This window comes from Microbulbifer maximicatervae (SeqCode) (genome assembly GCF_056231245.1).
Genome location: NZ_CP174334.1, coordinates 1,979,298 through 2,036,968, shown reverse-complemented (window position 1 = coordinate 2,036,968; position 57,671 = coordinate 1,979,298). Strand labels below are relative to the sequence as shown.

The 57,671-nt window shown below is 47.8% G+C and carries 40 protein-coding genes (2 of these 40 cut by a window edge); 16 read left to right on the top strand and 24 right to left on the bottom strand.

Translation table 11 applies throughout. From position 1 onward, the window contains the following. From ACJJIS_RS08825 to ACJJIS_RS08815, 3 genes are all read right to left on the bottom strand, one after another. Window positions 1–99, bottom strand: the beginning of a protein-coding gene (locus ACJJIS_RS08825; protein WP_444913233.1) for a coniferyl aldehyde dehydrogenase. Its footprint begins 1,332 nt before the window's first position; the window shows 99 of its 1,431 coding nt (coding positions 1–99); it begins with the start codon at window positions 97–99; its stop codon lies beyond the left edge, outside the window. Between the two features lie 64 nt (window positions 100–163). Continuing rightward, entirely contained in the window at window positions 164–1,291 is a 1,128-nt protein-coding gene (locus ACJJIS_RS08820) for an acyl-CoA dehydrogenase family protein (RefSeq protein WP_444913234.1), read from the bottom strand. A gap of 27 nt (window positions 1,292–1,318) precedes the next feature. Beyond that, on the bottom strand, window positions 1,319–2,518 hold the full coding sequence (locus ACJJIS_RS08815; protein ID WP_475710036.1) for an acyl-CoA dehydrogenase family protein: 1,200 nt from the start codon (window positions 2,516–2,518) through the stop codon (window positions 1,319–1,321). Window positions 2,519–2,986: 468 nt separating this feature from the next. Here ACJJIS_RS08815 and ACJJIS_RS08810 point away from each other — a divergent pair, with 468 nt between their 5' ends. From ACJJIS_RS08810 to ACJJIS_RS08785, 6 genes are all read left to right on the top strand, one after another. Next, window positions 2,987–4,864, top strand: coding sequence for an acyl-CoA synthetase (locus tag ACJJIS_RS08810; RefSeq protein ID WP_475710035.1), 1,878 nt, complete (start codon window positions 2,987–2,989; stop codon window positions 4,862–4,864). A 55-nt stretch (window positions 4,865–4,919) separates the two neighbouring features. Then, window positions 4,920–6,122 carry a 3-oxoadipyl-CoA thiolase gene (locus ACJJIS_RS08805; RefSeq protein WP_475710034.1) on the top strand — a complete coding sequence of 401 codons (1,203 nt, stop codon included), beginning with the start codon at window positions 4,920–4,922 and terminating at the stop codon, window positions 6,120–6,122. Window positions 6,123–6,184: 62 nt separating this feature from the next. Further along, complete coding sequence (locus ACJJIS_RS08800; protein WP_475710033.1) at window positions 6,185–8,287, top strand: 3-hydroxyacyl-CoA dehydrogenase NAD-binding domain-containing protein; 2,103 nt, start codon at window positions 6,185–6,187, stop codon at window positions 8,285–8,287. Between the two features lie 82 nt (window positions 8,288–8,369). Then, window positions 8,370–9,299, top strand: a complete 930-nt coding sequence (locus ACJJIS_RS08795) for a DMT family transporter (RefSeq protein ID WP_475710032.1) — start codon at window positions 8,370–8,372, stop codon at window positions 9,297–9,299. Window positions 9,300–9,323: 24 nt separating this feature from the next. Next, window positions 9,324–9,773 (top strand): PaaI family thioesterase, encoded by a 450-nt coding sequence (locus tag ACJJIS_RS08790; RefSeq protein ID WP_475710031.1) that lies wholly within the window; start codon window positions 9,324–9,326, stop codon window positions 9,771–9,773. 1,596 nt (window positions 9,774–11,369) lie between these two features. Next, entirely contained in the window at window positions 11,370–13,265 is a 1,896-nt protein-coding gene (locus ACJJIS_RS08785) for an acyltransferase family protein (RefSeq protein WP_444933401.1), read from the top strand. Window positions 13,266–15,011: 1,746 nt separating this feature from the next. On the opposite strand, the gene ACJJIS_RS08780 is transcribed toward ACJJIS_RS08785, so the two are convergent. The 12 genes from ACJJIS_RS08780 to ACJJIS_RS08725 all read right to left on the bottom strand — a co-directional run bounded on the left by ACJJIS_RS08780 (window position 15,012) and on the right by ACJJIS_RS08725 (window position 29,846). Further along, the gene (locus ACJJIS_RS08780; RefSeq protein WP_444933402.1) at window positions 15,012–15,482 is read right to left on the bottom strand and encodes a hypothetical protein; all 471 of its coding nucleotides are present in this window, start codon (window positions 15,480–15,482) and stop codon (window positions 15,012–15,014) included. Between the two features lie 151 nt (window positions 15,483–15,633). Next, complete coding sequence (locus ACJJIS_RS08775) at window positions 15,634–15,792, bottom strand: hypothetical protein (RefSeq protein WP_475710030.1); 159 nt, start codon at window positions 15,790–15,792, stop codon at window positions 15,634–15,636. Between the two features lie 284 nt (window positions 15,793–16,076). Beyond that, the gene (gene asnB, locus ACJJIS_RS08770; RefSeq protein WP_475710029.1) at window positions 16,077–18,116 is read right to left on the bottom strand and encodes an asparagine synthase (glutamine-hydrolyzing); all 2,040 of its coding nucleotides are present in this window, start codon (window positions 18,114–18,116) and stop codon (window positions 16,077–16,079) included. A gap of 41 nt (window positions 18,117–18,157) precedes the next feature. Next, window positions 18,158–19,198 carry an aspartate/ornithine carbamoyltransferase family protein gene (locus ACJJIS_RS08765; RefSeq protein WP_475710028.1) on the bottom strand — a complete coding sequence of 347 codons (1,041 nt, stop codon included), beginning with the start codon at window positions 19,196–19,198 and terminating at the stop codon, window positions 18,158–18,160. Between the two features lie 133 nt (window positions 19,199–19,331). Next, the gene (locus ACJJIS_RS08760; protein WP_444933406.1) at window positions 19,332–20,792 is read right to left on the bottom strand and encodes an efflux transporter outer membrane subunit; all 1,461 of its coding nucleotides are present in this window, start codon (window positions 20,790–20,792) and stop codon (window positions 19,332–19,334) included. A gap of 40 nt (window positions 20,793–20,832) precedes the next feature. Continuing rightward, the gene (locus tag ACJJIS_RS08755) at window positions 20,833–21,954 is read right to left on the bottom strand and encodes an HlyD family secretion protein (protein ID WP_475710027.1); all 1,122 of its coding nucleotides are present in this window, start codon (window positions 21,952–21,954) and stop codon (window positions 20,833–20,835) included. 2 nt (window positions 21,955–21,956) lie between these two features. Then, on the bottom strand, window positions 21,957–22,169 hold the full coding sequence (locus ACJJIS_RS08750) for a DUF1656 domain-containing protein (protein WP_353057030.1): 213 nt from the start codon (window positions 22,167–22,169) through the stop codon (window positions 21,957–21,959). Between the two features lie 17 nt (window positions 22,170–22,186). After that, a complete protein-coding gene (locus tag ACJJIS_RS08745) occupies window positions 22,187–24,367 on the bottom strand; it encodes an FUSC family protein (protein WP_475710026.1) in 2,181 nt (726 codons plus the stop codon). Between the two features lie 325 nt (window positions 24,368–24,692). Further along, a complete protein-coding gene (locus ACJJIS_RS08740; protein WP_444933409.1) occupies window positions 24,693–25,541 on the bottom strand; it encodes a right-handed parallel beta-helix repeat-containing protein in 849 nt (282 codons plus the stop codon). Between the two features lie 229 nt (window positions 25,542–25,770). After that, on the bottom strand, window positions 25,771–26,307 hold the full coding sequence (locus ACJJIS_RS08735; protein WP_475710025.1) for a Rieske (2Fe-2S) protein: 537 nt from the start codon (window positions 26,305–26,307) through the stop codon (window positions 25,771–25,773). Between the two features lie 252 nt (window positions 26,308–26,559). Next, complete coding sequence (locus ACJJIS_RS08730) at window positions 26,560–28,734, bottom strand: malate synthase G (RefSeq protein WP_475710024.1); 2,175 nt, start codon at window positions 28,732–28,734, stop codon at window positions 26,560–26,562. A gap of 176 nt (window positions 28,735–28,910) precedes the next feature. Then, window positions 28,911–29,846 (bottom strand): LysR family transcriptional regulator, encoded by a 936-nt coding sequence (locus tag ACJJIS_RS08725; RefSeq protein WP_108733532.1) that lies wholly within the window; start codon window positions 29,844–29,846, stop codon window positions 28,911–28,913. A gap of 114 nt (window positions 29,847–29,960) precedes the next feature. On the opposite strand from ACJJIS_RS08725, the gene ACJJIS_RS08720 reads away from it, so the two are divergent. The 3 genes from ACJJIS_RS08720 to pta all read left to right on the top strand — a co-directional run bounded on the left by ACJJIS_RS08720 (window position 29,961) and on the right by pta (window position 35,174). Further along, window positions 29,961–31,559, top strand: a complete 1,599-nt coding sequence (locus ACJJIS_RS08720; RefSeq protein ID WP_282932507.1) for an isocitrate lyase — start codon at window positions 29,961–29,963, stop codon at window positions 31,557–31,559. 235 nt (window positions 31,560–31,794) lie between these two features. Further along, window positions 31,795–32,997 (top strand): acetate/propionate family kinase, encoded by a 1,203-nt coding sequence (locus tag ACJJIS_RS08715; protein ID WP_475710023.1) that lies wholly within the window; start codon window positions 31,795–31,797, stop codon window positions 32,995–32,997. A gap of 2 nt (window positions 32,998–32,999) precedes the next feature. Beyond that, the gene (gene pta, locus ACJJIS_RS08710; protein ID WP_475710022.1) at window positions 33,000–35,174 is read left to right on the top strand and encodes a phosphate acetyltransferase; all 2,175 of its coding nucleotides are present in this window, start codon (window positions 33,000–33,002) and stop codon (window positions 35,172–35,174) included. Between the two features lie 6 nt (window positions 35,175–35,180). Here the strand turns inward: pta and ACJJIS_RS08705 are convergent, their stop codons facing one another. Genes ACJJIS_RS08705 through ACJJIS_RS08695 form a run of 3 tightly spaced genes read right to left on the bottom strand, consistent with a single transcriptional unit; the run spans window position 35,181 to window position 39,832 of the window. Beyond that, a complete protein-coding gene (locus ACJJIS_RS08705; protein ID WP_475710021.1) occupies window positions 35,181–37,388 on the bottom strand; it encodes an acetyl-CoA hydrolase/transferase C-terminal domain-containing protein in 2,208 nt (735 codons plus the stop codon). Between the two features lie 22 nt (window positions 37,389–37,410). Beyond that, window positions 37,411–39,645, bottom strand: coding sequence for an acyl-CoA dehydrogenase (locus ACJJIS_RS08700; RefSeq protein WP_475710020.1), 2,235 nt, complete (start codon window positions 39,643–39,645; stop codon window positions 37,411–37,413). Next, window positions 39,593–39,832, bottom strand: coding sequence for a hypothetical protein (locus tag ACJJIS_RS08695; RefSeq protein ID WP_413662261.1), 240 nt, complete (start codon window positions 39,830–39,832; stop codon window positions 39,593–39,595). Before ACJJIS_RS08695 ends, ACJJIS_RS08700 begins: the two co-directional genes overlap by 53 nt. Before the next feature lie 153 nt (window positions 39,833–39,985). Between ACJJIS_RS08695 and ACJJIS_RS08690 the strand changes: the two genes are divergently transcribed. Then, window positions 39,986–41,425, top strand: coding sequence for a di-heme oxidoredictase family protein (locus ACJJIS_RS08690; protein ID WP_475710019.1), 1,440 nt, complete (start codon window positions 39,986–39,988; stop codon window positions 41,423–41,425). 69 nt (window positions 41,426–41,494) lie between these two features. Here the strand turns inward: ACJJIS_RS08690 and rraA are convergent, their stop codons facing one another. The 3 genes from rraA to ppsA all read right to left on the bottom strand — a co-directional run bounded on the left by rraA (window position 41,495) and on the right by ppsA (window position 45,473). After that, complete coding sequence (gene rraA / locus ACJJIS_RS08685; protein WP_475710018.1) at window positions 41,495–41,974, bottom strand: ribonuclease E activity regulator RraA; 480 nt, start codon at window positions 41,972–41,974, stop codon at window positions 41,495–41,497. A gap of 135 nt (window positions 41,975–42,109) precedes the next feature. Next, entirely contained in the window at window positions 42,110–42,679 is a 570-nt protein-coding gene (locus ACJJIS_RS08680) for a L,D-transpeptidase family protein (RefSeq protein ID WP_444928099.1), read from the bottom strand. A gap of 430 nt (window positions 42,680–43,109) precedes the next feature. Next, the gene (ppsA, locus tag ACJJIS_RS08675; RefSeq protein ID WP_475710017.1) at window positions 43,110–45,473 is read right to left on the bottom strand and encodes a phosphoenolpyruvate synthase; all 2,364 of its coding nucleotides are present in this window, start codon (window positions 45,471–45,473) and stop codon (window positions 43,110–43,112) included. Window positions 45,474–45,662: 189 nt separating this feature from the next. Between ppsA and ppsR the strand changes: the two genes are divergently transcribed. The 3 genes from ppsR (at window position 45,663) to ACJJIS_RS08660 (ending at window position 48,364) form a co-directional block, all read left to right on the top strand. Next, window positions 45,663–46,490: a phosphoenolpyruvate synthetase regulatory kinase/phosphorylase PpsR gene (ppsR, locus tag ACJJIS_RS08670; protein ID WP_444896986.1), complete on the top strand. Its 828-nt coding sequence runs from the start codon at window positions 45,663–45,665 to the stop codon at window positions 46,488–46,490. 73 nt (window positions 46,491–46,563) lie between these two features. Continuing rightward, on the top strand, window positions 46,564–47,895 hold the full coding sequence (gene pabB, locus ACJJIS_RS08665; protein WP_444917464.1) for an aminodeoxychorismate synthase component I: 1,332 nt from the start codon (window positions 46,564–46,566) through the stop codon (window positions 47,893–47,895). A gap of 175 nt (window positions 47,896–48,070) precedes the next feature. Next, a complete protein-coding gene (locus ACJJIS_RS08660; RefSeq protein WP_475710016.1) occupies window positions 48,071–48,364 on the top strand; it encodes a hypothetical protein in 294 nt (97 codons plus the stop codon). A 45-nt stretch (window positions 48,365–48,409) separates the two neighbouring features. Here the strand turns inward: ACJJIS_RS08660 and cysB are convergent, their stop codons facing one another. Further along, the gene (gene cysB, locus ACJJIS_RS08655; RefSeq protein WP_282932493.1) at window positions 48,410–49,381 is read right to left on the bottom strand and encodes an HTH-type transcriptional regulator CysB; all 972 of its coding nucleotides are present in this window, start codon (window positions 49,379–49,381) and stop codon (window positions 48,410–48,412) included. A gap of 313 nt (window positions 49,382–49,694) precedes the next feature. Further along, window positions 49,695–50,597, bottom strand: a complete 903-nt coding sequence (locus tag ACJJIS_RS08650; RefSeq protein WP_413662270.1) for a 5'-nucleotidase — start codon at window positions 50,595–50,597, stop codon at window positions 49,695–49,697. 874 nt (window positions 50,598–51,471) lie between these two features. Here ACJJIS_RS08650 and ACJJIS_RS08645 point away from each other — a divergent pair. Further along, on the top strand, window positions 51,472–53,277 hold the full coding sequence (locus tag ACJJIS_RS08645) for a M4 family metallopeptidase (protein ID WP_475710015.1): 1,806 nt from the start codon (window positions 51,472–51,474) through the stop codon (window positions 53,275–53,277). 60 nt (window positions 53,278–53,337) lie between these two features. Here ACJJIS_RS08645 and ACJJIS_RS08640 read toward each other — a convergent pair whose 3' ends face one another. Continuing rightward, a complete protein-coding gene (locus tag ACJJIS_RS08640) occupies window positions 53,338–54,627 on the bottom strand; it encodes an NAD(P)/FAD-dependent oxidoreductase (protein WP_475710345.1) in 1,290 nt (429 codons plus the stop codon). A 168-nt stretch (window positions 54,628–54,795) separates the two neighbouring features. Between ACJJIS_RS08640 and ACJJIS_RS08635 the strand changes: the two genes are divergently transcribed. Together ACJJIS_RS08635 and ACJJIS_RS08630 are read left to right on the top strand one after the other, a co-directional pair. Continuing rightward, complete coding sequence (locus tag ACJJIS_RS08635; RefSeq protein WP_282932490.1) at window positions 54,796–56,130, top strand: glutamine synthetase family protein; 1,335 nt, start codon at window positions 54,796–54,798, stop codon at window positions 56,128–56,130. A gap of 421 nt (window positions 56,131–56,551) precedes the next feature. After that, a protein-coding gene (locus ACJJIS_RS08630) for a M4 family metallopeptidase (protein WP_475710014.1) crosses the window boundary here: on the top strand, window positions 56,552–57,671 show its 5' portion. It continues 1,034 nt past the right edge of the window; 1,120 of the gene's 2,154 nt are visible here — the first part of the coding sequence; the start codon lies at window positions 56,552–56,554; the stop codon falls past the right edge of the window.

Sequence of the window (57,671 nt, the reverse complement as noted above, 5' to 3'; positions counted from 1 at the left end):
CGGGTAGGGGCTCCTATTAAATGCATCCTTTTGAAGTTTAAAAACACTCTCTACTTTACCTATGCTCACAGATCTGGTGTGCTCGACAACTTTTTCCATGTGTGTGCCCTCGCAAAGTGGCAAGTAGAGAGTGAATTTGGCCGTATAGTCAGTGCTTTATGATTTACAGCTTGGCAAATCGTAAAGTGTGGTAATCAGTACTGCCAAATAGGTACTGAGTTGTTGTTAGACGCTTAAAGTAGTGACTTACATCCAACTCCTCAGTAACCCCTATACCGCCATGTAACTGTATCGCCTCTTGACCGATAAACCGCGCAGCTTTACCAATACGGCTTTTTGCAGCGGATATCGCCTTAGGCGCAACTCCGTTATTGCTATCAAGCTGTAGCGCAGCCATCAACAATATTGAGCGCGCTTGCTCATACTCAGTAAACATATCCACCATGCGGTGCTGTAGTGCCTGGAACTTGCCAATAGGAACACCAAACTGCTCCCGCGTCTTAGTGTACTCAACTGTCTTCTTATAGATCCTTTCCATAGCTCCAACAGCTTCTGCACACAATGCCAACGTCGCTCTATCAACAGCCTTTTCTATAGCTCCTAAAGCCGCCCCCTCTTCCCCTATCAGATTAGCTATGGGTACTTTCACGTTATTGAATTTAATTTCGGCGGCACGGTGTGCATCCACAGTGGCATATCCATGCCGCTGAAGCCCTTCTGTATTAGGATCGACAAGTAGTAAGGTGATCCCCTCACGATCTCGCTGTGCTCCGCTCGTCCGCACAGCAACTAAGAATTTATCTGCTACGTCACCATTTAGAACGACAGCTTTATGTCCATTCAGGAGGTAATTGTCTCCATCCTTTACCGCAGTCATGGCTATATCAGTAAGGTTATAGCGACTCTGTGACTCAGTAAAAGCAAATGCCAATTGCAATTGGCCTTCCATTAACATTCCCAGGAGTTCTCGCTTTTGCACCTCACTAGCGCAGTCAGCGATAAGACCACCACTGAGAACAACACTGGCTAGGAAAGGCTCAACCACTAAACCTCGACCGAACTCCTCCATAACCACTATAAAGTCTACGGCGGAGCCTCCTAGGCCTCCATCATCCTTTCCAAACGGCACCATTAACCAGCCGAGTTCCGCAAATAGCTTCCAATTTTCCTTACTGAAGCCAATATCGTTACTCACTATTTTACAACGACGGTCAAAGTCATAATCCTGCTGGATAAACTTGCTCACACTGCTTTGCAGCATCTGCTGCTCTTCGCTGTAGGAAAAATCCATCGCTCAAGTCCTCTTTAGATGCTGCACTTACAGGCCAAGTACCCATTTACTGATAATATTTTTCTGAATCTCATTACTTCCGCCATAAATTGAGGATTTACGGTTATTTAAGTAACGAGGCACACTGCTGGCAATAACACCGGGGCCCACCCATTCTCCGTCAAACCCGCTCCTAAACTGCTCTCTCACAAACGGCATTCCGTAGTAACCCGCAGTCTCCATATACAGTTCATCGATAAGTTGAGCGACTTCGGTTCCTTTGATTTTAAGGATGGAAGATTCCGCTCCTGGGGCACCACCTGTACTTACCGCCGCAAGCGTACGTAGTTCAGTAAACTCCAGAGCCAAGAGCTCAATTTCAACTTCGGCCAGTTTTTGGGCAAAAGCCGGGTTCTCAAGCAGACTACTTTCTCCATCGCAGGTCTCTTTGGCTAAATCCTTTAGCGTTTGTAAGCGTTTCTTGGATTTTGCCACCCGCGCAATACCGGTGCGTTCGTGGGTTAGCAAAACCTTGGCGTAAGTCCACCCTTGCCCCTCCTCGCCAATACGGTTTTCTACCGGTACCCTCACATTATTGAAATGGACTTCATTTACTTCATGGTGACCACCCAAGGTCATAATTGGCAAAACCGTAATACCGGGGTGTTTCATATCAATTAGCAAGAAGCTGATAGCAGCCTGGTTCTTTACTTGAGGCCCACCAGTACGAACCAAACAAAATATCCAGTCTGCAAAGTGACCCAAGGTATTCCAGGTCTTGGTGCCGTTGACAATATACTCACCGCCATCACGGACAGCTGTTGTTTTTAAGGAAGCTAAATCTGAGCCAGCATTTGGTTCCGAATACCCCTGACACCACCAGACATTACTTGCCAGGATGTCAGGCAGAAATCGTTGCTTTTGTTCTTCACTACCGTAGGTAAAGATCACTGGAGCAACCATTTTTAAGCCGAAAGGAATCAACTCTGGTACACCATAGTTAGCACATTCGTCTGCCCAAATGTGTTTCTGAGTAGGTGTCCAACCGGTACCTCCATATTCAACCGGCCAATTCGTAGCTGCCCACCCTTGCTCATAGAGTATTTTTTGCCAGCGAACAAAATCCTCTTTCTCCAGGGGGATTTCCTTCAGGGTTTTCTCTCTAATATCTTCAGGAAGTTTCTCTTGGAGAAACTGCTGGACCTCCTGCTGAAAAGCTAACTCTTCGGGAGAAAAATCTATATTCATTCGCCTGCTCCTTTATTAGTCGGCGCATTGAACAGCAGCTCCTACAAACTGCTTCTATCACAATCTTGCGCAGCAAAAACACGCAATCTTTTGAAAGATCCCCGGTACAGGCGGAACTAGTGTTTAACAGATTCACCTCGACAAGTTACTTAATTGCCTTTGAATCGATCCCAACGATTTAAATTATTGGCGTAAAATGCCTTTATCGAAATAAAAAACCGAGCATTTCTAGCGCCAATCAACTCCAGATAGGCACACAAATCAACCGTTCGAAAAATAAAACAGGAAAAAACTCAACAACATGGCGCCTCTTTATTTTTAATAAGTTTTTATGCGCCATTTTCCATTAAAAAATGCATTGGGCACTTCTTAATATGTAAAACACTAACACCTTATTCCGCAGAGTGGAATGCTGTATTCACTTTTGCTATGGTCGTCACCATAATAACCAAAGTGAGAGAAGCCCCCATGTCGATCACGCCCATTCAATCCTCCGATACAATGTTGCAGTCACTTGCTGAAATTCAGGAGTATGAAAAAGTCCCCCTTTCGCAGCGATACCCCTGGGAAAGCACTTTTGATTTAATCCGGCAATCTGCCCGCCTCTACCAACATGACTCGGCCATCGAATTCCTGCCAACGGCCGCACCTGACGAAGACACGGTTAAAGTAACTTTCTCCGAGTTATCCCAGCGAGTGCACCAGACTGCCAATCTTCTTCACTCCATCGGTGTTGAGCCAACCGATACAGTGACTTTATTACTACCCAATTTGCCAGAAACTCATTTTGCACTTTGGGGAGGCCAGGCAGCAGGTATTACCAGCCCTATTAATCCGTTGCTGGAACCCGAACATATAATCGAAATTATGAATACCACCAGGGCTAAAGTCCTGGTCACTCTTGGCCAAGATCTTAGCGAGGAAATATGGGATAAAGTAACGCAAATTCTCGAGCAAGTTCCCACATTAAAAACTCTGTTACTAATCAGTAAAAAGCCAATTAGCAATACTCCAGTTCCAGCGGGTATTCACGCAGATAATTTTGTCTCGGCTATATCCCAACAGCCGGACGATCATCTAAAGAGTGAACGTAATATCCAGGGGAATAAAACCGCTAGTTATTTCCACACCGGGGGCACTACTGGAAGACCTAAAATAGCCCGCTTAACTCACAGCAATATTGCCTTCGTCGCTCAATTAAGTGCTGATACGTCATCCAGTAAAGGGCGCTTCGCTACCCTGAGCGGACTTCCACTGTTTCATATTTTCGGTACCGTTGTTGCGGGTATTGGCACCCTATTGGCCGGACGCACAATTGTTATCATGACACCCTCTGGTTTTCGCTCACCCAATGTCCTACCAAATTGGTGGCATCATGTTGCGCGTTTTCAGGTGAAGGGCTTTGCCGCCGTCCCCACCATCCTCGGTGTATTACTGCAAATTCCCGTGGGTGACAATGACATCAGCTGTCTAACAGATATTGGCTGTGGAGCCTCCACCCTGCCAACGGGGTTGAAGAATGCCTTTGAGGAGAAGTTCAACGTCCTTGTCAGCAATGGCTATGGCATGACGGAGTCCAGCTGCCTTTTAGCTCGCCCACCTACCGATATGCAAGCCCCTGAAGGCAGCGTCGGCCGGCGATTGCCTTATATGGAAATGAAAATTGCCGAAGTAGACGGTACCCGACTGGTTAGAACCTGCAATACAGGAGAGGTGGGCATAGTACTCGCGCGCGGGCCACATATTTTTTCTGGCTACTTATCAGAAGAGGATAATGCTAAAGCCTGGGTCGATAAGTCCTGGTTTAATACCGGCGATATGGGATATCTCGATGGAGATGGTAACCTGTTCTTAACTGGGCGGGCCAAGGATTTAATTATTCGCGGCGGCCACAATATAGATCCGGCTCTGATCGAAGAACCATTATCCCGTCACCCTGCCGTTGCTATTGCCGTTGCAGTTGGTCAACCAGATGCTTATGCCGGAGAAGTTCCAGTAGCTTACGTTACCCTGTTTCCATCCACTAACCCGCCCACAGAAGAACAACTCATTGACTATTGCCGCAGCCAAATTTCTGAGCGTGCAGCCATTCCTAAGCGCGTGGAAATTATTGATGAGATTCCACTCACTGCTGTAGCCAAAGTATTCAAACCAGCTCTGCGCAATCGCGCTACCGAATATGTCGTAGGCCAGGCATTAGAGGAAAAAAGTATTACCGCTAAGTTTTCCGCCCACTTCGATGCATCCCTTGGCCAGGTAGCAAAAGTTCAACTTGAACAAGCCTCCAGCAAAGCCGCTGTAGAGGAAGCCCTGGAAAATTTACCCGTGGCTTTGGAGTTTGAATAAAAGAAATTACCGCATGACTCAATGCACTTAGAACTCCAATATCGGAAATTTCACTATGTCACATGCCTATATTTATGACGGCGGCCGCAGTGTTTTTGGCCGCCACGGGGGCAGCCTTTCCAGTATCCGGCCCGACAACCTGCTTGCCCATGTCATCAGGACCCTGACTGAAAGAAACAATTTTAACCCTCAACATTTTGAGGACGTTATTGCGGGCAATACTAATCAGGCGGGAGAAGACAGTCGCAACATTGCCCGATTTTCAGGCCTGCTAGCAGGATTGCCCATATCCACAGGCGGCATAACGGTAAATCGCCTTTGTGGTTCCGGCTTGTCCGCTATAGCAGATGCCGCTCGCTGCATTCGCGCCGCAGAAGGAGAGCTATTTATCGCGGGAGGTGTCGAATCAATGAGTCGCGCCCCCCTGGTTCTCTCCAAAGCCAACAGTGCTTTTGATCGCAATCAGGTATTGGCAGATACGACCCTAGGCCCCCGCTTCACCAACCCAGACATTGTTGCTGAGTATGGAAGCCACAGCATGCCTCAGACCGCAGACAATATTGCATCAGACCTGAATATTTGCCGGGAAGAGTGCGATACATTTGCATTGGCATCACAAACTAAATACGAGTCGGCACGTACCGATGGCTTTTTTGTCGATGAAATTATTCCCATCGAAGTACCCCAAGGTCGCAAGAAGCCAGCCCTTCTTATCGATACGGATGAACATCCCCGCCCCAATGCATCATTGGAGCGACTTCAAGCCCTACCCGCGCTTTTCGAAGATGGAGTGGTTACTGCCGGCAACGCTTCCGGCATCAACGATGGCGCGGCGGCACTCATTATTGGTAGCGCCGAAGCTGGCCAAGCAGCAGATCTAAAGCCTAGGGCACGTATTCTCGCCAGTGCCATTGCAGGAGTAGAGCCGCAGGTAATGGGGTTGGGCCCGGTACCGGCTACCCGTAAAGCCCTCGCCCGTGCGGACTTGGAGCTTGGGGATATGGATGTAATGGAGTTCAACGAAGCTTTTGCGGTACAGGCTATGGGCTGCCTCAAAATGCTCGAAATTGATTATGCGGACCCACGGGTAAATCCCAATGGTGGTGCCATCGCCGTTGGTCACCCCCTGGGGGCCAGTGGTGCCCGTATTTTGCTGACAGCATTGCGCCAGCTGGAACGTACGGGTGGGCGCTATGCATTAGCCACCATGTGTATCGGGATCGGCCAGGGCATCGCTGTAATCATAGAACGCATATAAACCTGATTAGATGTAAATAAAACCGAGACCGAACAGTTGTCACTTAAGATCTGGAGATAGCTATGTCTAGTGTAAGTTATGAACTCATTGGCGATATCGGTGTAATTCGATTGAACAACCCTCCTGTGAACGCCCTCTCTCACGGCTTGCGTGAAGGCATTTGGGGAGCGATTAAGAACGCTCAAGGCGATACATCAAAAGCCCTGCTGCTAGTGTGTGAAGGCCGAACTTTTATCGCTGGTGCGGACATTACGGAATTTGGCAAGCCACCACAGGCACCCGCCCTATCAGAAGTGATTGCGGAAATAGAAAACTCCTGTAAACCAGTAATCGCCGCCATTCACGGCACGGCACTCGGCGGTGGATTCGAAGTGGCTCTAGCCTGCCATTACCGCTGTGCAATAGCATCGGCCAAAGTGGGGCTGCCAGAAGTCAAACTGGGATTACTGCCAGGAGCCGGTGGCACCCAGCGCACCCCACGCTTGGCTGGTGTTGCCGCTGCACTGGAATTAATCACAAAAGGGAGTCCAATACCGGCCTCTAAAGCCAAAAGTATGAAGTTAATAGACCGGGTTATCGATGATGACTTGTTAGAGGGAGCCCTCGCCTTTACCCGTGAATTGATAGCAAATGAAGCTCCTCTCCGCCGAGTCAGAGACATCGTAATAGATCCTGACAGCATTCCTGAGGGGTTATTTGATGATTTCCGCAAGCGCCTTGAAAAGAGATCACGAGGTCAGCTTGCACCGCAACATATTGTTACCTGTATAGAGGCCGCAGTTCACCAGCCTTTTGATAAAGGGCTTGCTAAAGAGCTCGACTTGTTTATCGAATGCCTGCTCTCCAGCCAATCGGCCGCCCTCAAGCATTTATTTTTTGCCGAGCGCACTGCAACCAAAGTCACGGGCTTACCAAAAGACCTACCCACCAGGGAGATAAAGAGCGTGGGCATTATCGGTGGAGGCACTATGGGCGGAGGCATCGCCATGAATTTTGCCAATGTCGGTATTCCAGTCAAACTGGTAGAAATCGATCAAACTGCGATAAATCGAGGGCTAGCAGTGATCGACAAGAATTACACCATCAGCATGCAGAAAGGGAAACTCACAGAAGGTCAAAAAACTCATTGTCTCTCGTTGATTTCCGGCACAACTGACTACGCAGACCTAGCTGATGTAGACCTGGTCATTGAGGCCGTATTTGAAAATATGGAGCTCAAACAGGAAATTTTTGCCAAATTGGATCACTCCTGCAAACCCGGTACTATCCTTGCAACCAACACTTCCTACCAAGATATTGATCAAATCGCATCTGCAACCAACAGGCCGCAAGATGTTATAGGGATGCATTTTTTCAGCCCTGCCAATGTAATGAAACTACTCGAAGTGGTTCGCGGCTCGCAAAGTGCTGACGATGTAATTGCCACTGCCATGCAACTCGCTAAAACGATCAAGAAAGTACCCGTACTAGCGGGAAACTGTTACGGCTTTATTGGCAATCGTATGTTGCGCCCCTATGGCAGAGAGTCGCAGCTGTGTTTAATCGAGGGCTCAACCCCGGAGCAGATTGATTCGATTATGCAGTCTTGGGGGATGGCTATGGGCCCTATCGCCGTTGGAGATCTAGCGGGGCTGGATATCGGCTACAAGGCGCGCCAGGGCCTGAGCGAATCAGAAAGAGGAGAGCCAAAAACCTACTGTATTGCAGATGCCCTGGTTGAAATGGGCCGCCTGGGCCAGAAAAGTGGAGCCGGCTACTATCGCTACGATCCCGAAACTCGCGCTCGCAGCAGCGACCCGGAAGTACTGAAAGTCATTGAAGCCCAAGCTAAAAGCCAAGGGGTTGTAAGGCGGGAAATTTCCGACGAGGAGATTCTAAACCGCCTAACTTTCGCGCTGATTAATGAAGGAGCCAAAATCCTGGAGGAAGGCATAGCCCAACGTCCGAGTGATATAGACGTTGTATATGTTTACGGTTATGGCTTTCCGCCCCATCGTGGAGGACCTATGCACTATGCCGACAGTATCGGCTTGAAGGAAATCTACGAAAAAATATGTACTTTCCGCCAGCAGCATGGAGATACCTACTGGACTCCAGCCCCTTTACTGGAACGGCTAGCCCAAGAGGGAAAAACATTTGCGCAATGGGCTGATGGCAAAATCTAAGCTTGTAAACTATAGGGGAAGTCAGTATGACTACTGGCTTCCCACTTTACCCGCTGCAGCCAAATAAAGAAGTTGTGTCACCATGAGTAGGCCTGATGCCTTAGTCGAAGTACAATCCCCACCAAGTCAGCCACTCCGCACGGATATCCAAAACTGGAAGGGCATTGGTTTTGCATTGGCTACCGCGCTGGTAGCAAGTACAGCGGCCGCAGCCAGCAAATGGGTGTCTACCGCTGTCCCCGTGCCATTAATTACGCTCAGCCAATACAGTATCTGCCTGATACTGCTAACCCCATGGCTAGTGCGACAAACACCTCGACACCTTACCACCCAACACTGGAGAACCCACCTAATACGCGGTTTTGCTGGGTGGTTATGCTTTTTCACATATTTTTCTGCCCTAAGCAAAATTTCACTATTGGAAGCGGGACTATTGCGTAATGCAGCTCCCATTTTTGTTCCCCTTATTGCCTGGCTTTGGTCTCGAGCAAAAATCCCCATAGCCCACTGGCTACCAATCTTACTGGGCTTACTGGGGATCACCTTGATTCTTCAACCCAACGTGGACGGTATTAGTAGCGGCCATGCCTTCGGCCTGATTTCAGGGCTTACCCTGGCTGCCTCTATGGTCGGAACACGAATTTTGTCCCGTACAGACCGGCCCAGCCTAATATTGTTTTACTACGTATTAATCTCGTTCGCGTGCAGCCTGCCCCTGGGTATCTATTATTGGGAACCAATACCTTTATGGACAATCCCCTATCTTATTTTCAACGGTGTCTCTGTACTCTTGGCTATCTGGCTGTACACCAAAGCATATAGCTATGCAAAACCCAGCGTGGTGTCGCCAATCAGTTACTTTGGTGTGGTTATTGCCGGACTTCTAGGTTGGCTCATTTGGCAGCACTTACCTAACACTATTGCACTGGTGGGGACGCTGATAGTTATCAGTGCAGGATTGTTCACAGTCTACCTATCAACTCAGAAAAAAAATTGTAGCGACCCATCATAAACGTACTTTCTAAGGTGAAATTGGATGAATTGGCAGAATAAGAAACAACCCCCGTTCAATGACCATCTAGGTGTAACCATAGATAATTGGCAGGAAGGCCATGTTGCAATCAGCGTGGAAGTACAACCGGAACACCTGAATACCCACGGTGTGCCCCACGGTGGTTTTATTACAACATTAATCGATATCGCTGGCTCTTACTGCGGCCTCTACTGCCCCCACCCCAACCGCCGTCGTAGAGCCTTTACACTTTCTTTAACAGCAAATTTCACCGGTCAGGCAAAAACTAATCAACTCACTGCGATAGGTAAGCTAACGAGTACTGGACGAAAGATATTCTATTCATATACAGAGGTATATGACAGTGAAGGAACTTTAATCGCTACCGGCCAAATGACTATGCGCTATCGTGGTGGCAGTGAAACATTGGATGGTGAACTGATTGAAAAGGAATCTTACGAAGCTGCTGAATAGATATTCTAAGTATCTATCCACTTTACCATAAAGTATCTCCAGACTCTCACCGCGATGCGGCACTAGGTTGCAATGATCAGCGGCTCAATTAGCTTCACCGAAACTACTAGAAATGACATAAACGAAATAGGTCTTAAAATTAGAAGAGGGTCTTCCTTAGAGAAAGTAAACATCCATTGAAATTTCTCTTATTCTAACTTAACATTCAATACATATATGCTTACTGTGAAACTGGCATAAATTCTCATTTAATGTTGCAGCCTATAAATCCACATCAGATTAATATTGATTTCTATATGCATTTAAATACGAGCCAAAATTTTCATACTATCTTAGATCCCTCACCAAGCTAAGAAAAGATATCATATACTATTGATCCATGCGGAGAACTATAAAACCAACAACTCTCCAGCTGCAAAAAATGAAATGCCAAAGAAATACATCAAAAAATATAACATACCCATTTAAATTAGCTTGTTTTTCGCATGAGCCACCAGATGGACAAATCACCCTTCTACTGTGTTTAACCATGATAAACTAGTGCCATCGTTATTTCAGTATGGTTATATTTGAATTTTTAGGGCGCATTTATAGGCAGTCGGGGCCGGAGCGAAAGCCATACCATTCAAGGGCTAACAATGATTATTCACGAATAGTACGTGCCCCCCTTTGGGATGAGGCAGGTGAGCTAATTATGACTCCAATTATTATAATAGAAGCTATTCTGTTACTAACACCCCATAAAGCACGCTCTGCAAGGGCATTTTTGTTAACCGGTACAGATCTCGACCGTCGCGAGTAATTAGCTTGACTCAAGTCGGCCTATTTAATGTTACGCGCAGATCATTGATAAACATATAGAATACATCAGATATAAATCTCAGCTGATCGATTTAAATCTTATTTCCTTTATTCACGCCCATAAGTTCCAGCAGAACATTTTTTGGACTGACTCGCAAGCAAACTGACAAATGATGAATGTTACAAAAACAACCCTGCCATGCATATCATCTGACATTACAGTATTCAACTTAATCTTCAGTTTTTCGTAAAATTTCATTAGGATGAATATCATCTGAATCAACAATAACTTTTCCTTCCTCCAACTTTTTACTAATTTTTGGCAATAAAGATTTTTATGTTGGACGACCTCCAAGATACGTGATATTAGAAAGGAAAGTATTAAGCAACTCTGTGATTGAACGCTCTTAACCCTCTACGTTAATTCTAGAACTCATACTGGCATGGAAACAATTAACGATTTTAATACAAAACTACTTCAAGCGTATGCCAAGGATCGGCTTGAAACCAGGTTTTGAGCTGAAATATGGGAGATGGTTACCGGTCGTTACTAAATGAGCCGGTTTTGAAAGATTGGTGATACTATTATATTATTTGAAGTTGGCTGTGGATTGTCTGACTTAGGGCTTGCCTTATAGCGTAAACGTTGCATTTGGGCCTGAGGGTTAACTACTACCTATTTGGCGAGAAAAAACTAACTACTTACCAATATGACTTTATTTCTCTCTACCCTTGAAAACATTAACCGGGAATTGCTTTATATTCTAACTCCTTATAGATGAGAATATTCTTCTAATGCATGAATACAGAAAAGAAATTGACGGATTAAGATTCTTGGCTGTTGCTCCCGTAATTATCTTTCACTATCATCCGGCCACACTGCCTCTGGGTTACTTGGGGGTAGATCTTTTTTTTGTGATCTCTGGATATTTGATCACCGGGCTGATAATGAAAGATACCGATAAAGGGAGTTTCAATTTAGCTCACTTTTACATCCGACGAATTAGGAGAATTTTACCGGCTGTATTGGTCGTATTCCTTTTTGTGTTAATTTCTGGTCTGATTTTTTTCATCTCTTCAGATTTAATCAGATTATCTACAAGCCTGCTAACAAGCTTATTTTTTGTTTCCAATATATACTTTTGGCGCTCAGGTGGTTATTTTGGTGCTAGTGATGAACTGAAGCCTTTATTACATTCTTGGTCCTTGAGTATCGAAGAGCAATTTTATCTTGTTTTCCCTTGCACGCTATTACTGCTAACCAAATTATCCAAAAATAAGAATTTTTATATAATCTTAGCTTGCTTAGTTATATTGGCATCCATCAGCCTAAATATATTCATTCTTTCTATCGGGGGTGAAAATCCTGCTTTTTTTCTTACACCCACACGAATCTGGCAGCTTGCAATTGGCGTCCTGGTTGCTCTATTAGCTTATAGAAACCCACAGCAAAATAAAAACATAAATATTCTGCTATCTTACCTGGGGTTTGGGATGATCATAGTCGCGTATTCATATCCCGAAAACTCGATTATTCCAGCTATTTTGATAACGACAGGGGCAGGACTAATGTTGTATCAACCCATTGGTTCGCAAAGTTTGTTATATTGTATCTTAACTTTATCAGCAATTCGTTTTATAGGCCTTATTTCATATTCCATGTATTTGTGGCACTGGCCAGTTATCTCTATCATTAAATATGTTTATGTTGATCCACCTAGTAATTATGTATTGATATTAGGATTCTTATTTACATGCCTTGCTTCAGCTTTGACTTGGAAATTTATTGAAATTCCTTTTCGCCACAAATATCCTGATAAACTTTCCATACTATTGATTGCCCTGTTATATATCTTGATCGTCGCATCGACCGCACTAATTTTTAGCTTTAATGGATTTCCTAAGCGTCACCCTCCATTAGCAAATAATTTTTCGGAATCAATAAGCTCTAACTTTCGTTGTGGGGTTAGAGAATACTTACCTTTTGGTGCCTCTAGAGCTTGCTTAGTCGCAGGTGATAATAAGCAACCCTATTCAACAGTACTTTTGGGTAATTCTCATGCACAAATGTATGGGCCAGCTTTTGTTAATGCATTAAACAGTATTGATGAGAAAGGTCTAATTGTCCCTTTAAATAGCTGCTTGCCAACACTTAGAGTCAATCTCAGTCAAGATTGTTTGAGAAAAGCAAAAAAGAACTATGAAGCTATTGTTTCTACTAAGGAAATACAGAAGGTAATTATCGCACAAACTTGGCATTCTAATAGATATATTAGCTCTGAAGGTAGCCTTGTCAGTAGAAGAGCCAGGGAAGCTTTGGCTGAGGCTACAATTAGCTTTGTCAATCGATTGGAGAAGGCTGGTAAGATAGTCTATGTATTAGGGCCGATTCAAATACCTGGCTATAATTTTCCATCTATTCAAAGCCGAAAGTTGGCTATGGGGATCTATAATCCAAAGCATTTCTTTGTAGGAATTGAAAAATTTAATGAAGATTATCTTGACGTTGTTAACTACCTACATAGTAGATTGGGTGACCAACTGATGTTACCTCACCAGATTCTATGCCCAGAAAATACCTGCCTATTTTCTAATGGTGAGGTTTCATACTTTAGCGATAGTCACCATTTGAGTCCTGCAGGTGCATTACTTATGACTCCGTTATTTGATACGATAGTCAAGGGAACTTAAGTTAACTGTTAGGTTAGATTAAGTCGAGTATATAGTTTATTCAGGATATAAATAATGAGCATAAAATATAAACAAGGAACTAAAGCTGACTGTCATCGTGTAGCAGAACTCGATTACATAACATCCGACGGTGTTGTTGAGTATCTTTTACTCGATTTTATTCCCGACCAATCGCCCTTCGTTTCGGATAATATGTGCCGTTAGTCCGGGAGGGTTCTTCTGATCGCGCCGGCACCTCTCCCGGCCAAGATATGATCTGAGGGAGTTGTAATGATATTGTGGAGGAACAGCTTGGATGAAATCCCAGGGGCCTCGCGTAGCTTAAACGAGAAACAATATATAAAGTAAGGCAATCCTTAGGAATAACTCGTGAGCCTTGAAGGCTAAGCCAGATCAGATATAGTTTAAACCGTATTTCCGGACACCCATCAAAGAAGTATATTTAAATGTCAAATTCATTGACATAATGTAGGGACTTCCACAAAGTACTGGATACAAAAACAGCCACCTCACCTAATTCCATGACCCTATCTCGATGCTCACAGATATCTCTTGATGCAATACCCTACTATCCCTGCGTCTCTCGCTGTTTACATAGGGCATTTCTTTGCCGAAAAGATGTTCAGCTTGGGAAAAACTATGAGTATCGACGTCACTGGATTGAGGTCGGAATGTAAAAACTGCCATTTTCGCCCTTGATATTGCAGCCTATGTAGTAATGAGTAATCATATACCATATCGTACTCTATATTGACTCAAATACAGCCAAAGCTTGGTCCGATACTAAAGTCATTCATCTCTGGCAGCGAGTTTTTTAGTACATCAATACTGGCTCAACGCTGTATTCAAGGTCACCCCCTTAATCACAGTGAAATGGAAAAGCTCAACGAGCTTATCTCTCTAACGAACCTATTGCTCGCCAGGCCAATGCAGAATACAAGTGTACAGGCCGCTTTTCCGAGGCGTGCTTTAAATCCCAAGCTTCGACGGATGAGAGAGCCCTTGCCACCTACATGACCTATGTCGATCTCAATCCTATCCGAGCCAAAATGGCCAAACCCCGAAAGATTCCAGTCACACTTCCATTCAACAGCGTATTCATGTTGCGACCACAGGTGAGCAGCCCAAAGACCTACTGCCATTTGAAGGAGGCGAACATGCGTAAGGGGTTACCCTTTCAATTGGAGCACTACCTGGAACTAGCGGGCTGAAGCGGTCGATATTTAGATCCCAGAAAGCGCGGCTCCATTTCTGAGAACGCTCCCCCATGCTCGAACGCTTGGGTATACCACTAAAACACTGATTGTATCTCAGTCGTAATTTTGTATACCACTATAATCGCCTGGTTGGATCAGCAGAGACCGTACGACAAGCTTGCATCAAGATCGGGAAACACAGGGTACAAAGTATCAGCAATTTCCAACGCTACCTTTCTGCAACACCCTGCTAATTCTAACTCTCTCCAACCGCCTTCATTCCTTTCAGATTTTGCCTAAAACCTTAATTTTCAAATCCGTGGCATAATACTTGGTCTTTCATTACGCGTTAGTGCCAATTTATGAAAACCAGTCGCCAAGGGGGGTACCTGCGCCTCAGCTGGCCCCCTACCTTTATCTATGGGTGTCCACAAGACCAATTCATGCACAAGATCAACTTCAAGCCCGCTTAGAAAAGGAATTTGTTATGAAAAGTAGATATCTAATGCTGCTGTTTCCTTTTGTGCACGTTATTATAATTAAGGCAAAATCAAGAATCTCCATGCTCTTTAAGATCTCCCAATCGTCCTTTAAAATTTTTTTTTGCTTTGAAGTACTCCTCGCAATCGATTCGGTATTCTAAAGCGATCAACTTCATCGCAGAAATAGCGGATTTATGTGCGTAAGAAACCATTTGTATCGGATATACGCCTTTGGGGGAATTCAATAACTTTGGATACGTCACATCCATCAGCTGAGCCATTTCGCACACTCTGCGAGGTGTTAGCATATCTGATTGAATGTTGTATTTAACAGCAACAGATGCAAAAGAAATCCAACCAACTAGTAAATTAGTGTATAACTGTGCCTCTCTATTTGGTTCTATACCCTTTTCAAGAAGATCGTACATAAAAGCGAGATTGGTTTCATGTGAGGCAATCAAATCTCGAACCTCTTTATCTTCCGCAAAAACTGGCCCAGTTAAAACTAATATTGCCATTAAAAATAAAGAATATTTCATAAGTTAATTGCCTTTATACGCCACAACATAGGAACCACCAGAACTCTCTATTGCCATCACTACTTGTATTGCTGCAGTCATCAAAGTAGCTCCATCCTTAATCGTACCCTATGACTTTACAGAACTTACTACTACAGTATTGGCTCCCGCATCAAGGATGCGCATTTTGTACTACACCCGTCGGGATACCACCAAACTTAGAAGAAATTTTGTCATTAATTCTATCTTTTACTGAGATTGATTCCATATAATAAAATTCATTAAAATTATCTATAGCATTAACAGGTTTTTCAGGAGTCCATTGATCCATGGTCCCACGAGAGTATAACTCCCAAAGCTGATGCTCTACAGCGCAATTTGCCTTAACACCAACCTTGAGATGATCAAGCTCATCCTCGCACGAAGAGCCTGCCGAGCACCTAGAAGCACTTGAATGTAATCCTACCCAGCAGATTTCTCTCACGGTGATAAGGATATCGAATAACAGAAAAATGGCTTTACCATAGATTTAAGCGTCTATTTGTTTAACCCGAAAACTCCTATCTATGGATATCCTGAATAATTGGTGAGATATACCTCACACCCTAGCAGCCTCTAACTTTTACGATACTTAACCATACGATCTAAACTCCAACCAAGAAGAGAAGATTTTTCTTGCGCCAACAATGGCAGATCAGCCTCAATAAAACGCTTATGCAATATTTGCACTCCCAAGATATGATTGAGCATCGCATCCAATTGAACCTTTTTTGACCGATGCAGGGTCGGTAACTTATACTCTTCAATTAAAGTATCTATTTCCGAGTATCGCAGTAATCCAGCTAAATTAACCTCCTTTGGGCTGAGAAATTTCTCAATAACTCGTTGCACCCAAGTCCAAGCTCCGGTAACTGTCTCTACCGGAGGAGCCATGAATGCAAATTTTTGCTTTTTATATAGAACATCCGGAAGGACTCCCTTCATCGCTTCGCGAAGGGCATACTTTTCTGTAGTTCCGCTAATCCTGACCGATGGTGGGATTTGTATAGCAAACGCAGCCAGGTGATGATCGAGAAAGGCCGGACGGGTTTCAATGGAGTGTGCCATATCCACTCGATCACTTACCCAGCCCAATATCTGGGTCTCAAACATAGTTTTTATCCAAAGATACTGAGCAACATCCAGCGGATGTCTACCTTCAAGTTGTGATAAATCTAGCGTATCAACAATTGCCTTCCCGGCATCATAACCAGATATTTCTTTGCGCCACTCTTTGTTAAGCAATTTTTCTGCTTGATGATGACAGCTTAACCAGGATTGCAAGCATGTAGGGGTGAATCCTAAAGTCCGTTCCATTCCCTCTGATCGATAACTATCAATTGGCAGCATAGCTCCCTTAAATAAGCTATTGCTCCTTTCTAGATGTTGCTGCCAGGTTCTTCGTTTATTCAACTCAGCTTCAGATGTGCCATACAAGTAAAAATCTTTTTTAAATGCAGGATACCCAGAAAATAGCTCATCTGCCCCCTCCCCAGTAATTGCAACCTTGTAGCCATTAGACTTAACAGCTTTACTGAGCAAAAATTTAGCTACTGATAATGTATTGTAAAATGTCCTTTCGGTATGCCAGATGGTTTCTGAATAATTTTCATATATTTCTTCATCAGTTACCTTTACTATGAATTGGCTGACACCAATCTCACTCGCGGCTTCCTTTGCGATATGAGACTCATCGTAATCCGGATTTTCAAACGCTATCGTAAAGGCGGTGAGATCCTGCTGAGAAAGCGACTGCCCTACCCCAAGCAAGCTACCCGAATCAACACCACCTGAAAGATAATAGGTTACTGGGACATCAGCTTGAAGCCTCAAACACACGGAGTCTATAATTTGTTCCCGCAAACCCTCAATATAATACTCATCAGACTTGTCACGAGCATACTCATCTGAAACCAAAAAATCGATGTCCCAATATTTATGTTGAGTAACAGCCAGTTCAGTGTTGTCTCGCTTAACTTTTGTAATGCACCCAGGTTCAACCTGGAAAACCCCTTCAAAAGCGGTTGTTCCAGGAATCGATACCTGAATGAGCTGGTGATACACTCCATGCGCTGTCAGTCTTCTTTGGACATCAGGGTGGGCAAACAAACTTTTAATTTCAGAACCAAATACTAAACCTTTTTTGATTCTAGCCCAATAAAGTGGCTTCACTCCAAACCGATCTCTAACCAAGTAGAGGCAATCCTCCATTTGATCGTAAACGGCAAATGCAAATTCTCCTCGAAGATGTTTAATAGCCCGAACAAGACCTAACTCCGCAATAAGATGCAAAATAATTTCGGAATCACTTTTACTTAAAAAATAAACTCCAGAGGCCCTCAATCTGGCTCTTATTCGCTGATAATCATAGATTTCACCATTATGAGCCAAATAGTAACGACCATCTTCTGACACATAAGGCTGAGAAGCGCGCTCATCACTCAGGTCATTGATCGATAAGCGCACATGACTCATCCCAAATCCCAGACCTGGAGGATTTGTAAAACCTACACCATCCGGGCCACGGTGGAACTGGATAGCAGCCATATTTAGAAGGAGTTGACCATCGACAGGCATTGTACGCGCACTATGAAGAATCCCAGCTATTCCGCACATAGACGATACCTTTTATTGGGGCCATTTCGAGACTGGAGAGGCTAGATAATGTCTACGACCTCACTAGGGCGGCCACAAATAGCCATTGCCAAGGCCATTCTGACGTACACACCACCTTTTGCCTGTATAAAATACCAATTATGGGGCGTATCATCCAGATTACTATCAAGCTCCCCCATTCGGGGTAAAGGATGCAGCACAATAGCTTGTTTTTTCAAAGGAGAATTATTATCTATAAAATATCCAGACCCAAAATCTCTATGACCCGCTGTTTTTAGGGATATAGCATTCATATAGACCACATCGAGCCGGGGAAGAATATCTCCAATCTTATCCGTTAACCTTATTTTTAAACCTTTTTCCTGAAGCATTGATAATTGCGCTTGCCTAAACGGTTCTTGTTCTTCCTCATCACAAAGCACAAAAACCCCTGAGAAAAACTCAGGAAAACAGCTCATGAGTATCAAGAGGCTTCTCGCCGCTCGCATTCGAGCTGGCGCTCCAATTAAGCCAATGGAGAGTTTTCGACTTTTTCCTGACAGAATGGAAGGGTTCCACTTAAGAAGTGCATATAGATCGATAAGGGATTGCGTGGGGTGCTCATCTATCCCGTTACCAGCATTGATGATTGGTATACTTAAATTATTAGACATAATTTTCACTGAATCTTCAGAAGAATCCCTCAAAACTACACAATCACCATAATTACTTACCATCTCTGCAACATCTCTTAAGCTCTCTCCGACACCAATACGTGTTGTCCCTTTATCTGTAATTGAAACAGTACTCCCTCCAAGTCGCAGCCAGGCGCTTTCAAAAGATAGCCTCGTCCTGGTGCTCGACTCAAAGAATGCGCTGATTAAGATTTTATTATTTAAATGACATGAGAATTTTCTGTTATCCAGCTCACAACGAGCGGCAAGTCTGAGTAACTGCAATATTCCATCTCTATTAAGCTGACTGCTCGATATAAGACTTTTACCAGTCAGGGACTCTAAGTATCTACCCTGCTCCGGGATAGCCTCTACCAGAGTTTTTGCCATCAAATTTGTATCTTTGTCGAACGGAGCGCTAGTCATCATAACCAAAGCCTAAATCAAATTTGAGGGGACAATTATCGCTTGAATAATCTGCGTGCAGATAAAGCACTTACAATACGGTTACTTAAATTCATACATCTAGTACCACCATCAAACTAAGAATCTTCAACCAATTTTATTGAACCTTGTTCCAATACGGTGTTCTTTCTAGCATTTCCTGCTGAATATCTTCTGGAAGAAGTTGAAATGGTGGAATTCCCTGCTGTATCTGCCATCCACCTCCGAGCGATAGATACACCTGCACCAGGTTCGCTGCCACGGCACCTCGCGCTATCGCCAAAATATCCTGCTGCTGAACATCTGATATCAGCGTAGTTATCACAGTATCAAATTCCACTTGACCATTAGTATATTGAGACAGGGAAATATCGACAGATCGCTGGGAGGCCTGGGCAGCCACCTCATAGTGAACTAATTGCCTTTGAGATTTTATATAAGCGACAATAGCGTTCTCCACATCAGCTTGCGCTAACAGAACTATTTGCTGATAGTCAGACACCAACTGCTGGAAAATCGCATCCTGTAGCCTGACATTGCTCCGAAGTCTTCCGTAGTTAAAGAGATTCCAGTCAAATTCAATAAAAAGGTCCCAGGCACTACTGCTGCCATTAAGTTGACCGCCATTGATATCGATAGCCCCTATCTCCCCACCAATACTAAAATTTGGATAGAGTTCCGCCCTCGCAACACCTATTAACTCACCTTGAGCTGCCAGCCGTCGCTCTGCTGCACGGATATCGGGTCGCTGCCTTAGTAAATCCTGAGGCATACCAACAGTAACGACTTTAGGAATCATAGGTATGGATGAGGGAAAAGAGACGATGTACCTCAAACTATTAGGAGGTATTCCCAGAAGGACTGCCAGGGCATTTTCAAACTGCTGTAAGCTTATCTCCAGTCCCGGCACACTGGCTTCTGTGTTACTGAGCAAAGCCTGCGCTTGCTCCGCATCCAGTGCACTGACCTCTCCTGCACGAAATTTGACTCTCGCGATCCTTAAACCCTCACGTTGTACGCGAATGTTTTCCCTGGCAACTTCTAGCCTGCGTTTCGTTGTGCGAATATTGATATAGGTTTGCGCCACCTGGGCAATAATAGAAACCAGCACACCATCATAGTCAGCTATGCTGGCTTCAAAATCTGCTGCGGCCGAATTAACCAGCCTTCTTAACTGCCCCCAGGTATCTAATTCCCAGGTTAAATTAAAGTTCGGGTAATATTCAGTCTGCAGATTGCCAGTGATCCCCGATCGAACATACTTTGAACGATCAATAAGTCCCTCAAGCTGCTGTGTTTGGGGATACTGGTTACCTATTGCAATAGCTAGCTGTTGCTGGGCCTGGAGAGCCCTGAGAGCCGCAGAACGCAGCTCCAGGTTATTCTCAATCGCAAGTGAGACTAATTCGTCCAGCGTCACATCTGAAAATGCCCACTGCCACCACAATGGGTTAACGGCTTCCAAGGTATCCAGTTTTGAGCTGGTTTGATAGATCCACTCACTTTCGACCTCTACCGGTGGGGGATGGTAATCTGGCCCCAGCATACAACTACTGCCGAAGATGAGCAGCAATGCCAACAGACACCCCTGTAGGCTCCGTATTAACCCTTTCCTGAAACTATTGGGATTGCACCGGTTCATCTTGCTCGGTGCCCGCAGAATTGCTCATTACTAGCACTGAGCTGGTAAATCCAACACGAAGCTTCACAGATTCGGGGACTTCTGTCAGATGAATCCTGACGGGAATACGCTGTGCAAGGCGAATCCAGTCAAATGTGGGATCTACCATTGGCAATAAGTCATTACCTGCAGTTCCATCTTTGCGAGCAATACCCCAGCCAATACTTTCAACATATCCTTCCAATTCTAGATGAGGATAAGCCATCAACTTCATAAATGCCTTATCCCCCGGAGCGATCCGACGAACAAAAGTTTCGCGAAAAAAACCATCAATACGAAAAGTGCTTATATCAACTACAGAAAGTGCAGGTTGGTTGGCGACGGCCTGATCACCGTAACGAAAATCTATATTGGTGACATAACCAGTAACCGGAGCAACAACTGTTGTGTATTCGAGATTTAGCCGCGCCTGCTCCAGCAGCGCAAAAGCCGCACGAACGCCCGGGTTATCGGCTCCAAGCGCTCCCAATTGTGCTCTAACCTGCTCCAGCTCCGCTTGGGATTGCTCCAAAGCAGCCATAGATTCCACCAAGCTGGCTTCTGCACCCGCTCGATACTCAATTGTGGATTCATACTCAGCCTGAGCCGCTTGCAATGCCCTTACTGATGTCGCTCTCTGGGGTAGCAGCTCTCTCTGCCGATCATATTCAGCTTTGGTTCTTGCAATTTCCGCATCAAGCGCGCCGATATTACTTTTTGCCAGATCAATATTTGCTATTGACTCCCTAATCCTGGCCTCATAAGCGAGAATATTCTTGTTTTGCGCTCGGTATGTATCGAGAGCTTCCTCGTACTCTGCCTTGGCCTCTTCCAAGGCTGCTTCATATATTCTCGGATCAATCTGAAACAGTAGTTCCCCTGCTTTAATAAACTGATTATTCTTAATAGGCAACTCAACTACCTGTCCAGTTACCCTGGGAGTCACTTGAATAATGTCCGCCTGCACTTTTCCATCCCTGGTCCAGGGATTATTGAGATATCTCCAGAACTGGATAATAAGTAACAGCAGTGCTACAAGCACTATTGTTCCAGTAAAAATATATTTTCTATACCTAGCCACTACTATATTCCCAAGAATATCCTTCCTATAAAAATTGAATAAATTACACTGAGGGAGATAATAACAACCGGTGGATTGGCAAAATATCGGGATAAACGATACCGATCCAAAAGCCTAGCGGTTAACAAGGCCGCAACAACACCAAACAAAGCTATCACCAATATTGGTGATAGATAGAAACTGCCTATTGATATATCGTGCGGTACTCTTTCCATTTAAAACCCTACAGACATTAAAGACACCTTTCCTCACAGAAAGCCTTCCAATCCACAGATTCTGAAACGCGACGAAACTCTGCCAGATAGTTATTGATGCAGTGGGTAACACCCAAGAAATAAAGAAAATTTGTTACACCCTCTCTGGATTTTTCACTACATTCCCTTAGCTCCATCAACTCACCGACATCAATATTTGCCCTTTCAAATATCCTCCTATAACCTCTTCGCAGGGATTCAATATCAACCTTTTGGTTGCCACCAGAAAAATAAATCAGTATTTTGCTAGCAAGCCGCCTCCATATAAATGCCTCGCGAAGTAATCTTTTAGGAGCCACAAAATTGATTTTCTTCTTATCTATCTTATATAACAGCTTAACCTGGTTGGATATCAACATAGCCAAACCTATAAGGCTTTTCATCTGGCTTCTGGTCATACCCCGCATTTTTTTATCAGAAATACCCTCCACCCAATAGAGCACTCTCTTCCTTGAGATCATAATAATATTCAGGTGGTACAATATATATAACCTGAAAAACAATGATTTTCTCTTCTTTTTCGGAATATCGCCCTCCACCACCAGCCATGCGGCACTATTGAGAATCCTATCAATACTTCTCTTCAGGTTTATTTCTGGATGGGCAGTGAAGGGGATATTTCTTGAAACGGCCAAGATACAAAAAATTATTGCCAACACAAATAGATAATTTGTGTAAACCACAAAACTATACTCTTGAGAGTTGTTAAAATTAAAAATAATCTGGGGAAAGATAAGAACCAGGGTTCGAATCATCGACTGGGGTCCAAAGACCTTATTTGAGGAAAAGCTTACTACAAACGTCCATACAAAAATCACGACAGCCAACGAATAAAATCCGTGCAATTTCGGCATTAGAAAGAAATATATAGGTGCCGATAATATGCACACTAAAATCGTAAAAACACAGGTTTCAAACAATTGAATTTTGGGGGTCATTGAGGCGAGAATACCTATTACTGTTATCAGTAATATAACCAGCAATCCACCAATCATGTCAGGGATAAAAAGATATGCCAGATAAGCGATCCACATTCCCATCTGAACACGGATAATATTAGTCAACCTGTCTGGATCGGGCATCAAAGCTCCAAGCCACCCTATACCATCACTACTTACCTGTCTCGAATAGGAGTCACCCCGGGTTTGTATATCATTTACTGAATCAATCAAAGATCGGGTTTCTACCTCCAAGTCATTTAAGGATTTTCTAGTAACGGCTAAAGCAGCGGTTTCAAAGGTTGACAACCTCTTTACTTCTTCAATATTTCCTCGAACCACTCTCCCATTGGCACTATCTACAGGCATTTCCTCTGAAAGGGCGGTTTCCACTTGCGCGAGACGCCCCTCAATGTCGGGCATGTATTCGTCGACACCAATAAGGAATTTCGATATACCCAGATCACCAGAGAGGGCTAAGCTTTCTTCCAACTTCAAGAGGGATTGCGTGACGGCTGTCGCAGATTGACCAAAGTGACCCCACTGCTTTCGACATTCCCACACCTCATAACTATCTGAGCTCGCATCGCCAATGGCTGTTTGTAAGCGCGTATCAAGCTCTAAAAGAGCAACACGCTTTTTACGCCTAATCTTTATTTTTTCGCCACTTCTAACCCGGGAAAAACAATTGTCCGCAAATCGACGATGTTCTCTCAATAAATCCAAAGATGCTCTTCTTAACTCACCACGACTACAGTTAGGCCAGATCAAAACGGCTACCAATCCGTAGACAATTATTCCGAGCAAGGACTCCTGAATACGTAATACCCCAGCCTTGTAGGAGATAGAAAAGTCACCACCGGTCACATCCCACAATAAAAAGATGACATAACCACTTGTAAGCCAAAAGTACTGGTAGTTCGATCTCTGTAAAAAATAAACACAGATAGACACCCAAATAGATAGGGCAATCATAAACAACCAGCGATCTTGTGGAAATAACGCGACGATTATCCAGCCAGCCAGCAAGGCAAATAGCGTCCCTAAAATCCACAAAATGGCTCGATTAAGAGACTGCCCCAAATTCGCCTGACTGCAGACAATAACAGCAAATCCAGCCCAAAAAGGCTTCTCCCAATTCAGGCCCAAGGCAATGGCATAAACGATCACTAAAGCTGTTGCTAGCTTAATAGACTCTTTAACATTACGAGACAACTGCAAAGCTTTCTCCGACCATTTCTACATACTATTGCTTCACCATTTTGATCTTTGGCACAGCAATATGTATCTACCCTAAATACAAGCTGGATAACCAAAAGGGAGTATGGCATATAAAAAGGTAGAGAAATCTAAGACCTGGGGGCTTAGCAAAAACGGCCCAAGGCCTAACAATCCGCCCACTGGTATGAAATACAAATTCTGCCAGCTTATAAAAATAAACGCCTAAAACACCAAAAGGATTAGGCATGCCTTCCTAACCTCTCTTCTCACAATCCTGAAGCCCAAGCCATCCCCCATCTTCGCCCAGCACCTTTAAATACACTAATTATAAATCCTTAAGGCAAGAAGGGAACGCGGTATCAGCGGTATTACCGGACCAAATATTAGTGCCAGAGCTACAATCTAAGGCTTCATTATCATCTAAAAGATCATCTAAGCCGCTTCCTGTTACCGTATTCCCACTGATTACATTGTCCTGATTAGGAAAATCGTATGGGCCACCAATAAAAATTCCATAACTTGCACTACCCAGCACTGAATTGCTGGCAATAACGCAAAACGATGCACCCACCGACATTCCATTAATTGGTTGCTCCGCTAGCACGATCCCCAAATCATTATCCTGCAGATTATTGTTTGAGATGTTGGAAAAGAAACCACTTGCAATTATTCCATACACAAGAAAACCTGAGATGCTGTTACCCACCACTACATTTCTCACACCGAAAACATCAATTCCAGCCGCCTCAGCGTTATTACTATTTGACAGCGTATTCTGGCGAATAAGATTGCTATCACTTTCTACATTAATAGCAATATCATCTGAATCCTCTACAGTTACCCCTACAACCGCATGAAAACCATCCCCACGTAATGACACCCCAATTCCACAGCCTCTCAGTTCCCCACCAGTTAGCCGAGCATAAGATCCAGCCATAAGTATACCAGCGCCACTACCGGTACACTCCACCGAACCATCACCTACCATGGTTAACTTACCATCGGGACCTTCAATAGTAAGAGCAGGATCTTCACTACAGGAAAGGGCCTCACTTAATTCTTGAGCATCAGTAATCGTATCACCACATTGAACATCTGCTGTGGCTAGAGAAGAAAAAGCCGAAATCGATATTATCAATCCCGCCAGATATCGTTTATTCGGAGAATTAAACATAGCTGGAGCCCCGTCGTGAAGTTGAAATTAAGCTTCAGTGTCGGACTCCCAAAGGTAGCCTGCCATAAGAATATATTCTCATTCTAACTTAAACAATAAAGATACACCTTATGACTAAGTTTTATAAAGCCAGCGCCAATGTATCGACAATCGCCCTTCTATAAAAACTTAAGCACTACCCCAGCCTATCAATTGACATGCAACCAAAGAGCATTCCCAGATTAAGAACTTAATTAATCACAATTTGTTTTTTAGGAAACCGTATAACACCGTCACTTTCCCATCGATAATTATCTTCCACTTCCAGATTCTTAAGCTGAACCCCTTCAGGATTATTAACCCCTTTAATAAATCTTCCCGAATAATCCCAAAACCCCAAATGACATGGGTCTAATAGGCCATGCAGCGGTATATCAATCGAAAATCCTGAAGAATCCTTAAGGAGACACGCTGAATGAACACCCAGCGGATAATAAACAAAAAAGTCTGGTATAGCTCCTTCACTATAGTAGGGGCCATTTGTCAATTTATTATTAGCAACAAGTTCCTTCAAATATTCTTCTGTAGGCCGATAAACTGCTAAAGGCCTACCCTCATATTCATAGATTTTCATCTTGCCTTTAGGGATTGAATAATCACTAACAGTCAAAGGCCTATCCGTTACAGCAGATGGTTTCAAGCTTTCAACAAAGGGGTATAAAGAAAATAGTAAGCCGACACAAACCACCCCCCAGACACACCGAACAAGAATTTTCCTTTTGCTCATCACAATTCCCTAAGATGCACTACCTAATTTTGCCTCAGCCACCCACTTCAATAATGAATATTAAAGATGGCAAGTTGCGCAAACCGAAGCCCCATAATACAACTTAAGAGTCAGAGGCTCCCCCACAAAATTAGCTGCGACAATCTGGATTAGCGCAGGGTAATAGAGCTAAAACCGATTAATAGCTGATGCAGATACCCCAAAATAAAAAAGGCCCCATTGGGGCCTTTTCAATCTCAATTAGCTCAGCAATTATGCATTAAGAGCTTTAAACTCGCGCCTACGGCGATGCAGAACCGGCTCGGTATAACCATTTGGCTGAGCACACCCCTCAAATACCAGCTCACAGGCAGCCTGGAAGGCAACGCTCTTATCAAAGTTCGGAGCCATATCATTATAATTGGAGTCGCCGGCATTCTGACGGTCCACCACAGCAGCCATACGCTCCATGGTTTCACGCACTTGCTTATCGCTGACAATACCGTGCTTGAGCCAGTTGGCGATATGCTGAGAGGAAATTCTCAGGGTTGCACGGTCTTCCATCAGGCCGACATCATTGATATCCGGCACCTTGGAGCAACCCACGCCCTGCTCTACCCAGCGTACTACATAGCCGAGAATGCCTTGGGCATTGTTGTCCAACTCTAGCTGGATATCTTTAGTACTCCAGCTGGTTTCAGCCGCTACCGGAACCGTTAAAATATCTTCCAGCTTGGCGTGATGGCGATGTTGTATCTCTTCCTGGCGGCGATTCACATCCACTTTGTGGTAGTGCAAGGCATGCAAGGTAGCAGCCGTGGGCGACGGTACCCACGCCGTGTTGGCACCGGCCATTGGGTGGGCCAACTTAGCGTGCATCATGGCTGACATCTGGTCTGGAATTGGCCACATGCCCTTACCAATTTGCGCTCTGCCCTTCAGGCCACTGTTCAGGCCAACATCCACATTCCATTCTTCGTAGGCGTTAATCCATGTGGATTGCTTCATATCACCCTTGCGAATCATGGGGCCCGCAAGCATGGAAGTATGGATCTCGTCACCGGTGCGATCGAGGAAGCCAGTATTAATAAAGACTACACGCTCTTTCGCTTCGGCAATACAAGCTTTGAGGTTCACAGTGGTGCGACGCTCTTCGTCCATAATGCCCATTTTTACTGTGTAACGGGGCAGATCGAGCGCATCTTCGATTCGGTTAAACAGAGTATTGGCGAAAGCCACTTCCTCCGGGCCGTGCATCTTTGGTTTTACGATATAGATGCTGCCTTCACGGGAATTCTTGATCGGGCTCTCACCACGGAGGTCATGCAAAGCGATCAAACTGGTGATCATGCCGTCGAGAATCCCTTCGGGGATTTCCTGGCCATCGCCGAACAGCACTGCATCATTGGTCATCAGGTGGCCGACGTTGCGCACGAACATCAGGCTGCGCCCCGGTAAGGTAACCTGGTTGCCGTTCGGGGAGGTGTACTCACGATCTGCATTGAGCTTTCGCTCAAAGGACTTACCGCCTTTGCTAATGGTTTCCTTCAGGTCGCCCTTCATCAGACCGAGCCAGTTGCGGTAAACCACTACCTTATCTTCAGCATCGACAGCCGCTACCGAATCCTCGCAATCCATAATGGTGGTCAGCGCGGATTCCATTAGCACATCTTTAACACCGGCATCATCGGTTTTGCCGATGGGGCTCTCGCGATCCACCTGGATCTCAAAGTGCAAACCGTGCTGCTTCAGCAGGATGCTGGAAGGCTCTTCGCTGTCACCCAAATAACCAACAAACTGCTTGGCATCTTTTAAGGTGGCGATGTCGCCATTAGCCTGTACCACTTCCAGCAGCGAGCCATTGATGCGGTATTGCACCGCCTCAGCGTGACTGCCACAGGTAAGCGGGGCAGACTGATCGAGGAAGTTGCGTGCATATTCGATCACTTTAGCGCCGCGAACCGGGTTGTATTCCGTACTTTTTTCCGCGCCACCCTCTTCACTGATCACATCTGTACCGTACAGTGCGTCGTAAAGGCTGCCCCAGCGCGCGTTTGCCGCATTGAGCGCATAGCGTGCATTCATTACCGGCACTACCAGCTGAGGTCCCGCCAGGATGGCGATCTCTTCATCGACATTTTCGGTAGTTGCGCTGAATTCAGCAGGCTCGTCGGCGAGGTAGCCGATCTCTCGCAGGAAAGTCTGGTAGCCTTCCAGATCGCGGAAACCTTCAGGGTTGTCCGTGTGCCAGCGATCCAGGGTCTCCTGCAGTTCATCGCGTTTTTCCAGCAAGGCGCGGTTTACCGGAGCCAGATCGTGGACAATAGATTCCAATTTGGCCCAGAAAGCTTCGGCGCTAACTCCAGTTCCTGGAATCACCTCCTCGCAAACCAGGTTGTAAAGTTCTGGTGCGATTTGCAGATCGCCGATTTGGACTCGTTCCGTCATACCCAGGGCCTCTCATCAGATTGTTGGAATAGCGGCATTCTAAACAGCCATTTCCACATACCGCTAATTTATAGACACAATTCCCACTATTCATAGATCGAATTTTTATGACAAAGCAGTTGATGTGTGTTTGCCCGGACAGAACCGCGCAGACACAGCGCCCACCGGCAACATCGTTACAAAGCGCGGCCAATATCGAGAATTAAACGGCGCAGCCAGCGGTGCGGGGCGCTCTGTTGCAACAGCGGGCTCCAAGCCATTTTTAACTCCAAGTTGGGAATATCCAGGGGCGGATCACGCCTCACCACGCGGGGATTATCACTGGCCAATTGGGCCAAGCGAGTGGGCACCGTTACGATTAGATCGCTCTGTTCAGCCAGCAGCATAGCTACCTGGTAGTGACGGGTGAAAACGGAGATATCCCGCTTCTCCCCCAAACGACCTATGGCCTCATCCACCCAGCCCAAGCGCTGTACATCTTCCGGGTTAACCCCGACACCCACCCCCATACCGGTCTTGCTCACCCAGATATGCTGGGCTTCCAGATAACTCTGCAGATTGTAATCCCGGAGTATCGGGTTATCGGCGCGCATCACACAGGAGAAGCTATCGCGCCATACGGTGGCCTGGTGAAAGCTCTGCGGCATACTGTCAAAGCGGTTGATCACCATATCCACCTTGCCCTGCTCTACATCCACAAAGCTCACATCACTGGGCGTCATGATATCCAAGCTGATACCCGGGGCGTCATCCCGCAGTTGCTTTAGCAGCGGCGGAATCAAAGTGGACTCGGCGTAGTCACTGGCCATGATGCGGAAAGTGCGGCGGGTATTGGCGGGGTCAAAATCCCGATTTGGCTGGATAACCCGATCAATGGAAGAGAGTGCTTCGCGCACCATCGGCTGCAATTCCAAAGCCCTTTCCGTGGGCATCATGCCCTCACGGGTGCGCACCAGCAACGGATCGTCAAACAGTTCCCGCAGGCGCTTCAGGCCATTACTCATGGCCGGCTGGGACAGCCCCAGGTAATTGGCTGCACGGGTCACATTGCGTTCGCGCAGCAGCACATCGAGGTAAACCAGCAGGTTCAGGTCAGCTCTTTCCAGTTGCATACATCTATTCGCCAAATCGATAGTGAAAATAAAATCAATAAATTAGGCAAATTATGCCACTCCTCCTAAGATACTCAACACCTAATCGCAGTCACCGTTTAAGGATTTACAGTCATGTCCACTTACACTCAAGACATCGACGCGGTAGCAAAGCTCCGTGAAAGTCATGGCAGCTCCTGGGACGCCATCGATCCCGAATCTGTTGCCCGTATGCGTGCCCAGAACAAATTCAAGCACGGCCTGGATATCGCCAAGTACACCGCTGATATCATGCGCGCCGACATGGAAAACTACGACAAGGACACGTCCAAGTACACCCAGTCCCTGGGTTGCTGGCACGGTTTCATCGGTCAGCAGAAGATGATTTCTATTAAGAAGCACTTCGAAGGCAACACTGACCGCCGCTACCTGTACCTGTCCGGCTGGATGGTCGCCGCTCTGCGCAGCGAATTCGGTCCTCTGCCCGACCAGTCCATGCACGAAAAAACTTCCGTAGCTGCTCTGATCGAAGAGCTCTACACCTTCCTGCGCCAGGCTGATGCCCGCGAATTGAACGACCTGTTCCGCGAAGTGGACGCCGCTCGCGAAGCTGGCGATAAAGAAGCTGAGAAAGCTGCCCAGGACAAGATCGACAACCACAAGACTCACATTGTACCGATCATCGCCGACATCGATGCAGGTTTTGGTAACGCCGAAGCAACTTACCTGCTGGCCAAGAAAATGATCGAAGCGGGTGCTTGCTGTATCCAAATCGAAAACCAGGTTTCTGACGAGAAGCAGTGTGGTCACCAGGACGGTAAAGTAACCGTTCCTCACGAAGACTTCCTGGCCAAGATCCGCGCAGTTCGCTACGCGTTCCTGGAACTGGGCGTAGACAACGGTGTTATCGTTGCCCGTACCGACTCCCTGGGCGCTGGCCTGACCAAGCAAATCGCTGTAACCAATAAGCCGGGTGACCTGGGTGACCAGTACAACTCCTTCCTGGATTGCGAAGAAATCGATGCTTCCGAGCTGGCCAACGGCGACGTAATCATCAACCGCGAAGGCAAGCTGCTGCGTCCTAAGCGTCTGGCTTCCAACCTGTTCCAGTTCCGCAAGGGCACTGGCGAAGCGCGCTGCATCCTGGACAGCATCACCTCTTTGCAGAACGGTGCAGACCTGATCTGGATCGAAACCGAGAAGCCTCACGTTCGCCAGATCGGCGGCATGATGGACGAAATCCGCAAAGTCGTTCCCGATGCGAAGCTGGTTTACAACAACAGCCCGTCCTTCAACTGGACCCTGAACTTCCGTCAGCAGGTATTCGATGCTTGGTCTGAAGAGGGTAAAGACGTATCCGCATACGACCGCGCCAACCTGATGAGCGCCGAATACGACGACTCTGAGCTGTCTGCAGCGGCCGACGAGAAGATCCGTACCTTCCAGGCCGACGCGGCTCGCGAAGCTGGTATCTTCCACCACCTGATCACTCTGCCGACTTACCACACTGCGGCCCTGTCTACCGACAACCTGGCCAAAGAGTACTTCGGTGAGCAAGGTATGCTGGGCTATGTGAAAGGCGTACAGCGCAAAGAGATCCGTCAGAGCATCGCCTGCGTTAAGCACCAGAACATGGCTGGTTCCGACATCGGCGACGACCACAAAGAATACTTTGCTGGTGATGCTGCCCTGAAGGCTGGTGGTAAAGACAACACCATGAACCAGTTCGGTTAATCGACCGGTACGGTTTCAGTAACTTTGAGGCGGCACTTGACGCCTCTTTTTTTGAACCCATTGGGTTCATCTCAAAGCACCGCAAGTTTGCCTACGCTTTGATCTCTGCAATTTTTATTACTTGGGCCGCTACTGCGGCCCTTTTTAATTCCGAAACTGAACTACCCCGGTTCTTTCCCTCTTAAAGACAACTCCTCGGCTAGCCTTAAAGCACCCTCGTTGAAATTCGCGCATCATGAGCGATCAAAATTTAATTCTGATATTCAATTGCGGCAGCTCGTCAGTGAAGTTTTCCGTGCTGGACCCAGATTCGGGTGCAGAACACCTTGCCGGTATCGCGGAAGCCCTTGGCACCCCCAAAGCCAAACTGAAGTGGCACTATCAAGGAACAGAAGACTCCCATAGGCTCGCGCTGGATAGCGACCACGCGGCAGTAATTAATGAGCTGGTAACACAGTTTGACCGAGCCTGGTCACAGTTACAGGACGGGTTAAAAGCGATAGGTCACCGAGTCGTCCATGGCGGCGAACATTTCTCCAGCTCCGTTCTGATCAATCAGAAGGTGATGGCCTGTATCGAAGAGTGCTGTGATTTGGCCCCTTTGCATAACCCCGCTGCTCTCAAGGGGATCTACGCCTCCCTAGATGCCTTCCCCCAACTACCCCAAGTCGCCGTCTTTGATACCGCCTTTCATCAGCAAATGCCGAAGTATGCGTATCTATACGGGCTCCCCTACCCACTGTACGAAGAGTACAAGATCCGCCGCTATGGCATGCATGGCAGTAGCTATCAGTACATTGGCGAGCGGTGCGCTGAACTACTGGGAAAACAGACGGCTGAACTCAATATTATTGCTGCTCACCTCGGTGGCGGCGCCTCTGTTTGCGCCATCAAACAGGGGCGCAGTGTAGATACAAGCATGGGGCTTACACCTCTTGAAGGACTGGTAATGGGGAGTCGCTGCGGCGATCTGGACCCGGGAATACTCCTCTACTTACAGCAAGCGCTTGGATATACCCAAGACTCACTAGAGCAGTTGCTAAATAGAGAAAGCGGTATGCTGGGCATATCCACCCTGAGCAGTGATTGCCGTGCACTGGAGCAAGCTGCCGAGAAAGATCATAAGGGAGCCAAACTCGCCCTGGAAATATTCTGTTACCGCCTGGCCAAATATATTGCTGCTTACACCATCCCCTTGGGTAGCGTCGATGCTTTGGTATTCACCGGCGGTATCGGGGAGAACTCCTCCGGGGTGCGAAGCCGGACCATCGAATGGCTCAAGCCCTTAGGCTACCAACTCAACCCCGAAGCCAATCAGAAAACCAAGTCGCAAGTAGAGGGGTTAATCTCTGCGCAGGAAACTCCCAACATCCTGGTAATCCCCACTAAGGAAGACTGGATTATTGCCCGGGATACATCGCGCTTGGTGCAGTCTTAAACATGCTGCGACACAGCAATGCCAGAACCCTGATGCTGGTTCCTCTGGAAGCGGGAGCCGGTATCACCTCTGTAAGCCTGGGTTTAATTCGGGCGTTAGACCGAAAAAGTATTGAGCTTCAATTTTTTAAACCTGTTGCCGAGCCCCCACCCCCAGACGGCACTATAGAGCGCACCACTGAGATCTTGCGGCAAACATCCAACCTGGCCATCCCCAGCTCACTGAGTGCCGAATATGCGGACTCGATGGTATCCACCGGAAAAATGGCGGATTTACTGGAAGAGATTCTCGCCCGCTTCAGACGAATCTCGGCGAAGGCTGAAGTCAATGTGATCGAAGGCGTGCTACCCAGCCGCGACAATCCCGTGACTAACCAGCTGAATTATCAAATTGCCAAAACCCTCGATGCGGAAGTGGTACTCGTCGCCTGTCCATCCCCCGGTGCAAGTGACTCAATTAAGCAACTTCGCGAGAGACTGGAGTTTGCCGTACGTCTTTATGGCGGCGAGGATGCGAAGCGCGTGGTGGGCTGCATCATCAATAAAGTGGGTCTGCCAGCGGAAATTATGGATACTCCCGGAGCTCATTTAATTGGACTGCATTCACAACTGGAATCTAGCAAAGAAAGCCCCCCTAGCCTGACCCCTGAGATACTTTCAAAGCAGATTCCACTGCGTATTGTCGGTTTTATTCCCTGGAATGCAGAACTGCTCTCCCCTCGTGCTCTCGACCTGGCGCGGCACTTTAATGCAAAGGTACTCAATAAAGGAGAGCTGGAAACACGCAGGTTGCATACCGTCACTTTCTGCTCCCGCTCACTGCCCAATATGTTGAGAAGATTTAAGCCCGGGGCCATGCTGGTGACTTCTGCCGATAGGCCCGACGTGGTTGTGGGCGCATGTTTGGCCGTTATGAATGGAGTCAAAATTGGATGCCTGCTATTAACCGGCGGCTACCATTTGGACAAAGCCATTTTGAAACTGTGTACCCCGGCCATGGAAACAGGCCTTCCCATTTTACTGGTACCTTCCAATACCTGGCACACGGTGATGTCACTGCAGACTTTTAATTTGCGCACCCCATCAGATGACAGAAATCGCGTGGACCGGGTGCAGGAATTTTTCGCCAGTCGCCTGGATGAAGCATGGGTGGAATCACTGAGCCAACAAAGTGAAATCCCCAAACGCCTTTCACCTCCGGCATTTCGCTACCACCTCACGGAAATGGCCCGGCGCCGCACTATGCGGATTGTCCTACCCGAGGGCACCGAACCCCGCACAATTCGCGCCGCCCAGCTCTGCCTGGAGAGAGAGATCGCACACCCAGTTTTACTGGGCGAAGAAAAAGATATTTTCAAAATTGCCGAGCAGCAGGGGTTAAAGCTCAATAAAAAGTTGGAAATTGTCGATCCCAAGGCGGTGAGGGCACACTATGTGGAACCCATGGTTGCCCTGCGTAAAAACAAGGGACTTACTCAAGTGGTGGCACTCGAGCAGCTACAGGATAATGTGGTTCTCGGAACCATGATGTTGGCATTGGGTGAAGTGGATGGACTGGTGTCCGGAGCTATTCACACAACAGCCAATACCATTCGGCCCGCCCTGCAACTGATCAAAACCGCCCCGGATGAAGAGCTGGTTTCCTCGATATTTTTTATGCTGCTCCCTGAACAGGTACTGGTCTACGGAGATTGCGCGATCAATCCCGATCCCGATGCACAGCAACTCGCCGCTATAGCCATTCAATCAGCAGATTCCGCAGCGGCATTTGGTATAGAACCCCGAGTCGCAATGATCAGTTACTCCACCGGCACATCCGGCAGCGGCAGCGATGTCGATAAAGTCCGCGAGGCCACCCAGCTGGCCAAACAGAAGAGACCGCAGCTGATTATTGATGGCCCCCTTCAATACGACGCCGCCTTAATCCGCAATGTCGCTGCCCAAAAAGCCCCGCACAGCCCCGTAGCCGGCAGGGCCACAGTTTTTATCTTTCCCGACCTGAATACCGGCAACACTACCTACAAAGCCGTTCAACGCAGCGCTGATTTAGTGAGTATTGGGCCAATGTTGCAGGGGTTGCGCAAGCCGGTTAACGACCTATCACGGGGCGCACTCGTGGATGATATTGTGTATACCATTGCCCTCACCGCCATCCAGGCCCAGGGCAAACTTCACTAATTTTATTTACTCCCGGCGCAAAGGCCTACGCTGGTCGATATACTCTTGTAACGCGGCAGCAACGATATAGGCTTCCAGCCTGTGCTCATAGGTCTCTGTATGATCGTACCCCATTCGCTGTAAGCAGCGTTGGATATAGTCGGCACTTGAGGATTTATCGTGCCAGACCCGGCGGCCTTTAAAAATATTGGCCAGCACTTTCCACCAGCTTTTATCAGCGGAGCGCAAGTGCTGTAGGGCCACCGCTAGCAGGGCTTCCTCATCAGAGAAATCAGTACCCAGTGGATAGTGAGGCAGTTCCGCCAGGCATTTTTCGTCATTGAATACACTGGCGAGGTGTTCAGGTGTGTTTTTATTAAAACTCTCGGGAATAGAAAAGCTTTTTTCTATCTTCCCCGCGTGCTTAGCCTGCTCTAGCAATACGGCTTGAAAGCGGGTATCACAGATACTGAGCATGGCCACCATTACATCCCGGTCTGTTTTACCACGCAAATCGACTGCGCCATATTCCGTCACAACCACATCGCGCAAATGCCGGGGAATTGTCGTGTGAGGATATTCCCATACAATATTACTCTCGCAGATTCCATCGCGCATTCGCACACTGGGGAGCGCAATAATGGATCGAGCCCCTGGCAAGTCCCAAGCCTGGGCGACAAAGTTATATTGCCCCCCCACCCCACTCACCACGTGGTTATCCACCAAGGCATCCGAGACAACCGCCCCCCCAAGTGTCACCATCATGGCCGAATTTACAAAGCGCGCATGCTGTCGCTGCGCCAGCTTTAGGTCTCTTTGGGATTGGAGGTCATTGGTAAAACTGATGTCAATCATATCGAGACCTGCACCCTCCCTAGGGTCCAGATCCCGCAACTCTCGATACATAAGTTCCGGCCCCAGATAGAAGCCGCCATGTAACCAGACCCCCCCAGCGATCTTTTTATTCAGGCAACTACCAATTAGACGGCGGCGCCCATGTTCGCTGTGAAGATCACACTCCTCTTCTTCACCATCAGGAGTCAGCAACTTATGGCCCCGCCAACTGTAGCTGGGGTCCACAATGCCAAGCTGCTGTAAAAAATCTGTATCTGCCACGGTTAAAGGGCAACTGATACGGCCAGCATTCTTTAATGCCAGCAGCGTTTCTTCCTGCACAGTATCAGTAATCTGATCGCTATCGAGCAGATGTTGAATTGTCGCATCAGCGTAGACTTTACGGGTCAGAACTCCGGCTCTGCGCAGATGGAGAAAACCGTGGGGCACCATTTCACTGGCCCCGTAAAGGCCCCGCTTAAAGGTGCCAGTACATAGAGGCAGTTCCTCTCGGTAGCGCTTAGCATCCTCTTCCACCAAGTCATCCAGAATCCGGCAAAAGAGGGCGTTTTCCTTATGCCTCAAGCGCAGTACATGGCAAACCGCATCTCCCAGGGCGCCGATACCTACTTGAAGGGTTCCTCCATCTTCAACCAGACTGGCGATATGGTAGGCGATGCTGTATTCGGTAAAGGTTACTGGCAGGGCCGGAGCCGCAAACAGCGGCGTATCGAAAGTCTCGCCTTTCAACAAAAAGTCAAAAGCACTGGCCGGTAGCTCACTGCTTCCATGGATATAGGGCAGCTGTGTATTTACTTCACCCAATAAAAACAGGGGATAGTCTTTGCGCTGAGCTGCCAGCTTTAGAACAGGCAGTGTCAGGTCTGGGTTGCAACTTAAACTGTACCTATCTCCACACTCTGAAGGCGCCACCATTTGCGCAATAACGTTAACCCCCCGACTGATCAGCTCACCGGGTACCTGGGTATAATTTGCACTCACGTAGTGTTGCTGCGCATAGTTGTTGCCGAGCAGCGAACCGGGCTCCATAAAGAATTCAATTACCTGGATATTACCTGGCAGGTGCCCTTTCCTCCTCGCGGGAACATAAGCAAGGTCTTGGTATTGACTGTAATGGGTATCCAGAAGTGGCTGGATAAAGCGCCGGGAAATATCACTATCCCCACGGGGGCGCTCCAGCGTCAGGGCCGTAAATATCGTCAGTGAAATCGTATGATCTTCTGCCGCTCGAGCGTATAGCGTATTAGCGAAATGGTTTGCCTTACCAAGCCCCAGCGGTAAGGCCAATACTATTTTCTTGCCGACAACTTCTAAGAGCTTATCGACACACTCCTCGGCACTGGTAAAGCTCTCTGGAGAATTCTTGTGCGCAGATTCCATCGGAGGTAGCTTTCCTCAAACCTTATTGGACTGTGCCCGCACACCCACCCAAGTGCTCAAAGTGATCCACCTGAATTGCCTTCTCCACAGCATCCGCTGTATCGTAGAGTATCTCAGCCTCTTCATCGCTGATTAGATTTTTCTTTAACCCTTCTTCCACGCTATCCCTGCTCAGGTTGCGAATACCGCCTTTTTTTAATTTTTCACGAGCCCGCTCGGAAGCGCATACCCGATCAAACGCCTGCTCAACAATATCCACTCCATCCCCGGGAGTTCCGAGAAAGACCCCACTGGTCAGCCGGTCGCGAGTCGCCGACGGCGTCAACAGTAATTCCGCACAGGCCTTGGCTTGCCGATCCGATGCGGTGTGGACACTGTGACCCCAAGGCATGGTGAGGAAGTGCATTACTTGGCCAATAAATGGCCGGGGGAAATTTTGAAACACCTCCAACAAGTTGACTTCGATCTTATGCAATCCATCTCGCATGGCAAATTCCAGCAGAGGGAGGTCATCCTTAGGGTTGCCATCATCATAAAAGCGCTTCAGGGTGCAGCTGAGTAGATACAGCTGACTCAAGACATCGCCCAATCGGGAAGAAATTAATTCTTTTCGCTTGAGTTCTCCTCCCAGAGTCATCAAGGAAAATTCGGTGACCAGAGATAGCACCGCCGAATACCGATTCAGTTGCCGGTAGTACTTGGCAGCGTGCCCTACGTTGCGAGGGCTGCTGGCAAACAAGCCCACCGTCCAGCCGTGAAAAATACCCCGACAAAGGGTTTTGAATTGAAACCACATATGTTTGGGCAGCAACTTATCCAGTTCATCCAAACCCGCTTCATGATCCGGATTTTCTGCCGCCAACATTTCCTGCAAGATATAGGGGTGACAGCGAATTGCACCCTGACCAAAGATCATCAAACTGCGAGTGAGAAGATTGGCCCCCTCTACCGTAATTGCTACCGGTATCGCTCGATAAACATTACCCAGGTAATTTAATGGACCATCCATAATGGCCTTGCCCGCATGGATATCCATTGCATCAATAATGGCCTGGCGTAGACCGCAAGTAGCATTGGCTTTCATAATTGCGGTGATCACCGCTGGCTTTCGCCCCTCATCCAGAGCACGGGTAGTCGTTTTATGGGCGCTATCCAATACGAAGGCGATAGAAGCAATTTCAGCCAAGCGGCGTTGCACGCCTTCAAAGCGACCAACGGGCACATTAAATTGCTCTCGAACCCGGGCGTAAGCGCCAGTCATGCGCGCGGCCATTTTTGCCCCACCGGTAGACAGGGATGGCAAAGAAATTCCTCGGCCTGCGGCAAGGGCACTCATCAGCATCTCCCAACCTTTGCCGACATTCTCCTCGCCGCCAATAATCCAATCCATGGGCATAAAAACATCTTTTCCCCAGTTGGGCCCGTTCTGAAATGCTTGCAGTGCTGGGAGATGCCTCTGACCAATGGAAACTCCCGGTGTATCTGTGGGCACCAGGGCAACCGTAATACCCAGCTCTTCTTCATCGCCGAGAATATGGTCCGGGTCATAGAGTTTGAAGGCCAAACCTAACACCGTAGCTATCGGGCCCAAGGTGATATAGCGCTTGTGCCAATTAACACGCATACCAAGGACCTTTTCGCCTTGATATTCGCCGTAACAGACTACGCCACGGTCAATCATGGATGCCGCATCAGATCCGGCCTCCGGACTGGTCAGCGCAAAGCAGGGAATATCAGTGCCATCTGCCAGACGTGGCAAATAGTAATCTTTTTGCCCTTGCGTACCGTGAGCCAGTAGCAGCTCTCCCGGGCCCAATGAGTTAGGCACCATTACTGTGACACCCACACAGGTACTGCGGGTGGTAATTTTGGTCACTATCTCCGCATGAGCTGTCGGGGAAAAGCCAAGGCCGCCATATTTCTTGGGGATAATAATGCCAAAAAAGCGATTTTTCCGTAGGAAATCCCAAACATGCTCCGGAATATTGCGATCCACATAGCTAATTTGCCAATCGTTGATCATTCGGCACAGCTCTTCGACTGGCCCCTCCAGGAAAGCCTGCTCCTCTTCATTGAGCGCAGGTGGACCCATCCCCAACAACTGATCCCAATGTGGTTTACCTGACAATAACTCAGCGTCCCACCAAACCTCACCCGCTTCCATCGCCTCCCTTTCTGTTTCAGAAATTGGCGGAAGTACCCGTTTAATAATTTTTAAAAGAGGCGCGGTAAAGAATTTTTTGCGCAATTCGCTCATTTTCACCTTCCATAGCGGCAGCCGTTGCAACAAACACTGCCAATTCCCGCAGGGTCGAGAGAGTCATCAATGCACAATAATAGGAGACGTTTGATTGCAGGTAAGAATTCACAGAAGAAATCCATGCCCCTACCCTGATAGACATTTTATTTTTCAACAAAACCGGCGTTGTTTTTTTTAGGGCCATTGAAAAGTTATTGAGATTAGCTTTTTCTCACTCCGTCCACAGCAATTCGTATTGTGAGACCCCATCACCCCCTTTCAATTAAATAACCATTTTTCCAGGGACTTAGCCTTATAACTTTTTGAAAGGGAAACAAAAATAAACAAGGATTTTGACATGAAGCGATTAACGGCAATATCTCTCACCAGCATCAGCCTGATGCTCCCTTCATTAATTTACGCCGATCTTATCGGCGAAGAACCGCGCTTAGACCCAGCAGATAGGATTAGCCAGGATGAAATTTCCCAAGGACAACTGCACCTCGACGAAATACGTGAAGCGGGGCTGATTATTTTCAGCACGCCTTTCAATCGTTACGACGGCTTTGGTGATGGTCCCCACGATTTTTCTGAACCGGACAACCACTCCCCCACCGGAGGTAACAGGCCCACCCTGCAAGGTAATGGCACATTTTTACGGGTCAATGGCCTCGATGCGCAAAATTGCCTGGAGTGCCACACCGTTATCAGCAATAGAACAACGCCACCCAGATTGGGCATTGGCGGAGGTGGAGGATTCGGAACCAGCGTATTATTCCGTCCCGCCAATATCGATGTTATCGATGAAAACTTTGACGGTATCGCAGAGTTTGATGGGCGGCTGATTAATCCGGTATTTTTATTTGGCGCTGGGGGGATTGAATTGGTTGGTCGTGAGATGACCCATGAATTACAAAATCTTAAACAACACGCCCTCAACAACCCCGGCACCATCGTTGAACTGGAAACAAAATCAGTCAGTTTTGGGAGCATCATTGCCGACGAGTACGGCAATTTGGATACAACCAATGTCGAAGGCGTCGAGCACGATTTGGTTGTCAGGCCATTTGGTCGAAAAGGTGACAACGCCTCAGTCAGGGAGTTCGATGTCTCCGCCTTGGCATTTCATATGGGGATGCAGGCCTCGGAAGCCTTTGGCGGAGCAACAGCAGATGCTGATAATGACGGAGTCGTCAACGAAATCACCGTTGGGGATTTATCCGCACTGAGTATCTTTATTACCACCCTGGAACCACCATTCGATGTCGATGACAGAGAACACCGTGACGGCCGGAGGCTTTTCTCCGATATTGGCTGCGCCGACTGCCACCGCCCAACGATGGTAACCCAGAGAAGGACCCTCCCTTATAAACTTACCGGCTCTCCAGAAACTCCCTTTGAAGACATTTTTTACGAAGTGGACCTCACCAAGCAACCGACAAATTTTCGCCAAACCCGCAATGGCGGAATAGAGGTCGCAATGTTCTCTGATCTCAAGCGCCACGATATGGGCGAGGGGCTGGCTGAGAACGCCTTCTTCCAAACGGACCAGCAAAACCGTGAGTTTATTACCGCACGCCTTTGGGGAGTGGCCGATACCGCGCCCTATTTACACGACGGCAGAGCCACTACGTTGGCAGAAGCCATTTTTCTCCACGACAGCCCCGGAAGCGAGGCCAGTAACGCAGCACAGAATTTCAAGTATTTAAGTGAAAATGATCAGAATAAGATCTTGGCATTTTTGATGTCCCTGAGAATGCCGGAGAACCCCGCTGATGATCTAATTGATCCCCGCTGAGTTGATTCTCAACAACTGGCAGCGCTTTTGGGCTGCCAGTTTCCAGACCTAATGGACTTACTGGTGTTTTTAGGTCAGTGCCTTACCCGCCACAATTACACCGTTGTTATCCGCGTAGAGGTATTCCCCCGGGCGGAAATCCACACCGGCAAAGCTCACCGCCAGGCCTCTTTCACCAATTCCCTTTTTTTCTGTTTTCATTGGATGGCTACCAAGTGCCTGCACCCCCAGATCCAGTTCCGCGATTTCATCTACATCGCGAATGCAGCCATACATCAGGATACCTTCCCAACCGTTGGCAACCGCCTTTTCTGCCAGCATATCGCCAAGACAAGCCCGCCGCATAGATCCACCGGCATCTACAACCAAAACCTTGCCCTGCCCCGGTTCAGCCACCAGTTCTCGCACCAGGGAGTTATCTTCAAAACATTTGATAGTGACAATCTGCCCACCAAAACGATCTCGGCCACCGTAATTGACAAACATAGGATCAACTACTCGCACCTCATCAGGGTAGGCATCACATAAATCGGGGGTTGACTTGAGCATCAATATTCTCGCAGCAATCTATGGAAGAGAAGGATAATAGCGGGAAAAAAGTAGAAGAGCTAAGAGGCAAATAAATACCGGGTATCACCACGATGGATAATACCCGGCCAAGCCTTCGCTGCCACGAAATTGAAACTAGTGTGTTACACGAACCGGCGTGCCTACACGCACATGCTGATAGAACTTTCTCGCCATATGTGGGGGCATACGTACACAACCATGAGAAGCGGGATAGCCGGGCACGTGGCCAGAGGCATGCAGACCGATACCGCCATTAAAACGAATGTAATTATTCATTTTTGCACCGCGATACACAGTACCCGCAGGGCGACGATGCTTTCGAGTATTTACATTCGATCTCACGACTCTGCCGGTGCGTCTATCAACAAAACTGCCATAAATAGACGAGCGGTGATAAGGGTGTTTGGACAACACACGAAAATGTCCGGGGCGTGTGCTATAACCGCGCTTCCCCGAAGAAATACGGGAGACACCAACTAATTTCCCACCTTTATACAGATATGCGCGCTGCTCACTTAAATCAATTCTAATTGATGGACTACCACCCCTGGCTGCGGCGCGATCATCAAACCAATTAGATGCGCGTGGCTTTGCATCTGCCGGTGGCGCTGCCATTAAAGCCATAAGGCACATCATCAAAAAGACATGAAGTATGGGGATTTGAAACTGTCTACTCGTTTGCATAGCTCACCTCACCGAGTCTGGGTACCCTGCCCTGAATCCAACAGATAAACAGTCTGTCGGTAATTTTCAGGTGCGCGCCAGTGGGGCCAGGGCCCACGGCGAACATTTTTACGGAGCACATTGCGCAATCTGTTTTTCGATTTACACGCAACCTTAGGACTCTTCCGATTCTATTGAGGCGAGCGGAAAGATTTAGAATGAATTCTTCTGTGTGGATCAGCTGATAGAGGTTTGTATTTTTTGGGTAATGTGTCGTTTAAATTTTTCAAACACAATTAGCAGAACAAAATCAGGCATTTCCGGATTTAACTGCAACAACGGACTCATTTTCCACCAAGGCAAACACCGCTTCAGCAGAAAAATTACAGTTAAATATAGCGGGGGAAGAATTGGGAAAGCGGCCCACAATTGGGCCGCTTAAGGAGGAAAATTAACCTTCCTCGTTGGCCAGGAATAGCCAGGTATCTACTGCGGTATCCGGGTTCAGGGACACACTGTCAATCCCCTCATCCATCAACCAGCGGGCGAAGTCTTTATGGTCAGAAGGACCCTGACCACAAATACCTACATATTTACCCGCTTTCTTACAGGCTTGGATCGCCCTGGAAAGCAGTGCCTTGACCGCTGGGTTGCGCTCATCAAACAAATCGGCAACCAGGCCGGAGTCGCGGTCCAGACCAAGCGTTAGCTGAGTCAGGTCATTGGAACCGATGGAGAAGCCATCAAAGTGCTGCAGGAAGTCTTCCGCCAGCAAAGCGTTGGACGGCAATTCACACATCATAATGACCTTAAGGCCACCTTCTCCACGGCGCAGGCCGTTTTCAGCCAGCAGACCGACTACTTCCTCAGCTTCTTCCGGGGTGCGGACGAAGGGCACCATGATTTCCACATTGGTCAGTCCCATTTCATCGCGGACTTTCTTCAGTGCACGGCACTCCAGGGCAAAGCACTGGCGGAAATCTTCAGAGCGATAGCGAGCTGCACCACGGAAGCCAAGCATTGGGTTTTCTTCGCTTGGCTCGTACAACTGGCCACCCACAAGGTGCGCATACTCATTAGATTTAAAGTCGGACAAGCGTACGATGACGCGATTTGGTGCGAAGGCTGCAGCCAAGGTAGCGATACCTTCCACCAGTTTTTCGACAATAAAGTCTTCTGGAGAATCGTATCCACCGATACGCTCGCGAATATTCTGCTGCAGATCTTCCGGCAGGTTATCCAGTTCGAGCAGTGCTTTCGGGTGAATACCGATCATGCGGTTGAGGATAAACTCAAGGCGCGCAAGGCCAACGCCCTGGTTCGGCAGATGGCTGAAAGCGAATGCTCGATCCGGGTTACCCACGTTCAACATAATTTTGAACGGCAGCTCCGGCATTTCCGCAACTTCAGTTTCCTCGCGCTGGAATTCCAGTTCACCAGCCATTACAAAACCGGTATCGCCTTCCGCACAGGAAACTGTCACCGGGGTGCCGGTTTCCAGCAGCTCGGTTGCATTACCACAACCTACAACTGCGGGGATGCCCAGCTCACGAGCGATAATTGCCGCGTGACAAGTACGGCCGCCGCGATTGGTAACAATAGCACTCGCTTTCTTCAGGACCGGCTCCCAATCCGGGTCGGTCATGTCGGTAACCAGGACTTCACCATCCTGCATCAGCGCCATATCTTCTACGGATTCAAGCTTGCGAACGGGGCCCGCGCCAATGCGCTGGCCGATTGCGCGGCCTTCACACAATACGTCACTGCGCTCCTGCAAGCTGTAGCGCTCAATGCTGGTTCCCTGATCGCGGGAGCGTACAGTTTCCGGACGCGCCTGTACGATAAACAACTTACCGCTGTCGCCGTCTTTGGCCCACTCGATATCCATCGGGCGACCGTAGTGCTCTTCAATCTTGCGGGCCTGGATTGCCAGGTCTGTCAGCTCCGCATCGTTGAGGGCAAAGCGCTGGCGGTCTTCGTCTGCCACCGGGATAGTTTTTACGGAACGACCACATTCACCGCTCTCGTCGTAAACCATCTTGATCGCTTTACTACCGCGATTGCGGCGCAGAATCGCAGGACGGCCCGTATCCAGGGCTGGCTTGTAGAGGTAAAATTCGTCCGGGTTAACCGCACCTTGAACAACGGTTTCGCCCAAACCAAAGGCAGCGGTGATAAAGATCACATCGCGGAAGCCACTCTCTGTGTCCAGGGTAAACATCACACCCGCTGCACCAGTCTCACTGCGCACCATGTGCTGGATACCGGCAGACAGGGCAACGCCCACATCCGCATAACCGGTATGCACGCGGTAGGCGATAGCACGGTCGTTGTAGAGGGAAGCAAAAACTTCTTTTACTGCCTTCAATACAGCGTCGATACCGCGGATATTCAGGAAGGTCTCCTGCTGACCGGCGAAGGACGCATCCGGCAAGTCTTCGGCGGTTGCAGAGGAGCGAACTGCAACAGCAGTTTCCGCACCACCCAGGGCCTCATAGCCCTCGCGAATCTCTTTTTCCAGCTGCTCGGGGAACGGAGTCTGTAAAATCCAGTTGCGGATTTCATCTCCCGCCTGGGCCAGCTCGGTGACATTACCAACATCCAATCCTTGCAAACGCTCGGCTATACGCTGCTCCAGCTGTTCGTGAGCCAGGAAAGCCCTAAAGGCTTCTGCGGTGGTAGCGAAGCCACCGGGTACGCTCACGCCGGCACCGGCGAGAGAGGAGATCATCTCGCCCAGTGATGCGTTCTTGCCGCCGACTTTGTCGACATCGGCCATGCCCAGTTTTGCGAAGTCGATCGTGAAGTTCGTCAAGTGAAGGCCCTCTAAAATTCAGGTTGAGTGGCGGCAGATTATAAGGATGAGTTTTGTAAAAAATAGCCCGTAAAAATTGGCCAAAATGTTGTAAATTTTCTACAAAAATTGCAAAACGCCAGAATAAAAGACCTTTGCCCCATTCCTCCCCTACAATAGCCCCCTCACGCCGACAAACTGAGAACAAACATGGCAAAAGACAAGCGCACGGCTTTTTTTATCTCCGACGGAACCGGTCTCACCGTCGAAGCGATTGGCCACAGCCTACTCGCACAGTTCCGCGATCAACAAGTTGAGCAGGTCACGCTTCCCTATATCGACTCCACCGAAAAAGTTAAACAGGCCCTGCAACGCATAGAAAAAGCAGCCGATGAATCCGGTTTACAGCCGATCATTATTACCAGCATTGTTTCTGACAAGATCCGGGAACAGCTGCACCAAAGCTCTGCGCTGATGCTCGATATCTTCGAGAACTACCTCACGCCACTGGCCAATCTGTTTAACCGGGATCCAGCGCAGATGGTCAACGTCTCTCACGGCATTGACGACAACCGTCGCTACACCGACCGGATTGAAGCAGTGCACTTCGCCATGGACAATGACGATGGCCGCAGAGTCAGCGAATTCCAGCAAGCCGATGTAATCCTGTTGGGCGTTTCCCGCTCCGGCAAAACGCCTACCTGCTTGTACCTGGCACTTCAGTTTGGCCTGCGCGCGGCAAACTACCCCATCACCGAAGAGGATATGGACTCCACCACCCTGCCCAAGATCCTGCGCCCGTTTCGCAACAAGCTGTTTGGCCTGACAATCGAGCCCGAGCGTCTGATGCAAATTAGACAGGAAAGGCGCGCCAACAGCCGCTACGCTTCTAAGGAACAATGTGAATTCGAGGTGCGCCAAGTTGAGCAAATGCTGAGGCGGGCCCAGGTGCCTTTCCTCAATGCAACCCAACTTTCGGTGGAGGAACTCGCCACCCGCCTGATGTCTCAGGCCGGTATTGAGCGCAGGATTGACTAAAGAGCCACACACCCTTTAATTGCCGCCGCAAAATGTGTAGTGTGCGCCGTCTTCCGGACTGCTGTAGCTTGATATGCAAATTGTCTCTCTGCCCTACTCATTAAACACGCCCGCCGCATTTGCAGCGATAGCGGATTTACCTATCCCCGTTTGGCTCGACAGCGGTCGACCTCTCGCGGAGGGTGGGCGCTATGACATCATTAGTGCCGACCCAATAAATACCCTCGAGTTAAGTGCCGACACGCCCGAGCCATTTGCCCGGCTGGATGACCTCGTGTGCGAACTCTGCCCTCAGGACAGGGACTCACAACTGCCTTTTTGCGGCGGGGTTATTGGTTACGCTGGCTATGAACTCGGTGTAGAGGGCAATTATCTGCCGGCAGATATGCGCCCTACGGACTTGCCCGCAGGCTTTTTTGGTCTCTACACATGGGCCTTTATTGCCGACCACCAACTGGGCAGCAATCACCTGGTTTTCCACCCCGCCTGCCCCCCCCAGCAAGTTCGCGAATTGATACAGCGATTTAAAGCTATCAACTGGGAGACCACGCTTACGCCCGGGGACTTCCGGCTGCATTCACCATTTGAGCACGAACTGAGTGCAGATGAATATCGGGCACAAATTGAGCAGATACTGGAATATATCGCCGCTGGCGATATCTATCAGGCAAACTTTACCCAGCGTTTCAGGGCCCCCTACAGCGGCGATCTGCTAACAGCTTACCTGGCATTGCGCTCTCAAGCTGCCGGTCCCTTTTCTGCTTATATGGCCCTGCCCCATGGCAGCCTGCTCAGTATGTCGCCGGAGCGATTTATCCGAGCTGACGGCGCCAGTTTGCGCACGGAACCGATTAAAGGCACTGCAGCAAGACACGCTGATAAGATGGCCGATCAGCGCGCCGCCTTCTCGCTACAGAGAAGCCCCAAGGACCGGGCGGAAAACCTGATGATCGTCGATTTACTGCGCAATGATTTGAGCAAGCTGTGTCGCAGTGGCACCGTACGTGTTCCCGAGCTATTCCAATTGGCGAGTTTTGCCAATGTCCACCACTTGGTCAGCGTAGTAACTGGTGAGCTACCCGAAGAGTCAGTTTATAGCGAATTACTCGAAGCTTGTTTCCCCGGCGGGTCTATCACAGGTGCTCCAAAGCGACGCTCAATGGAAGTGATCCGTGAGCTGGAATCCAGCCCCCGGGGGATTTATTGCGGCAGTATTGGCTACATCAGCAGCTGTGGCCGCGCTGACACCAATATCGCCATCCGGACCTTCAGTGCCAACGATGGACATCTAACCTGCGCGGCAGGTGGTGGGATCGTTGCAGATTCCGATCCCACTTCAGAGCATCAGGAGTGCTTGGCCAAGGTGCGCTTACTACTGGAAACTACTGAACAATTTTTGCAGTAGGCATCAAATCGCCGAAAAACGACTAAAAATTAGCCTATTTTGGCGCCTTTTGTAGCATCACTACAAATTTCAGTTATAAAGGTATCGGCGATTGATATTTCAAAGTTATTAGGGGTTCTGATAGATTCAGTCCATCTTGCCTTTAATGGCATTGCACTGGATCAAGGAAATTATCGTGAAGATCACACTGGTCAAGAAAATTCTCGCCGACGGCTCGCCCTGCGCCAAGTGTCGCGACGTTGAAGAAAAGCTGGAAGAAAATGGCCAAATGCAATTTATCGACCAGACACTTATCGCCGACGTGCGTGACCCGCAAAGCCCGGGCTTACAGCTGGCTCAGCAGTACAAGGTAGAGCGAGCGCCCTTCTTTGTCGTAGAGCGCGAAGGTAAGAAAGCAGAGATTTTCACTGTTTACTTCAAGTTCGCCAAAGAAGTGCTGCGCCCCCTGATCGAGATGGAGGCTTCATAGCCTCCATCCCTTAGCTTTATTCGGCACTTCCATTCAGCAGCAGCTCTAGTAAACCGGCAACTCCATATCGGCGAACAGCGCATCGACCTCAGAACGGGATGTCGCCTGTGCCGCCTGGTCAATCAGCTCACGGCTGAGGTGGGGGGCAAATTGCTGGATAAACTCATACATAAAGCCCCGCAGGAAAATCCCCTTACGGAAGCCAATTTTCGTAACACTCGATTCAAATAGATCACTGGCATCGAGAGCCACAAGGTCCTCATCTTCGCCATCAACGGCCATATCAGCCACAATGCCAATTCCCAATCCCAGGCGCACGTAAGTTTTGATTACATCAGCATCGGCGGCGGTAAAGACTACCTTAGGTGACAACCCTTTCTCCAAGAAAGCTTCATCTAACTTGGAGCGGCCGGTAAACCCAAATACATAAGTAACTATCGGGTACTTCGCCACGTCCTCAAGGGATAGCTTGCTCACTTGGCAAAGCGGGTGATCTTTCGGTACCAGGATGCAGCGGTTCCAGCGGTAGACAGGCATCATCACCAAATCGCTGAAAAGCTCCAGAGCTTCGGTAGCAATAGCAAAGTCTGCAGTGCCATCTGCCGCCATCTCAGAAATTTGCATAGGGGTTCCCTGGTGCATATGCAGGGAAACCTCCGGATAACGGCCTATAAACAACTTAATAATCGGGGGCAAGGCATAGCGCGCCTGGGTGTGAGTGGTAGCTACAGCGAGACTACCTTTTTTATCATTGCTGAACTCTTGCGCAACCTGTTTGATATTCTCCACTTTGCGCATAATTTCGCCGGCAGTCTTTAAGATTGCCTCCCCTGCCGGGGTCACCCTTGTGAGATGCTTGCCGCTGCGTGCGAAGATTTCTACACCAAGCTCATCCTCCAAAAGTCGGATTTGCTTACTGATTCCCGGCTGGGAGGTATAGAGGCTCTGCGCTGTAGCAGAAACATTGAGGTCGTGATGTGCCACTTCCCAGATATATCTCAACTGCTGCAGCTTCATAGATCCTCCCTTTCATTAAGTTCGCTCATGGCCGAGAGCGAGTAATACCATTTTTTGATCGATAGTTATAAAAACTATCTTGAGTTATACGAGAAAAGAATAGCAGTGAATCAAAGCCAGGGCCAATGGACGGTTGAATATCCGTGGTAGAGACGAAAGTGTCAATCAACTTTGGGGGATCCCGGACTTTCTGTCGGCTTTATTTTCTAATAATTAGAGCTAAGCCTCTCGGATGAGGGCCGGGAAAAATTCGAACATTATCGGCATAGAGAGCACTGAGTGATAACGTACACCTTTATCACTTTTGAACTTTTTATACCTCTGCATTTGCGATTCCATGAGGAACATGGCCCGTAGCCACATGCTCACCTGCAGAAACACAGTGACTAGGCTGATCATCAAAGAAGACATCGGCGCCAAAAGCCCGCAGGAACTCACCTTTAGGAAGCCCGCCGAGAAAAACTGACTCATCCACCCTAATATCCCAGGCGCGCAATGTCCTGATGACCCGCTCATGGGCCGGTGCGGAACGTGCCGTTACCAAAGCCGTTCGTATCGGGCAGGTATCCATCTCAAATTCAGCCTGCAACCTCTGCAAAGCCTCAAGGAATCCCTTAAAGGGCCCTCCCCCCAGTGGCTTCTGTGCTGAGGCACGCTCCGCCTCAGTAAAAGCAGCCAGGCCTTCCGTTTTGTAGACTCGCTCAGCCTCATCAGAGAAGATTACCGCATCGCCGTCAAAGGCAAATCGCAACACATCATCACGATATTCGCGGTTTCCTCCGGCAACCAAGGTTGCCGCAGCAACCCCCTGCTCCAACGCTTGGCGGACATCTACACCATCAGCAGACAAAAACAGGTTGCATCCAAATGGGCCAATATAACGGTAAGGGCTTCCACCATTGCAAAAGGCCGCACGAGTAATATTGAGTCCATAGTGCTCTATCGAGTTAAATACCCTTAATCCGGTATCGGCACTATTCCTTGATAGCAGGATCACCTCCACCCGTGGCTCACCGCCAAGAAGCTCATTGATCTTTAGAAACTTCTCAACCAGAGGGAATGCGTCCCCTTTTTCCAGAACATCGTTCTCACGCTCAACTTGATAATGAGAAAAGGCGTGCAATCCCTGCTCCTCAAATACCTTGTGGCTATCGCTAAGGTTAAACAGAGCGCGAGAGGAAATAGCGATTACTAACTTATCTGGACGCACAGCCATTAGAGAGCCTCTACATCGTTAATCCACCGACACCGCAGCTTCACTGAGGGCAGTGAGAGTCTACGACAAATCTCAAACTTATATTCCACAAATTGAGCGATATGTACAGATAAGAATGCCAGCCCTTCCCGATGTTACCTACAGAGCGCTGCACAAGTGTCCAGGGAGTCAAAGTTGCTTTGACTGCGGGATTAAGACGATGGAGCAAAACATTTCAAAATTCGAAATTGAAACCGCTCCAAACTACCGCGTGCATTTTTCTACAGTAAAGTTTTGGTAGAGTTAATATCCACCCCCATCAAGCTCAGAAAGGATTAATACTTTAATCCTTTAGTTTGACACCCCCTTAAAGAACCCAGATTAATACACCCCTTCAAACTTAACAAACATATAGCACCCCACTCATGCAAATTGAATTAAATTGAAGAATTTCGCACCGGAAATAAACAAAAATAACAAAACCACAGAAAGCTTTACCGTTTAAATACAACTCAAAAAAAGTTTGCCATTCAGAAAAAAGCTATAAACTAACCAATTAAAACCCCTCAAATAACCAAAGTTGCAAATATCTGAATTCGTGACATACACATCAAAAAAACAATTTGATCTTTCAAGTTTACATCCACTACAAAAAAATTATTGTCAGGAATAACAACAAGGGATATCGTTATTTCGCCTGACAACGGCAAACAACCCCCAAGAAAATTTTGCACATAAACTCCATACAGCTCTCAGCTCATAGCTCATAGCGCGAGATATTCTTGGGGTGTGATTCAATTGGCCGCTTAACCAGACAGCATTAACCACTGAGCGTTTATTTTATGCTCCCGGTTAACTATGGCCATTAAATTATAATCATAAAGAGAATTACTTAATGAAATATTTGTTAGGAGCCGCTAGCACACTCGCACTCGCTATTAGCGCCCAAGCGGCGGAGCGTATTAATGTCACACCAGAGTTACTTTCCAATCAGTCCCTAGCCTCAATCGCTGGCTCAGATATGAAGCTGGAAAAGGTTCGCGAGCGCACGCTCGCCAACGGGAGAACGGTTGCCCGATATCGGCAAACTCACAAAGGCATACCCGTTTGGGGGAGAACCATAACCAGTTCCAGGCAAGGCTTAACTGAAAAAGTGAGAGGCCACGTACTCTCAGGCCTAGAGTTGGAGGTACCTACCGCCCGCGCAACGATTGATGCCGATAATGCTATTGATCGAGCCATGAACCATCAGCTGAATCTGCGCACTCAGGATGGTGACAGTAAAAAAGCTCTCTCAATGTCGTCCATGCGCTTCAACGCACGAAACCAGAAAAAAGAGCTCTATGTCTATGTCGATGAAAACGACCAGGCGCGATTAGCTTATTTGGTTAACTGGGTCGAATACGGAGATGAGCCGAGCAGACCGTTCTATTTTGTAGACGCACTTACTGGCGAAGTTATCAAGCAATGGGACGGCCTTGCCTTCCAGGATGCTACAGGCCCCGGTGGCAATGAAAAAACCGGGCGTTATGAATATGGAACAGACTTCCCTGCCCTCGAAGTTGACAATAACTGCTCCATGAACACTGCTAACGTAGAAACCGTGGATTTGAATCACGGTACAAGCGGAGGTAGCGTTTTCTCCTTCACCTGTCCGGAAAATGATTACAAAGAAATCAATGGTGCTTATTCTCCATTGAATGATGCCCACTTCTTCGGCAACGTCGTTTTCAATATGTATAGTGACTGGTATGGAACATCGCCCCTCACACAAAAATTGAGAATGCGAGTTCACTACAGCAACAACTACGAGAACGCCTTCTGGGATGGCAGCCAAATGACATTTGGTGATGGCTTCACAACCTTCCACCCTCTTGTCAGCTTGGATGTATCCTCTCATGAGGTGAGCCATGGCTTTACTGAGCAAAACTCCAACCTGACCTACGCCAACCAATCCGGCGGCATCAACGAAGCCTTCTCTGATATGGCCGGTGAAGCTGCCGAGTTCTACATGAAGGGCACTAACGACTGGATGGTGGGGGCCGATATATACAAGGCTGATGGCGCTCTTCGCTATATGGATGACCCCACCAAAGATGGCAGATCCATTGGCCATGCCTCCGACTACTATAGCGGCATGGACGTGCACTACAGCTCCGGCGTATTCAACCGGGCTTTCTACTTGATTGCCAACTCAAGCGGCTGGAACACCCAAACTGCTTTCGATATCTTTGTGCTTGCTAACCAAACTTATTGGAATCAAAGCACTGATTACATTGAAGGTGCTTGCGGAGCCCTGTCAGCTACTGAAGATCTCGGATACGATACTGCAACAGTAATCGCAGCGTTCGACACCGTAGGGGTATCTACCAGCAACTGTGACGATGATGGTGGTTCAAACTCAGAAGGCTGGGAAGAAACCAACTTATCAGGCCGCCGAAATAGCTGGCAGCACTTCACCCTGGATGTACCATCAGGCTCATCATCTTTGACCGTCGAAATGCTCGGCGGCAATGGCGATGCCGATTTGTACGTCCGTTATGGTGCCACCCCAACCACCGACAACTGGGATTGTCGTCCTTACGTAAACGGCAATAATGAATTCTGTAGTTTTAGCAATCCAGCTGCAGGTACCTGGCACATCAGTGTACAAGGCTATATTTCGTACAGAGGCGTAACCCTTTCCGCCCAGAGCCAGTAATATTTAAGGCAGGTGCCGACACATTAGTGTGTCGGCATTCTCTATCACATCACTCAAAGACTAGCTTCCAAACCTATCTAACAAACTGTGGAAAAGCATCCCCAACACCAACCCCGGCCACCTCAATAAAGTGCCACCTGGAAACTCTACTTTAGGAAGAGAAGAAAACACGTTGTAACCCTCACTCTCCCCATAAATTGCATCAGCCAGAAGCTTACCGGCAAAAGTTGCCGTAGGCACTCCATGTCCAGAATACCCCTGACTGTAATATAGGCCCGACTGCAACTGCCCTATACAGGGCATCCGATTCATAGTAATGGCCAGCGTACCCCCCCAGCCGAAATCAACAGCAGTATTTTCCAGTTGCGGGTAAACCCTCAACATATACTTGCGGACGAAACTGCGAATATCTTTAGGGAAACGCCTGGTGTAATTTTCCCCTCCCCCAAAAATTAAACGATTATCGCCAGATAATTTCCAATAATTTATAACAAATAGAGTATCTTGCAGTGCGAAGTCATTGGCTATGATTTCCCTAGCGAGCCCCTCCGGTAAGGGCTCTGTTGCCAGCACAAAATTATTTATTGGCATTATGCGCCCCGCTAAGCGGGGCTCAAGATCTTTCAAATAACCATTGCAAGCTAAAATCAACTTTTCGGCCTTCACCTTTCCTCGTGCAGTTTTCACCGTAAATGGAGAAGAGCTCGAATACCCTTGCACACCACTACACTCAAAAAACCTGGCACCGGCAGAAACTGCTGCGCGGGCAAGACCTAATGCAAAATTGAGAGGATGAAGATGTAGCGAACCAAAATCCAGCTGTGCGCCGAGATATCGTTTGCTACTTACAAGCTGTCGAACTTCTTCTTTATCTATATACTCAACTTGCCTGTAATCATATTTCTCTCTGAGCTCTTCAGTTTCATCCTGCAGATATTTATCGTGACTGGATTTCGCTGCAAGATGCATGATCCCGCGTTTTAAATCACATTGAATCTGGTGCCTGACTATAAGACTTTCCACCAGTTGAACAGCGTTGATACTCAAATCCCAGAGCTGCTTAGCGGTGTCGAACCCGAACATGGCTTCCAGATCACCCTGACTTCGCCTTTGTCCAACACCGACATGTCCTCCATTCCTTCCTGATGCGCCCCAACCAATCCTATTAGCCTCCAGAAGCACCACACGGTAGCCGCGCTCTGCCAAGTGCAAAGCACTGGAGAGTCCCGTATAACCACCACCAATGATGCAGACATCTGCCTCCACGTTACCTTCCAGGCATGGATACTCCTGAAGGTCGTTAGCTGTAGCGGCATAATAGGATTCCGTGTGCTCATCCAACCTATTCATCACCTTCATATTTCTACCAGATACCCTCAATGCCATTTAAATAAACGGCCCTGTTCCAATCGGCAGTATATAGTTCCTTTACACAGGAGGAATTATTTTCAGCGCAACGCTTTCCGGCACTGATCATAGAATTTCACTCAGGAAGAAAAAGTAAGCAATGGCTATCCAATGGATAAAATTACAAACTGGCTGGCAAATCACAATATTGCAGAAGTTGAATGCCTTGTTCCCGACATGTCAGGTAACGCCAGAGGAAAGTTCACCCCCACCGATAAGTTCTTAACTCAAGACAGCCGTTTACCGGAAAGCATTTTGGTGCAAACTGTCACGGGGGATTATGTCGACGAACACAATGAGCTTGTTGATCCAGCAGACACCGACATGCTCCTAATCCCTGACCCCAACTCAGTGCGCCTAAACCCTTGGGCCAATGATCCGACAGCACAAATCATTCATGACTGCCATTCTCGAGATGGGGACCCTCACCCTATCAGCACCCGTAATATTTTAAAATTTGTCCTCGAAAAATATGCAGACAGAGGATGGAAGCCTATTGTCGCCCCTGAGGTAGAGTTTTATCTTGTAAAAAGAAACCTGGACCCGGATGAAAAGCTATCCGCGCCTGTGGGAAGATCGGGACGCACAGAAAAAACCCGACAATCCTATAGCATTGATGCGGCCAATGAATACGAGCCCATCATTGAAGACATGTATGATTTTTGTGAAGCTCAGGGGCTTGATGTCGACACACTGATCCACGAATCAGGCACTGCCCAGATGGAAATTAACTTTCTACATGGAGATCCACTTCATTTAGCTGACCAGGTCTTTACCTTTAAACGCACAGTGCGCGAAACGGCTCTGCGCCACGGCATTTATGCAACCTTCATGGCAAAACCGATGGAAGACGAACCTGGAAGCGCGCTGCACTTACACCAGAGTGTGGCGGATAGAAAAACCGGTGAAAATATTTTTGTCGATAATACAGGAAAAGAGAGCAATAATTTCTTGCATTTTATTGGCGGCATGCAGAAATACACTCCCGGTTTTATTAGTTTTTTTGCTCCAAATGTAAACTCCTATCGCCGCTTTACACCTGAAATGGCCGCACCCACCAGTCTCCACTGGGGTTACGACAACCGAACAACAGGCCTTCGGGTTCCCGACAGCTCGCCACAAAGTAAACGTCTTGAAAATCGTTTTCCCGGAGCAGACTGCAATCCCTACCTTGCCATAGCAGCTTCTCTTGCCTGCGGGTATTTAGGAATGACCAATAAAGTCGCACCGAGCGCACCTTATCAGGGCGACTGCTCCAAAGAGTCAATTACACTTCCCCGCACCCAGGAACATGCCCTGACACTCCTATCAGATTGTGATGAAGCAACAGAAATGTTTGGCAGTAAATTCGTAAAAGCCTGGAGCGCAATCAAGAGAAATGAATATGAAGAGTTTAATCGTGTGATCAGTTCGTGGGAGAGGGAATTTCTATTATTAAATGTATAAATAACCGTTCCACTAAAAGCTAACAGAAATAATAAACTGTTATCGCCAAATTTATTTTTTCGGAAAAAACAACTCATCTTTTCCACCTCACAGGCAGAACATCACTTCCTAATTTGTGACGATCCGAGCAAAAATATCGAAAACAATTCAAATATATTAGTTTGCCATCACCTTTTTGTTGCCTAGATGCGTATGCAGGGTAATCTCAAGTTGCCCAATTAATTAGGGCAACCGGTTTGAGAAAGCGAACGCCACTGCCGCTACCGCGGTCCCTTCCTGGCGACGGTTATCTTCTGCTGTCTTACCACATAAAAATCCAGCCTGTATTGGCCAACCAGATTTAATACGGTCCCCACAAGGGAAATACGGCTGTATACCGGCGGATTCATATATAAAAAAGCTATAAAAGGGAAAGCTAGCAATGAAGCATTTTGTAGGACTAAGCTGCACTTTAGCCTTGGCTATTAGTGCACATGCTGTTGAGCGCGTCCCCGCCACGGCGGACATGCTCTCACCACAAACTTTAGCTGCCACCGGCGGATCGGATATGGCGCTCGAAAAAGTTCGTGAGCGCACTCTCGTCAACGGCAAAACCGTAGCCCGCTACCAACAGACTCACAAAGGCATTCCTGTCTACGGCCAAACAGTAACCAGCTCCGGGCAGGGTCTGATTACTGAGGTTCGCGGCAATGTCATCACTGGGCTGGAACTGGAAGTACCCAATATCAAAGCATTTATCAATGAAGATAATGCTATTGAGCGGGCAATGGACCACCAGATCAACTGGCGCACGCAGCAGGGCGTTATCCAGGGAGCTTTGTCAGTTCAGGCTTTGAAGCTGGAAGCACATAACCCCAAAAAGAAACTCTACGTCTATATCGATGAGCAAGACAATGCCCGCTTGGCTTACCTGGTCAACTGGGTTGAGTACGGCGATGAACCCACACGCCCCTTCTACTTTATCGATGCAATGACTGGCGAAGTTCTCAAGCATTGGGACGGCTTGAACTTTGCACAAAATGCGACAGGCCCAGGGGGCAATTCAAAGACCGGGCGCTACGAGTACGGTACTGACTACCCCCACATGATTGTTGACGACAGCTGTGCCATGGATACGGACAATGTAGAAACCGTTGATATGAACCACAGCACGAATGGCGGTAGCATCCACTCGTTCACTTGCCCGGACAATGACTATAAGTCAATCAACGGCGCTTACTCACCACTCAATGACGCACACTTCTTTGGCGGTGTGGTGTTTGATCTCTATAGCGACTGGTACAACACATCCCCTCTCACACAAAAACTGAGAATGCGGGTGCACTACAGCAACAATTACGAGAATGCCTTCTGGGATGGCAGCCAGATGACATTTGGTGATGGCCAGAGCTACTTCTACCCACTGGTTAGCCTCGATGTTTCCGCTCACGAAGTCAGCCACGGCTTTACCGAGCAAAACTCTGATTTGAATTACTACAATCAGTCCGGCGGTATCAATGAAGCCTTCTCTGATATTGCCGGTGAAGCTGCCGAGTACTATA

Coding starts and splice junctions, on each gene's coding strand:
- ACJJIS_RS08820 (WP_444913234.1), bottom strand. CDS start 1,291: ATGGATTTTTCCTACAGCGAAGAGCAGCAGATGCTGCAAAGCAGTGTG.
- ACJJIS_RS08815 (WP_475710036.1), bottom strand. CDS start 2,518: ATGAATATAGATTTTTCTCCCGAAGAGTTAGCTTTTCAGCAGGAGGTC.
- ACJJIS_RS08810 (WP_475710035.1), top strand. CDS start 2,987: ATGTCGATCACGCCCATTCAATCCTCCGATACAATGTTGCAGTCACTT.
- ACJJIS_RS08805 (WP_475710034.1), top strand. CDS start 4,920: ATGTCACATGCCTATATTTATGACGGCGGCCGCAGTGTTTTTGGCCGC.
- ACJJIS_RS08800 (WP_475710033.1), top strand. CDS start 6,185: ATGTCTAGTGTAAGTTATGAACTCATTGGCGATATCGGTGTAATTCGA.
- ACJJIS_RS08795 (WP_475710032.1), top strand. CDS start 8,370: ATGAGTAGGCCTGATGCCTTAGTCGAAGTACAATCCCCACCAAGTCAG.
- ACJJIS_RS08790 (WP_475710031.1), top strand. CDS start 9,324: ATGAATTGGCAGAATAAGAAACAACCCCCGTTCAATGACCATCTAGGT.
- ACJJIS_RS08785 (WP_444933401.1), top strand. CDS start 11,370: ATGCATGAATACAGAAAAGAAATTGACGGATTAAGATTCTTGGCTGTT.
- ACJJIS_RS08780 (WP_444933402.1), bottom strand. CDS start 15,482: ATGAAATATTCTTTATTTTTAATGGCAATATTAGTTTTAACTGGGCCA.
- ACJJIS_RS08775 (WP_475710030.1), bottom strand. CDS start 15,792: ATGGATCAATGGACTCCTGAAAAACCTGTTAATGCTATAGATAATTTT.
- asnB (WP_475710029.1), bottom strand. CDS start 18,116: ATGTGCGGAATAGCTGGGATTCTTCATAGTGCGCGTACAATGCCTGTC.
- ACJJIS_RS08765 (WP_475710028.1), bottom strand. CDS start 19,198: ATGATGACTAGCGCTCCGTTCGACAAAGATACAAATTTGATGGCAAAA.
- ACJJIS_RS08750 (WP_353057030.1), bottom strand. CDS start 22,169: ATGGAAAGAGTACCGCACGATATATCAATAGGCAGTTTCTATCTATCA.
- ACJJIS_RS08740 (WP_444933409.1), bottom strand. CDS start 25,541: ATGTTTAATTCTCCGAATAAACGATATCTGGCGGGATTGATAATATCG.
- ACJJIS_RS08735 (WP_475710025.1), bottom strand. CDS start 26,307: ATGAGCAAAAGGAAAATTCTTGTTCGGTGTGTCTGGGGGGTGGTTTGT.
- ACJJIS_RS08730 (WP_475710024.1), bottom strand. CDS start 28,734: ATGACGGAACGAGTCCAAATCGGCGATCTGCAAATCGCACCAGAACTT.
- ACJJIS_RS08725 (WP_108733532.1), bottom strand. CDS start 29,846: ATGCAACTGGAAAGAGCTGACCTGAACCTGCTGGTTTACCTCGATGTG.
- ACJJIS_RS08720 (WP_282932507.1), top strand. CDS start 29,961: ATGTCCACTTACACTCAAGACATCGACGCGGTAGCAAAGCTCCGTGAA.
- ACJJIS_RS08715 (WP_475710023.1), top strand. CDS start 31,795: ATGAGCGATCAAAATTTAATTCTGATATTCAATTGCGGCAGCTCGTCA.
- pta (WP_475710022.1), top strand. CDS start 33,000: ATGCTGCGACACAGCAATGCCAGAACCCTGATGCTGGTTCCTCTGGAA.
- ACJJIS_RS08705 (WP_475710021.1), bottom strand. CDS start 37,388: ATGGAATCTGCGCACAAGAATTCTCCAGAGAGCTTTACCAGTGCCGAG.
- ACJJIS_RS08700 (WP_475710020.1), bottom strand. CDS start 39,645: ATGAGCGAATTGCGCAAAAAATTCTTTACCGCGCCTCTTTTAAAAATT.
- ACJJIS_RS08695 (WP_413662261.1), bottom strand. CDS start 39,832: ATGGCCCTAAAAAAAACAACGCCGGTTTTGTTGAAAAATAAAATGTCT.
- ACJJIS_RS08690 (WP_475710019.1), top strand. CDS start 39,986: ATGAAGCGATTAACGGCAATATCTCTCACCAGCATCAGCCTGATGCTC.
- rraA (WP_475710018.1), bottom strand. CDS start 41,974: ATGCTCAAGTCAACCCCCGATTTATGTGATGCCTACCCTGATGAGGTG.
- ACJJIS_RS08680 (WP_444928099.1), bottom strand. CDS start 42,679: ATGCAAACGAGTAGACAGTTTCAAATCCCCATACTTCATGTCTTTTTG.
- ppsR (WP_444896986.1), top strand. CDS start 45,663: ATGGCAAAAGACAAGCGCACGGCTTTTTTTATCTCCGACGGAACCGGT.
- pabB (WP_444917464.1), top strand. CDS start 46,564: ATGCAAATTGTCTCTCTGCCCTACTCATTAAACACGCCCGCCGCATTT.
- cysB (WP_282932493.1), bottom strand. CDS start 49,381: ATGAAGCTGCAGCAGTTGAGATATATCTGGGAAGTGGCACATCACGAC.
- ACJJIS_RS08650 (WP_413662270.1), bottom strand. CDS start 50,597: ATGGCTGTGCGTCCAGATAAGTTAGTAATCGCTATTTCCTCTCGCGCT.
- ACJJIS_RS08645 (WP_475710015.1), top strand. CDS start 51,472: ATGAAATATTTGTTAGGAGCCGCTAGCACACTCGCACTCGCTATTAGC.
- ACJJIS_RS08640 (WP_475710345.1), bottom strand. CDS start 54,627: ATGAATAGGTTGGATGAGCACACGGAATCCTATTATGCCGCTACAGCT.
- ACJJIS_RS08635 (WP_282932490.1), top strand. CDS start 54,796: ATGGATAAAATTACAAACTGGCTGGCAAATCACAATATTGCAGAAGTT.